The 57671-nt window shown below is 51.0% G+C and carries 54 protein-coding genes, 1 tRNA gene and 2 pseudogenes (2 of these 57 cut by a window edge); 33 read left to right on the top strand and 24 right to left on the bottom strand.

Translation table 11 applies throughout. The features are described 5' to 3' along the window. Window position 1: a 1-nt sliver of a YbaB/EbfC family nucleoid-associated protein gene (locus tag RAC65_RS08160; protein ID WP_033738698.1), read on the top strand. Its footprint begins 329 nt before the window's first position; a 1-nt sliver of its 330-nt coding sequence is all that appears in the window; the start codon falls outside the window, past its left edge; its stop codon straddles the left edge of the window (only 1 of its three bases is visible, at window position 1). Then, complete coding sequence (recR, locus tag RAC65_RS08155; RefSeq protein ID WP_006117920.1) at window positions 1-606, top strand: recombination mediator RecR; 606 nt, start codon at window positions 1-3, stop codon at window positions 604-606. The genes RAC65_RS08160 and recR overlap by 1 nt, the downstream gene beginning before the upstream one ends. Window positions 607-704: 98 nt before the next feature. Further along, window positions 705-2579, top strand: coding sequence for a molecular chaperone HtpG (gene htpG / locus RAC65_RS08150; RefSeq protein WP_375096567.1), 1875 nt, complete (start codon window positions 705-707; stop codon window positions 2577-2579). Between the two features lie 279 nt (window positions 2580-2858). Then, window positions 2859-3503, top strand: coding sequence for an adenylate kinase (gene adk / locus RAC65_RS08145; protein WP_033738701.1), 645 nt, complete (start codon window positions 2859-2861; stop codon window positions 3501-3503). A gap of 368 nt (window positions 3504-3871) precedes the next feature. Further along, a complete protein-coding gene (locus tag RAC65_RS08140) occupies window positions 3872-5173 on the top strand; it encodes an inosine/guanosine kinase (RefSeq protein WP_033738797.1) in 1302 nt (433 codons plus the stop codon). 67 nt (window positions 5174-5240) lie between these two features. Here the strand turns inward: RAC65_RS08140 and ybaL are convergent, their stop codons facing one another. Next, the gene (gene ybaL, locus RAC65_RS08135; RefSeq protein WP_039338468.1) at window positions 5241-6935 is read right to left on the bottom strand and encodes a YbaL family putative K(+) efflux transporter; all 1695 of its coding nucleotides are present in this window, start codon (window positions 6933-6935) and stop codon (window positions 5241-5243) included. A gap of 758 nt (window positions 6936-7693) precedes the next feature. On the opposite strand from ybaL, the gene ushA reads away from it, so the two are divergent. Further along, on the top strand, window positions 7694-9418 hold the full coding sequence (ushA, locus tag RAC65_RS08130; RefSeq protein ID WP_375096605.1) for a bifunctional UDP-sugar hydrolase/5'-nucleotidase UshA: 1725 nt from the start codon (window positions 7694-7696) through the stop codon (window positions 9416-9418). 36 nt (window positions 9419-9454) lie between these two features. Here ushA and RAC65_RS08125 read toward each other — a convergent pair whose 3' ends face one another. Then, a complete protein-coding gene (locus RAC65_RS08125; RefSeq protein ID WP_039338466.1) occupies window positions 9455-9886 on the bottom strand; it encodes a multidrug/biocide efflux PACE transporter in 432 nt (143 codons plus the stop codon). Between the two features lie 86 nt (window positions 9887-9972). Between RAC65_RS08125 and RAC65_RS08120 the strand changes: the two genes are divergently transcribed. Continuing rightward, entirely contained in the window at window positions 9973-10842 is an 870-nt protein-coding gene (locus tag RAC65_RS08120) for a LysR family transcriptional regulator (protein WP_033738707.1), read from the top strand. On the opposite strand, the gene ybaK is transcribed toward RAC65_RS08120, so the two are convergent. From ybaK to RAC65_RS08100, 4 genes are all read right to left on the bottom strand, one after another. After that, entirely contained in the window at window positions 10839-11318 is a 480-nt protein-coding gene (gene ybaK, locus RAC65_RS08115; RefSeq protein WP_205952768.1) for a Cys-tRNA(Pro)/Cys-tRNA(Cys) deacylase YbaK, read from the bottom strand. The two genes, RAC65_RS08120 and ybaK, sit on opposite strands and share 4 nt — an antisense overlap. 184 nt (window positions 11319-11502) lie before the next feature. Continuing rightward, window positions 11503-12306 (bottom strand): TraB/GumN family protein, encoded by an 804-nt coding sequence (locus RAC65_RS08110; protein WP_375096566.1) that lies wholly within the window; start codon window positions 12304-12306, stop codon window positions 11503-11505. Between the two features lie 67 nt (window positions 12307-12373). After that, window positions 12374-14890 (bottom strand): copper-exporting P-type ATPase CopA, encoded by a 2517-nt coding sequence (gene copA / locus RAC65_RS08105; RefSeq protein ID WP_375096565.1) that lies wholly within the window; start codon window positions 14888-14890, stop codon window positions 12374-12376. Window positions 14891-15321: 431 nt separating this feature from the next. Beyond that, the gene (locus tag RAC65_RS08100) at window positions 15322-15654 is read right to left on the bottom strand and encodes a seryl-tRNA synthetase class IIa (protein WP_033738713.1); all 333 of its coding nucleotides are present in this window, start codon (window positions 15652-15654) and stop codon (window positions 15322-15324) included. A 400-nt stretch (window positions 15655-16054) separates the two neighbouring features. Between RAC65_RS08100 and cueR the strand changes: the two genes are divergently transcribed. After that, window positions 16055-16471 (top strand): Cu(I)-responsive transcriptional regulator, encoded by a 417-nt coding sequence (cueR, locus tag RAC65_RS08095; protein ID WP_375096564.1) that lies wholly within the window; start codon window positions 16055-16057, stop codon window positions 16469-16471. Here the strand turns inward: cueR and RAC65_RS08090 are convergent. The 5 genes from RAC65_RS08090 to tesA all read right to left on the bottom strand — a co-directional run bounded on the left by RAC65_RS08090 (window position 16447) and on the right by tesA (window position 20232). Then, window positions 16447-16905 (bottom strand): NfeD family protein, encoded by a 459-nt coding sequence (locus RAC65_RS08090; RefSeq protein ID WP_033738715.1) that lies wholly within the window; start codon window positions 16903-16905, stop codon window positions 16447-16449. The two genes, cueR and RAC65_RS08090, sit on opposite strands and share 25 nt — an antisense overlap. Further along, window positions 16905-17819 carry an SPFH domain-containing protein gene (locus RAC65_RS08085; RefSeq protein WP_006117865.1) on the bottom strand — a complete coding sequence of 305 codons (915 nt, stop codon included), beginning with the start codon at window positions 17817-17819 and terminating at the stop codon, window positions 16905-16907. The genes RAC65_RS08090 and RAC65_RS08085 overlap by 1 nt, the downstream gene beginning before the upstream one ends. Before the next feature lie 58 nt (window positions 17820-17877). Beyond that, the gene (locus RAC65_RS08080) at window positions 17878-18735 is read right to left on the bottom strand and encodes a co-chaperone YbbN (protein WP_006117864.1); all 858 of its coding nucleotides are present in this window, start codon (window positions 18733-18735) and stop codon (window positions 17878-17880) included. Window positions 18736-18814: 79 nt separating this feature from the next. Then, the gene (locus RAC65_RS08075; protein ID WP_375096563.1) at window positions 18815-19588 is read right to left on the bottom strand and encodes an SDR family oxidoreductase; all 774 of its coding nucleotides are present in this window, start codon (window positions 19586-19588) and stop codon (window positions 18815-18817) included. Window positions 19589-19608: 20 nt separating this feature from the next. Continuing rightward, window positions 19609-20232: a multifunctional acyl-CoA thioesterase I/protease I/lysophospholipase L1 gene (gene tesA, locus RAC65_RS08070; protein WP_174250603.1), complete on the bottom strand. Its 624-nt coding sequence runs from the start codon at window positions 20230-20232 to the stop codon at window positions 19609-19611. Between tesA and ybbA the strand changes: the two genes are divergently transcribed. Together ybbA and ybbP are read left to right on the top strand one after the other, a co-directional pair. Then, entirely contained in the window at window positions 20200-20886 is a 687-nt protein-coding gene (gene ybbA / locus RAC65_RS08065; protein WP_375096562.1) for a putative ABC transporter ATP-binding protein YbbA, read from the top strand. The two genes, tesA and ybbA, sit on opposite strands and share 33 nt — an antisense overlap. Further along, window positions 20883-23300 carry a putative ABC transporter permease subunit YbbP gene (gene ybbP / locus RAC65_RS08060; protein WP_375096604.1) on the top strand — a complete coding sequence of 806 codons (2418 nt, stop codon included), beginning with the start codon at window positions 20883-20885 and terminating at the stop codon, window positions 23298-23300. Before ybbA ends, ybbP begins: the two co-directional genes overlap by 4 nt. Before the next feature lie 43 nt (window positions 23301-23343). On the opposite strand, the gene purK is transcribed toward ybbP, so the two are convergent. From purK to ppiB, 4 genes are all read right to left on the bottom strand, one after another. Next, entirely contained in the window at window positions 23344-24408 is a 1065-nt protein-coding gene (purK, locus tag RAC65_RS08055) for a 5-(carboxyamino)imidazole ribonucleotide synthase (protein ID WP_162286744.1), read from the bottom strand. Further along, a complete protein-coding gene (purE, locus tag RAC65_RS08050; protein ID WP_006117858.1) occupies window positions 24405-24914 on the bottom strand; it encodes a 5-(carboxyamino)imidazole ribonucleotide mutase in 510 nt (169 codons plus the stop codon). The genes purK and purE overlap by 4 nt, the downstream gene beginning before the upstream one ends. Window positions 24915-25226: 312 nt before the next feature. After that, complete coding sequence (gene lpxH, locus RAC65_RS08045) at window positions 25227-25943, bottom strand: UDP-2,3-diacylglucosamine diphosphatase (protein WP_375096561.1); 717 nt, start codon at window positions 25941-25943, stop codon at window positions 25227-25229. Further along, window positions 25943-26437 (bottom strand): peptidylprolyl isomerase B, encoded by a 495-nt coding sequence (gene ppiB / locus RAC65_RS08040; protein WP_375096560.1) that lies wholly within the window; start codon window positions 26435-26437, stop codon window positions 25943-25945. The genes lpxH and ppiB overlap by 1 nt, the downstream gene beginning before the upstream one ends. 215 nt (window positions 26438-26652) lie before the next feature. On the opposite strand from ppiB, the gene cysS reads away from it, so the two are divergent. Both cysS and RAC65_RS08030 read left to right on the top strand, forming a co-directional pair. After that, window positions 26653-28038, top strand: a complete 1386-nt coding sequence (cysS, locus tag RAC65_RS08035) for a cysteine--tRNA ligase (protein ID WP_375096559.1) — start codon at window positions 26653-26655, stop codon at window positions 28036-28038. 42 nt (window positions 28039-28080) lie between these two features. After that, entirely contained in the window at window positions 28081-29187 is a 1107-nt protein-coding gene (locus RAC65_RS08030; RefSeq protein WP_058708299.1) for an AAA family ATPase, read from the top strand. Window positions 29188-29213: 26 nt separating this feature from the next. On the opposite strand, the gene ybcJ is transcribed toward RAC65_RS08030, so the two are convergent. Together ybcJ and folD are read right to left on the bottom strand one after the other, a co-directional pair. Continuing rightward, the gene (gene ybcJ, locus RAC65_RS08025) at window positions 29214-29426 is read right to left on the bottom strand and encodes a ribosome-associated protein YbcJ (RefSeq protein ID WP_039338457.1); all 213 of its coding nucleotides are present in this window, start codon (window positions 29424-29426) and stop codon (window positions 29214-29216) included. Beyond that, complete coding sequence (folD, locus tag RAC65_RS08020; RefSeq protein ID WP_006117852.1) at window positions 29426-30292, bottom strand: bifunctional methylenetetrahydrofolate dehydrogenase/methenyltetrahydrofolate cyclohydrolase FolD; 867 nt, start codon at window positions 30290-30292, stop codon at window positions 29426-29428. The genes ybcJ and folD overlap by 1 nt, the downstream gene beginning before the upstream one ends. Window positions 30293-30466: 174 nt before the next feature. Here folD and RAC65_RS08015 point away from each other — a divergent pair, with 174 nt between their 5' ends. The 4 genes and pseudogenes from RAC65_RS08015 to RAC65_RS08000 all read left to right on the top strand — a co-directional run bounded on the left by RAC65_RS08015 (window position 30467) and on the right by RAC65_RS08000 (window position 32561). After that, window positions 30467-30970, top strand: coding sequence for a DUF1198 family protein (locus RAC65_RS08015; protein ID WP_054634384.1), 504 nt, complete (start codon window positions 30467-30469; stop codon window positions 30968-30970). 94 nt (window positions 30971-31064) lie between these two features. Next, window positions 31065-31141: transfer RNA gene (locus RAC65_RS08010), tRNA-Arg, on the top strand. 164 nt (window positions 31142-31305) lie between these two features. Next, window positions 31306-31413 (top strand): annotated as a pseudogene (locus RAC65_RS08005) (Arm DNA-binding domain-containing protein); the annotation flags it as partial. A 701-nt stretch (window positions 31414-32114) separates the two neighbouring features. Then, complete coding sequence (locus tag RAC65_RS08000) at window positions 32115-32561, top strand: hypothetical protein (RefSeq protein ID WP_375096558.1); 447 nt, start codon at window positions 32115-32117, stop codon at window positions 32559-32561. Between the two features lie 1762 nt (window positions 32562-34323). On the opposite strand, the gene RAC65_RS07995 is transcribed toward RAC65_RS08000, so the two are convergent. Continuing rightward, entirely contained in the window at window positions 34324-34533 is a 210-nt protein-coding gene (locus tag RAC65_RS07995) for a hypothetical protein (protein WP_033738740.1), read from the bottom strand. A 1532-nt stretch (window positions 34534-36065) separates the two neighbouring features. Here RAC65_RS07995 and RAC65_RS07990 point away from each other — a divergent pair. Continuing rightward, entirely contained in the window at window positions 36066-37667 is a 1602-nt protein-coding gene (locus RAC65_RS07990) for an ArnT family glycosyltransferase (protein WP_375096557.1), read from the top strand. Between the two features lie 30 nt (window positions 37668-37697). Here the strand turns inward: RAC65_RS07990 and RAC65_RS07985 are convergent, their stop codons facing one another. After that, window positions 37698-38141: a hypothetical protein gene (locus RAC65_RS07985; protein ID WP_039342951.1), complete on the bottom strand. Its 444-nt coding sequence runs from the start codon at window positions 38139-38141 to the stop codon at window positions 37698-37700. Between the two features lie 948 nt (window positions 38142-39089). Here RAC65_RS07985 and RAC65_RS07980 point away from each other — a divergent pair. Continuing rightward, a complete protein-coding gene (locus tag RAC65_RS07980; protein WP_164483039.1) occupies window positions 39090-39281 on the top strand; it encodes a hypothetical protein in 192 nt (63 codons plus the stop codon). On the opposite strand, the gene RAC65_RS07975 is transcribed toward RAC65_RS07980, so the two are convergent. Both RAC65_RS07975 and RAC65_RS07970 read right to left on the bottom strand, forming a co-directional pair. Continuing rightward, window positions 39276-39416, bottom strand: coding sequence for a hypothetical protein (locus RAC65_RS07975; RefSeq protein WP_375096556.1), 141 nt, complete (start codon window positions 39414-39416; stop codon window positions 39276-39278). The two genes, RAC65_RS07980 and RAC65_RS07975, sit on opposite strands and share 6 nt — an antisense overlap. A gap of 120 nt (window positions 39417-39536) precedes the next feature. Beyond that, the gene (locus RAC65_RS07970; protein WP_164483040.1) at window positions 39537-39692 is read right to left on the bottom strand and encodes a hypothetical protein; all 156 of its coding nucleotides are present in this window, start codon (window positions 39690-39692) and stop codon (window positions 39537-39539) included. 282 nt (window positions 39693-39974) lie between these two features. On the opposite strand from RAC65_RS07970, the gene RAC65_RS07965 reads away from it, so the two are divergent. Further along, a complete protein-coding gene (locus tag RAC65_RS07965) occupies window positions 39975-41603 on the top strand; it encodes an ABC transporter substrate-binding protein (RefSeq protein ID WP_375096555.1) in 1629 nt (542 codons plus the stop codon). A gap of 278 nt (window positions 41604-41881) precedes the next feature. Here the strand turns inward: RAC65_RS07965 and RAC65_RS07960 are convergent, their stop codons facing one another. Continuing rightward, entirely contained in the window at window positions 41882-43426 is a 1545-nt protein-coding gene (locus tag RAC65_RS07960; protein WP_033738753.1) for a methyl-accepting chemotaxis protein, read from the bottom strand. 12 nt (window positions 43427-43438) lie between these two features. Further along, the gene (locus RAC65_RS07955) at window positions 43439-43708 is read right to left on the bottom strand and encodes a hypothetical protein (protein ID WP_058701125.1); all 270 of its coding nucleotides are present in this window, start codon (window positions 43706-43708) and stop codon (window positions 43439-43441) included. A gap of 138 nt (window positions 43709-43846) precedes the next feature. Here RAC65_RS07955 and RAC65_RS07950 point away from each other — a divergent pair, with 138 nt between their 5' ends. Continuing rightward, window positions 43847-44554 carry a DUF1868 domain-containing protein gene (locus RAC65_RS07950; RefSeq protein ID WP_058701124.1) on the top strand — a complete coding sequence of 236 codons (708 nt, stop codon included), beginning with the start codon at window positions 43847-43849 and terminating at the stop codon, window positions 44552-44554. A gap of 358 nt (window positions 44555-44912) precedes the next feature. On the opposite strand, the gene RAC65_RS07945 is transcribed toward RAC65_RS07950, so the two are convergent. Continuing rightward, window positions 44913-45083 (bottom strand): hypothetical protein, encoded by a 171-nt coding sequence (locus RAC65_RS07945; protein ID WP_033738761.1) that lies wholly within the window; start codon window positions 45081-45083, stop codon window positions 44913-44915. Between the two features lie 216 nt (window positions 45084-45299). Between RAC65_RS07945 and RAC65_RS07940 the strand changes: the two genes are divergently transcribed. The 13 genes and pseudogenes from RAC65_RS07940 to RAC65_RS07880 form a co-directional block, all read left to right on the top strand. Beyond that, entirely contained in the window at window positions 45300-45434 is a 135-nt protein-coding gene (locus tag RAC65_RS07940) for a hypothetical protein (RefSeq protein WP_255421286.1), read from the top strand. Window positions 45435-45552: 118 nt separating this feature from the next. Next, window positions 45553-46245 carry a hypothetical protein gene (locus RAC65_RS07935; RefSeq protein ID WP_241492887.1) on the top strand — a complete coding sequence of 231 codons (693 nt, stop codon included), beginning with the start codon at window positions 45553-45555 and terminating at the stop codon, window positions 46243-46245. Window positions 46246-47112: 867 nt separating this feature from the next. Continuing rightward, window positions 47113-48531: a sugar porter family MFS transporter gene (locus tag RAC65_RS07930; protein ID WP_072209526.1), complete on the top strand. Its 1419-nt coding sequence runs from the start codon at window positions 47113-47115 to the stop codon at window positions 48529-48531. 688 nt (window positions 48532-49219) lie between these two features. Then, window positions 49220-49747: a fimbrial protein gene (locus RAC65_RS07925; protein WP_033738765.1), complete on the top strand. Its 528-nt coding sequence runs from the start codon at window positions 49220-49222 to the stop codon at window positions 49745-49747. A gap of 89 nt (window positions 49748-49836) precedes the next feature. Beyond that, window positions 49837-50382, top strand: a complete 546-nt coding sequence (locus RAC65_RS07920; RefSeq protein ID WP_158281340.1) for a fimbrial protein — start codon at window positions 49837-49839, stop codon at window positions 50380-50382. A 23-nt stretch (window positions 50383-50405) separates the two neighbouring features. Beyond that, window positions 50406-52919, top strand: a complete 2514-nt coding sequence (locus RAC65_RS07915; RefSeq protein ID WP_110267791.1) for an outer membrane usher protein — start codon at window positions 50406-50408, stop codon at window positions 52917-52919. Between the two features lie 90 nt (window positions 52920-53009). Continuing rightward, window positions 53010-53749 (top strand): annotated as a pseudogene (locus tag RAC65_RS07910) (fimbria/pilus periplasmic chaperone). A 5-nt stretch (window positions 53750-53754) separates the two neighbouring features. Next, on the top strand, window positions 53755-54375 hold the full coding sequence (locus tag RAC65_RS07905; protein ID WP_233255753.1) for a fimbrial protein: 621 nt from the start codon (window positions 53755-53757) through the stop codon (window positions 54373-54375). Beyond that, the gene (locus RAC65_RS07900) at window positions 54368-54937 is read left to right on the top strand and encodes a fimbrial protein (protein ID WP_058701121.1); all 570 of its coding nucleotides are present in this window, start codon (window positions 54368-54370) and stop codon (window positions 54935-54937) included. The genes RAC65_RS07905 and RAC65_RS07900 overlap by 8 nt, the downstream gene beginning before the upstream one ends. Next, complete coding sequence (locus RAC65_RS07895) at window positions 54934-55563, top strand: hypothetical protein (protein WP_241492886.1); 630 nt, start codon at window positions 54934-54936, stop codon at window positions 55561-55563. Before RAC65_RS07900 ends, RAC65_RS07895 begins: the two co-directional genes overlap by 4 nt. A 13-nt stretch (window positions 55564-55576) precedes the next feature. Further along, window positions 55577-56146, top strand: coding sequence for a hypothetical protein (locus RAC65_RS07890; RefSeq protein ID WP_375096554.1), 570 nt, complete (start codon window positions 55577-55579; stop codon window positions 56144-56146). Further along, the gene (locus RAC65_RS07885; RefSeq protein WP_058701120.1) at window positions 56139-57122 is read left to right on the top strand and encodes a hypothetical protein; all 984 of its coding nucleotides are present in this window, start codon (window positions 56139-56141) and stop codon (window positions 57120-57122) included. The genes RAC65_RS07890 and RAC65_RS07885 overlap by 8 nt, the downstream gene beginning before the upstream one ends. 48 nt (window positions 57123-57170) lie before the next feature. Next, window positions 57171-57671 carry the start of a Wzy polymerase domain-containing protein gene (locus tag RAC65_RS07880; protein WP_375096553.1) on the top strand. The gene runs 1212 nt beyond the window's last position, so only the first 501 of its 1713 coding nucleotides appear in the window; the start codon lies at window positions 57171-57173; the stop codon falls past the right edge of the window.

Genomic DNA, 57671 nt, shown 5'->3' with positions numbered 1-57671 from the left:
ATGCAAACCAGCCCACTGCTAGAGTCCTTAATGGAGTCATTGCGCTGTTTGCCGGGCGTTGGGCCAAAGTCGGCGCAACGGATGGCGTTCCAACTGCTACAGCGCGATCGTAGTGGGGGAATGCGGCTGGCACAGGCGCTGACCCGGGCAATGTCGGAAATCGGTCACTGTGCCGATTGCCGCACCTTCACCGAGCAGGAAATCTGCACTATCTGCGCCAATCCCCGGCGTCAGCAAAACGGTCAGATCTGCGTGGTGGAAAGTCCGGCAGATATCCATGCTATTGAGCAAACCGGGCAATTTGCTGGCCGTTATTTCGTTCTGATGGGCCATCTTTCACCCCTGGATGGCATTGGCCCGGCAGATATCGGTCTCGATCGGCTGGAACAGCGTCTGGAGAAGGAAGCGATTCAGGAAGTGATCCTGGCGACCAACCCCACCGTGGAAGGCGAAGCGACCGCGAACTACATTGCAGAATTATGTGGCCAGTATGGCGTTGAAGCCAGCCGCATTGCGCATGGCGTTCCGATGGGCGGCGAACTGGAAATGGTGGATGGCACCACGCTATCCCACTCACTGGCAGGCCGCCAGAAGATTAAATTTTAAACGCTTGCCGGCGTTGTGAAAAACGCCGGCTTGAAAATCCTGCATGTACCCCCACATCCTCCTCAACGTTCGTTAAATCTGATTCTGTTGAGGTAGCAATGACCATGAAAGGACAAGAGACTCGTGGCTTTCAGTCAGAGGTAAAACAACTTCTGCACCTGATGATCCATTCTCTCTATTCAAACAAAGAGATTTTCCTGCGTGAACTGATTTCCAACGCCTCGGATGCGGCGGATAAACTGCGCTTCCGCGCGCTGTCTGATGCCAGCCTGTACGAAGGCGATGGTGACCTGCGCGTGCGTCTCTCTGTCGATAAGGATAACCGCACCATCACGCTGAGCGATAACGGTATCGGCATGCGCCGTGATGAAGTGATTGAAAACCTTGGCACTATTGCGAAATCCGGCACCAAAGCCTTTCTGGAATCCCTGGGCTCCGATCAGGCCAAAGACAGTCAGCTGATCGGTCAGTTCGGTGTGGGTTTCTACTCGGCCTTTATCGTTGCCGACAAAGTCTCGGTGCGCACGCGCGCGGCGGGTGCCGCCGAAGACGAAGGCGTGTTCTGGGAATCGGCAGGTGAAGGTGAGTATACCATCGCTGACATCAGCAAAGCCGATCGCGGTACGGAAATCACCTTGCACCTGCGTGAAGGCGAAGATGAATTCCTCGACAGCTGGCGCGTCCGCAACATCATTGGTAAATACTCCGATCACATTGCGTTGCCGGTTGAAATCGAAACCAAAGATGAAGAAAGAGGCACCACGACCTGGGAGAAAATCAACAAAGCTCAGGCGCTGTGGACCCGCAGCAAGTCAGAGATCAGCGACGAAGAGTACAAAGAGTTCTACAAACATATTGCCCATGATTTCAGCGATCCGGCGACATGGAGCCACAACCGCGTAGAAGGGAAACAGGAGTACACCAGCCTGCTATATATCCCGGCTCGCGCACCGTTCGACATGTGGAACCGCGACCATAAACATGGTCTGAAACTCTACGTGCAGCGCGTGTTTATCATGGATGACGCCGAGCAGTTTATGCCGAACTACCTGCGCTTTGTGCGCGGCCTGATTGACTCTAACGATCTGCCGCTCAACGTATCGCGTGAGATTCTGCAGGACAGCCGTGTTACCCAGAATCTACGCGGCGCGTTGACCAAACGTGTTCTGCAGATGCTGGAGAAGCTGGCGAAAGAGGACAGCGAAAAGTACCAGACCTTCTGGAAAGAGTTTGGTCTGGTCCTGAAAGAGGGCCCCGCTGAAGATCACGCCAACAAAGAGACGATTGCCAAACTGCTGCGTTTTGCCACCACACAAAGCGAGAGCGCGGCGCAAACCGTGTCGCTGGAAGATTACGTCAGCCGTATGGTCGAGGGTCAGGAGAAGATCTACTACATTACCGCCGACAGCTATGCTGCAGCGAAAAGCAGTCCGCATCTGGAGCTGTTCCGTAAAAAAGGCATTGAGGTCCTGCTGCTGTCCGATCGTATCGATGAATGGATGATGAGCTATCTGACCGAGTTCGACGGTAAGGCCTTCCAGTCCGTCAGCAAAGCGGATGAAGCGCTGGATAAGCTGGCTGACGAAGAAACGGAAGCGCAGAAAGAAGCGGAAAAAGCGCTGGAACCTTTTGTTGAGCGCGTGAAAACGCTGCTGGGCGAACGTGTGAAAGAAGTCCGTCTGACGCACCGTCTGACCGATACGCCTGCGATTGTGACCACCGATGCAAACGAGATGACCACGCAAATGGCCAAACTGTTCGCGGCGGCAGGACAGGACGTACCGGAAGTGAAATATATCTTCGAGATCAACCCCGATCACCAACTGGTGAAGCGCGTGGCAGATACCCAGGATGAAGCCCGCTTCGGTGAGTGGATTGAGCTGTTACTGGATCAGGCCCTGCTGGCAGAGCGCGGCACGCTGGACGATCCTAACCAGTTTATCCGTCGGATGAACCAACTGCTGACGGCGTAAGACGACGAAACCGGTGAGATCCTCACCGGTTTTTTTTGGCTGCAGCCTTCCTGCCTGCTTTCCGGCACCCATATTTGTTGCGCAACCGCCTTAAAAGCCGCATTGCACCCGCCACCAGTCCGAAAATGCCTTTTCACTGACATCGCGCACTGCGATCGCTGGCTAAAGTCAGTACACTGATCTGCGTTGATCCGCCCCTTCCTTGTGGTGCGCGGATCATAATGGTATGTTCTTCCGCTTCTCAGATTCATCAATGCGATTCGCAAGGGGATTTACGCAATGCGTATTATTCTGCTCGGAGCTCCGGGCGCAGGTAAGGGGACTCAAGCCCAATTCATCATGGAGAAATACGGCATTCCGCAGATCTCCACTGGCGACATGTTGCGTGCAGCGGTTAAAGCGGGCACCGAACTGGGCAACCAGGCGAAAGCCATTATGGATGCCGGCAAGCTGGTTACTGATGAGCTGGTGATTGCGCTGGTTAAAGAGCGCATCGCCCAGGAAGATTGCAAAAACGGTTTCCTGCTTGATGGTTTCCCACGCACCATTCCTCAGGCTGACGCAATGAAAGAAGCCGGTATCAAAGTGGACTATGTGCTGGAGTTCGCTGTGCCGGATGAACTGATCGTTGAACGCATCGTCGGTCGCCGTGTTCATGCGCCATCAGGCCGTGTTTACCATGTCAAATTCAATCCACCGAAGGTGGAAGGCAAGGATGACGTGACCGGTGAAGAGCTGACCACGCGTAAAGACGATCAGGAAGAAACGGTGCGCAAACGTCTGGTGGAATACCATCAGCTAACCGCACCGCTGATTGCTTACTACAGCAAAGAAGCCGAAGCGGGTAACACTGAGTACCACAAAATCGACGGCACACGTAATGTGTCCGACGTGAGTGCAGAGCTGGCTAAAATTCTGGGCTAAGCAGAGAGGGGCCGGTACGACTGGCCCCTTTTGCTGTAGTGAATCTACCCATACTTTCCTGCGTTTTCCTTCTTCGTTGTCCTCTGAACGCCAGCCGCGCTTGTCGCAGACCGTTTTCTGGCCCTTGCTGCCTGACAGGTACGGAACCGCATTACTGTCGTGCTGCATCCTCCTACAGGCTGTCATGAACCTGCAGGCGCCACGTCCCGGCGTTCATCAGATGGCCTGCCAGGAATATACGCTGATACGTCAGATGCGCCGGAGTCTGGCAGGGCGGGATGGGCGAGCTACGGATTCGCGCGCAGCGTTAAAGTCGTCGCAGAGAATATGATATGCTTCTCTGCCTGTTTTTCCTCACGGCAGTCACCATGAAATTTCCCGGCAAACGTAAATCCAAACACTATTTTCCCGTCAGCGCGCGCGATCCCCTTCTCCAGTCCTCGTCATTCGATAACGAAGACGGCAGTTGGGTCGTGGGCATCGATCAGACGTTGGTCGATATCGAAGCGAAAGTCGATGACGCCTTTCTGGTCCGCTATGGTCTGAGTGCCGGCCATTCGCTGGTCATTGACGATGCCGTGGCAGAAGCGCTGTACGCTGAACTGATGCGTGACGAACTGATTACTCACCAGTTCGCAGGCGGCACGATTGGCAACACGCTGCACAATTTCTCCGTGCTGGCGGACGACCGTTCCGTATTGCTGGGCGTGATGTGCAATAACATTCAGATTGGCGGTTATGCGTATCGTTACCTTTGTAATACTTCGAGCCGCATGGATCTTAACTATCTTCAGGGTGTGGACGGAGCGATTGGCCGCTGTTTCACCCTGATCGGCGATCAGGGCGATCGGACCTTTGCGATTAGCCCTGGCCAGATGAACCAGCTCAAAGCGGAAAGTGTGCCTGAGGACGTAATTGCGGGCGCTTCCGCGCTGGTTCTGACCTCGTATCTGGTGCGTTGCAAAGACGGTGAACCGATGCCACAGGCGACGCTGCAGGCTATCGAGTATGCAAAGCGCCACAACGTGCCGGTGGTGCTGACGTTAGGCACGAAACACGTGATAGGTGACAATCCTCAGTTCTGGCGTGATTTCCTGCGTGACCACGTGTCGATTGTGGCGATGAACGAAGAAGAGGCGCTGGCGCTGACGGGCGAGGCCGACCCGCTACTGGCCTCGGACAGGGCGCTGGAGTGGGTGGATCTGGTGCTGTGCACGGCAGGGCCGACCGGTTTATATATGGCGGGCTATACCGAAGACGAATTTAAGCGTAAAACCAATCATCCTTTGTTACCGGGCGCGATTGCTGAATTCAACCAGTACGAATTCAGTCGGGCAATGCGTAAACAGGATTGTCAGCAGCCGTTACGCATTTTCTCGCACATCGCGCCCTACATGGGCGGCCCGGAGAAGATCATGAATACCAATGGGGCAGGGGACGGCGCGCTGGCAGCGTTGCTGCATGACATTACGGCGAATAACTACCATCGCCGCAACGTACCTAACTCCAGTAAACATGCGCGTGCTTATCTGACCTATTCGTCGCTGGCGCAGGTCTGCAAATATGCTAACCGGGTCAGCTATCAGGTCCTGAATCAGCATTCGCCCCGACTGACGCGCGGTTTGCCTGAGCGTGAAGACAGCCTGGAAGAATCCTACTGGGATCGTTAAGGCTGACAAGTCAGACGCCCCGCTGAATCTCTGAGAGTTCAGCGGGGCGACAGCCGTTTGGGATGGATTAGTGCTGGCCTTCGCTGACGGTTTTTTCTTCCTGCAGCGTTAGCTTTTCCTGTAACTTTTGAATAATACTGGCGGCAATTTCCCGCTCACCCATAACGACGTGGTTTGCACCGCGCTCCAGAATATACTCCACTTCATCGTCATAATGGGCATGCACGATAATATCGATATCAGCCTGCTTCTGTCGTGCTGCCGTCACAATTTCGCCTACCTCGTAGCCGTTAGGGATAGTGACTAACAGCCAGCTGGCACAGTCCACCCGAGCCAGCGCCAGGGTATTGGCGCGGGCAGCATTCGCCAGCACCGCTCTGATCCCCTGATCCCGTAAGGCTTTTACGCGCGGGATGGAGCTTTCTACCACCACCACCGGAATATTCAGTTTGATCAGTTGCTCACACAGCAGGTTGCCGACGCGACCATAGCCAACGATGACGGCATGGTTGCAGACATCCACAGGAATCTCTTGTTCTTCTTCCAGCGCTTCTTCCAGCGTCTGCTGCTCCATCGTTTCATTTTTGGCGAGGTAACGCCCCAGCAGCGTAAACAGAACCGGATTGAGCATGATAGAAAGGATAGCGGCCGCCAGGACCAGATTTCGGCCTTCTTCATCAAGCAGGCCAAGTGAAATGCCCAGACCGGCAAGAATAAAGGCAAACTCGCCGATTTGCGCCAGACTCACCGAGATGGTCATCGCTGTCCGACGCGAATGACCCAGCAGCGAAACCAACAGCCAGGCGGCGGCGGATTTGCCGATGACGACAATCACCAACGCACCCAGCACGGCCAGCGGCTCTTTCACCATGATCATGGGATCAAATAACATGCCGACAGAGACAAAGAACAGCACTGCAAAAGCATCCCGTAACGGCAACGTGTCACGGGCAGCGCGCTGACTTAACTCCGATTCATTCAGCACCATTCCGGCAAAGAACGCACCCAGCGCAAAAGACACGTCGAAGAACTCGACGGCGCCAAATGCGATGCCCAGCGCCAGCGCCAGGACAGACAGCGTAAACAGCTCGCGTGAACCCGTGGCCGCACTTTTCGCCAGAATCCAGGGGACCGCACGGCGGCCTACCACCATCATCAGCACCATAAAGGCGGCAACTTTGCCGATGGTCCAGAGCAGATCCCAGATCACCAGGCTGGCGCTGGCGTTGCCCTGTTCCATCATGCCCGCAATGGCGGGCAACAAGACCAGCGTAAGCACCATCACCAGGTCTTCGACAATTAACCAGCCGATAGCAATTTGACCGCGCTGGCTTTCAATCAGCTGCCGTTCTTCTAACGCACGCAGCAACACCACGGTACTGGCGGTAGAAAGACACAAGCCGAACACCAGGCCGGTCATCCACGACCAACCCATCGCCCACGACATCAGCATTCCCAGCAAGGTGGCTACCGCGATCTGTGCAATCGCGCCGGGAATGGCTATCCGCTTTACCGACATCAGGTCCTTCAGTGAAAAGTGCAGACCGACGCCAAACATCAGCAGAATCACGCCCAGTTCGGCCAGTTCCGGCGCCAGATTCGTGTCTGCCACAAAGCCGGGTGTAAAAGGGCCAGCCATAACGCCAGCAACAAGGTAACCCACCAGCGGAGAAATTCGTAACCGGTTAGCCAGCATACCAAGGAGGAAAGCCAGAACCAGTGCCCCGACAATAGTGGTGATCAGCGGTGTGGTGTGATGCATGCCTGTCTCCTTGGATGTAAATGTATCCGGTTGTAACAAATGAGTTTAATGCATATCAGGCGGCATCGCTGAATAATTTGTGGGATTATCAAAAGAAATTAGGGAAATACGCGAAAAGCGCAAGATGAAGGCTGTTTTTCTCACTTATCGCGGTTATGGGTCGATACAACGGTCTGTTGCGTACGGTCAGGAAGGAGTTTATTCATTCTAAATGACACAAGCGTGACGATAATGAGGTGAAAATGTGTTGGTAACAGCCTACAACCGCACCCAGGTAGCGATTTGCCTGCTCCCTTTGCTTCGTTGGCCTCTGTGCGTCGGGGCGGCCGGATAGGCGGCTGACCTGATGGCATAAAAGCGGATGATAAAACAGCAAACAAAACAGGCTGTTATTTAGCATTGGCTCAGCCAGCCTTGTCTGCGCGCGCGAAGGCCGTCTTGACGAAATGCACTGTTAAAAACAGAGTAATACATAAATTTAACACAGGGCGAATCACACCAGCGAAAGTATCTAAAAATTAACAAGCTGATCGTTCCTTCTGCTTAACATTGCGCCTTCATGCATAACAGTGATGACAAAATCAGACCCTGTCCTGCGCTGAACAACCTGCGATAATGACCGGACGACGCGCGATAAACTTGAGTTAACACAGGGAATGTGCGACACAAAAAGGCGCTGACGATCGGCAAGAATCATTATTCAAAGGAGAGAGGCTGTGGTGTTATCTCGATGGGCGGGTGCGGGTCTGACCGGAGCGATGTTGCTCTCATCACTGTTTACTCAGGCCGCCGTGCCTGACCGGAGTTACCGTTTCAGCATTTTGCACACCAACGATCTGCACGGCCATTTCTGGTTTGATGAGCAGGGCGAGTACGGTCTGGCGGCACAAAAAACATTAATAGATACCGCACGCTACGATATTCAGGCCAAAGGCGGTGGTGCACTGATTTTGTCGGCCGGAGATGTCAACACTGGCGTGCCGGAATCGGATGCCCTGGATGCCGAACCTGATATTCGTGGCATGAACCTGATTGGTTACGATGCCATGACGCTGGGCAACCATGAATTCGATAAACCCCTCGCCGTGCTGCGGAAACAGGAAAAATGGGCCAAATTCCCTTTTCTGGCCGCGAATGTTTATCAAAAAAGCACAGGTAAACGTCTGTTTAAGCCCTGGGCGATGTTCCGGCGCATGGGGCTGAAGATTGCGGTTATCGGGTTAATCACGCCGGATACCGCCCGCCTGACCAACCCTGAACAGTTAACGGATATCGAATTCCGTGACCCGGTAGCCGAAGCCGTAAAGGTTGTGTCTGAACTACGCGCCAAAGAAAAACCGGATGTGATCGTGGCGCTGGCCCATCTTGGTCATTATGACGACGGCAAACACGGCAGTAACGGGATTGATGATGTGACGCTGGCGCGCAGGTTGCCTGCGGGCACACTCAATATGATTGTAGGGGGGCATTCGCATGACGCGGTCTGTATGGAAAAAGAGAATGTGAGCCGCAAAGATTATCAGCCGGGTCAGCCCTGTCAGCCTGACCGGCAAAATGGCGTCTGGATTATGCAGGCGGAAAAGTGGGGAAAATATGTCGGACGTGGCGATTTTACCTACCGCAATGGCGAGGTTACCCTGGCGTCGTATCAGCTCATCCCGGTTAACCTCAAACATAAAATCAAAAATCTCGATGGCAGCGAATCCTGGCTGACCTGGCAGGAAGAGATCCCCAAAAACACGGCTATGATGAAATTACTGACGCCGTTTCAAAAACGCGCTGAAGCGACGCTGCAGGTGAATGTCGGGCGCGTCAACGGGGTGTTTTCCGGCGAAAAAGAAACCGTGCGCGTTCAGCAAAGCAGCCTCGGGCAGCTCATCCTGCGGGCGCAGATGGCCGCGACCCAGGCCGACTTCGCCGTGATGAGCGGCGGCGGAATTCGGGCCTCGCTCAAACCAGGGCCCGTAGCGTGGCGCGATTTGCTCCAGGTCCAACCCTTTGCCAATCAGGTCGTTTCCGTCACGCTGAGTGGGGCGGAAATTAAACGCTATCTGGCGGTGGTGGCGAATATCGAACCGGGTTCAGGCGGTTATGCCCAGTTTGCAAATGTCAGTCTGACCGCGAATGGCAGCGGCGTGAGTAAAGTCACGATCAACGGACAGCCGCTGGATGACACCAAAACTTATCGGATGGCGACTAACAGCTTCAATGCGGCGGGCGGCGATGGCTATCCCCGTATTGATTCACATCCGGGTTATGTCAACAGTGGCAACGTTGACGCCGTGGTGCTGCGTGACTGGGTCAGTAAACATTCGCCGCTGAATGCCAGCGACTACGTGCCTCGCGATAAGGTGATTTACCAGACGGCAACGGCCCAGGATACATTGAAAGACGCGAAAGAAACGGTGCCCGCGCGTCGTTATCCCAAAATGATTTTGGCATGGATACAACACTGGAACGGGGAACGTGCAGCACCGCGTTAAATCACCGGGGAGGCGCTTCGTCTCCCCGGTGCCTTGTCAGGCGCGGCAGGCCTTACGGTTGAACCAGTGCGACCGCAGTTTATCCCACACCAGGTTATAGACGAAGGTGTAGGGCAGAAAGAACAGAAAAAACGCCACTTCGATCATAAAGGCCTGCCATAACGAAATCTCCAGCATCCAGGCGGCCAGCGGAAGCCCTATCAGGATAAAGCCGCCCTCAAATCCCAGAGCATGCAGCACACGAACCCATGCACTGCGTTTCTGACGAGGCGGATACCAGCGATCAAACACGCTGTTGTACATCATATTCCAGAGCATCGCGACCGTGGACAACATGATGGCCAGTGCGCCCATCTGAAACAGCGGTTTATCCATCATCCAGGCTGCCAGCGGGGCAATGGTGAGGATGGCCAGACCTTCAAACAGGCTGGCATGTAAGATGCGCTCGGTGAGTGAACGGGTTTGCATGTCAGTCTCCTTAGTTCAGGTGCCTATTTTCCCATGGCATCATGCTAAGATAAAATGATCATCTATCGATAAAAGCGATGGTTCACATGCGTTACTCTCCTGAATCCCTGGAAGCCTTTGTGCAAACGGTAGCCAGTGGCTCGTTTTCTGCCGCCGCGCGCGCCTTAAACAAAAGCCAGTCCACCATCAGCGTGGCTGTGGTTAACCTGGAAGACGATCTGGGTTTTGCCTTATTTGACCGGCGCGGTCGTCAGCCGCAACTGACCGAACAAGGGCGACGCGTCTTACCGCAGGTTCAGCAGATTCTTGCCGCCAGTGAGCGACTGGATGCGCTGGCAACGCGCCTGTCCGAGGGAATCGAACCGCGGCTCAGCGTGGCGGTATCTGACTTCTGGCAAACGCACTACCATCAGCGCCTGCTCAGGCAATTTGACAGGCGCTATCCGGAGGTGGAGCTGGAAGGCATTGCCGCAGAAGATGACGATGTCGTCGAACTGTTGCAAACCGGGCGCGCGCAGATCGGCGTGATTCGTGCCCAGCCGACGCTCCCGGCTGACATCGCGGTCGCCCGCCTGCAGGTCGATGCTGAGTTAGGGATTTACCTGCACCGGGATCATCCTCTGGCGCAGGAAGCGACGGTGAATGAAAGCCAGCTTGAACCCCTTCGTCACCTTCGTCTCAATACCTGGACCGAACGCCGCGCCCCCACTTTTCAGGGCAGGGCCTGGTCTGCTCAGACATATTATGTGCTGCTTGAGATGGCGGAACAGGGCTTTGGCTGGAGCATTTTGCCGCGCTGGCTGGTGAAACAGTTTGGACATGGTGTCTTAAAGGAATTGCCTGTTGCCGGGTGGCCGCAGCGCATCGCCGTAGAAGTGGTCTGGTCGCGCCGCCATCCGCCCGGCCCGGCCGGGCGCTGGATGATTGATGAACTCTGCGCTCTGCAACCGGCTTAATCGCGTCGGGCAATGTCTGCCAGCGGGGCATTCAGAAGACGGGACAAATCCTGCGGGCTGAGTTCAATATCCAGTCCGCGTTTACCGCCAGAAATGAACAGCGTGGCAAAGTCGTTGGCTGAGTGGTCAATCACCGTCGGCAGACGCTTTTTTTGCCCCAGCGGACTGATGCCGCCGATCAGATAACCCGTAATCCGCTGCGCCAGCAGGGGATCGGCCATCTCCGCTTTTTTTACCCCGAGAGCCTTAGCCACCTTTTTGAGATCAAGCTGCGTTGCCACGGGCGTCACCGCCACGGCCAGCTGCTTTGCATCGCCGTTCAGCGCTACAAGCAACGTTTTATAGACCTGGCGGGCGTCCAGGTTAAGCTTACGCACCGCTTCATCGCCAAAATGCGTTTCGCTTGCGTCATGCTCATAAGGGTGCAGTGTGAAGCTGACTTTTTGTTTTTCCAACAGTTTTACCGCAGGCGTCATAATGGCCTCTGATTCAGAAAAATCTTATTACGTTTTATTGAAAGATAAATGTGGCGAAATAATGTGCTTTAGGCGAGAATTGCCACGCGCCAGCAACTGGGTTGTTGAGCGATAACTAAAATCATTAACACATTCCTCTTTGAAGAGCCGATATGACTGTCGGCTCTCTTTTTTTTATCCCTGATTACTCCGCCCGTAGCAGGGCTGGCAGATTGTTCTCACCATATAAATGCAGTGCGCCGACGGCCACCACATAACGTCCCGCGGGCAACGTTTGTAATCGCCCGCGCCACTCACGGTTGCGCTGGCTAATCAGCGTGTCATTGAGCGTCTGACTGAACGTCGCCGGTAAGGCGATTTGCGGTTCGCGGGGCGGGCTTTCCAGCCACCAGCTCACCATCGTCTGCAACATGCGCGCGTTGGTGTGCCAGTGCGTCAGCGTATCCTGCAGCAGCGCCATACCGTTATCGGGCAGCGACTTTAACAGGGTGATTTGCGCGTCTGCGCCCTCCAGCTCAATCACGGGTTTTTGCAGTGAACGTGCCGCCTGAAGCAACTGATAATCAATGCCGTAATCCGGGCGCAATCCCAGCCGCTGGGCCTGACGGGCCTGCAGCATCAACGCAATTTGCCAGGCTGGTGACGTATCAAACCGCGTCAGGGACAAACCGGTCTCATTGCATAACGCGTCCAGCTGCGCCAGCGTGCCTTCATCCATACGCACCGACAGCGGCGGGCATACTTCGGTGTCATCAAATGGCGAACCGCCCTGAGTAATATCCGCTTCCACTACCAGGGCATCGGCATTTTGCAACTGTTGTAGCAGCCGCACTGGCAGAGGCTGCATATCGCGCGTGCCCATATGAATGCTTCCCACCAGATGAAACTGGCATGCTCCCGACCGGATATCGACGGCCGGCCACCGGTAGCTGGTGGGAAAAAGGGGCGCCATCCAGTTACGCAAACGTTGCCAAAGGCTCGCAGTCATTCCCTGTCCTTACTGTGTTAAAGACACCATGCTAGCGGGATCCGGCGGCGAAAAACAGAGGCGGCCGTTAAGGCTTCTTGCGCGGTGTGAAGCGCAGTAGCCGGTTAGCATTGCTGACGACGGTAATCGATGAGAGTGCCATCGCCGCGCCGGCAACAATTGGGCTGAGTAACAACCCCGTGAAGGGATAGAGCACGCCCGCAGCCAGCGGAATACCGATAATGTTGTAGATAAAGGCACCAAACAGGTTCTGACGGATATTCCTGAGTGTGGCGGATGCAATCGCTAAGGCATCTGCCACGCCATGCAGGTCGTCACGTAGCAACGTTATCGATGCGCTTTCCACCGCCACATCACTGCCGCCGCCCATGGCTATGCCGACATCCGCCTGGGCCAGCGCGGGTGCATCATTAATCCCATCGCCGATCATGGCGACCTGACGGCCTTGCTGCTGCAACTGGCTGATCGCATCGGCTTTACCTTCCGGCAAAACACCCGCAATCACTTCATCCATGCCCACGTCATCAGCAATAGCGCGGGCGGTATTCTCATGGTCCCCGGTCAGCATAATCAACCGGTAACCTGCCTGATGCAGCCGTTGCAGCGCTTCACCCGCCTCCGGCCGCAGAGTATCACGCAGGCTAATCAGGCCAGTAAGCTTCCCGTCTTCAGCCAGTAAAACCGGCGTTGCGCCCTGGCGGGTTAGTCTCTCCGTTTCTTCCTGTGCCGCCTGGCAATCCACACCGTGCTCGCTTAACAGGCTGACATTACCCAGGACAAGTTGTCTGCCGTTAAGAATGCCACTCACCCCTTTGCCGCGTATTGTACGAAATTGCGAAATCTCAGGCTTCTCGCCAGCGCCGGCCTCTGCCACGATAGCTTTCGCCAGTGGATGCCCTGACGCCTGTTCCAGTGCCGCAGCGGCAGAGAGCACGGCATCGCGGGTGCTGCCCTGCCAGGTGATAACCTCGGTGACCTGCGGGGCACCTTGGGTAAGCGTGCCCGTTTTATCAAACACCAGCGTGTCGATATGACTTGCGCGTTGCAATGCATCGGCATCCCGCACCAGCACACCGTATTCAGCAGCGCGTCCGGTGCCCGCGATAATCGACATCGGTGTTGCCAGACCCAGCGCACAGGGACAGGCAATGATCATGACGGTGGTGGCAACGACCAGCGCATAGGCCAGTTGGGGCTGTGGACCCACCAGGTACCAAATCAGCGCACTCAGCAAGGCAATAACCACGACCACCGGTACGAAGACCGCAGAGATACGATCCGCAAGACGGCCAACCTCAGGTTTGCTGCTCTGCGCTTTACGTACCAGCTGAATAATTCGTGCCAGCGCGGTATTGCCGCCAGTCGCCTGCGCAATAAAGCGAACGGTCCCGTCCTGCACCAGCGTACCGGCAAACAGGCGATCGCCCTGTGTTTTGGATTGGGGAACCGCTTCGCCAGTCAGCATTGCTTCGTCACACCAGGCTTCGCCTGACTGTACCTCGCCGTCTACGGGGATACGATCGCCTGCGACCAGTCGTAGGATCATACCGGGCTCTACCGCGCTGACGGGCATAAGCGTCTCACCTTGTTCCGTGATGACATTGGCCTGTGCGGGCGTAAGATCCAGCAGCCGCTCCAGGGCGCGTGAGGCACGCTGGCGCGCGCGTTGTTCAAGCGCATGGCCCAGATTGATCAGGCCCAGAATCATCACGCTGGCTTCAAAATAGAGATGACGCGCCTGCGGCGGGAAAAAGTCAGGCCAGACGACCACGCTGAAGGAGTAACTCCAGGCGGCCGCCGTTCCCAGCGCCACCAGCGTATCCATGGTGGCGCTGCGGTTAAGGAGACTGCGCCAGGCGCTGCGGTAGAAGTGGCCACCCGCCCCGATCATTACCAGCAGGGTGAGCATCCCGAGGACCAGCCAGGTGGTCCTGTTCGCGGCAGTGAGCATCATATTGTCGCCCATCATGCCCCATACCATCAGTGGCACGCCTAGCAGCAGCGCGACGCCCGCCTGCCAGCTAAAGCGACGCAGGGCGCGTCGGGCGCTGATTTGCTGCTTTTCACGCCGTTGCTGCTCGTCGTCAACCACTTCCGCACCGTAACCGGCCGCATCCACGGCAGCGACCAGCTGCTGTGGCTCAACATGGCCCATGACCAGCGCGCTTCGCTCGGCAAGGTTAACGCGTGCCTGCTGTACACCGGCAACCTGTTCAAGGGCTTTTTCAACCCGGCTGACGCAACTGGCACAGCTCATGCCGTCAATAAGCAGGACGTGAGCAGGCAATGCTTCGGTTGCCGGCAGAGAAGAGGACTCCGTTGTCAGCGCCTCCGGCGGCGGCTCTGATGCTGTCAACGGCTCAGGCTTTGGGCGCGCGCCTTCAGGTTTCAGCGTTGCATGATAGCCCGCCTGTTCGACAGTGGCGATGAGCGAAGTGACCTCGGCGCTGCCAGAAATGCTGGCTTCCTGTTGGGTGACCTCGGCCTGTTCAACATCGTCGCGCTGCTCAAGCGCCTCTTTTACGCGTTTAACGCAATGGCCGCAGGATAATCCTTCCAGTGCCAGGATAACCGTATTTGACATCGTTGACTCCTTGGTTGGTGTGGCGGAGTGAGTAGTCAGAAGTGACTGTGACTAAGGATAAACCTTCCATCAAGGGGAAGGTCAAATACAGGCTGTTAAAAGGCACAGAATGCCAGAATGGGTGGGTAAAAAATGTGCAGCCCGTGTCGCGGGTGGGGGTGGAAAAGCAAAAAGCCCCGGGTTATCCGCGGGGCTTTTATGCATCGTTTCGGCGTCAGACGAGCTGTGTGACAACTAACCCGAATCGGATTATCTGAGCGGCGAGCCTTGGCCGGAATTACGCAGCAAGGCGCCTTCAGGGCCTGTCCGCTTCACTGTCAGACTTAATCGTTAATGATGGTCACGATACAGGGTTTTTTACGCGTTAGCGCGGGGTGACGCACTGGCGCATTTAACGCAAAAAATATTCTACAACACCGCTGTGACGTCCATCATCCCTTCGGTCTTGTGAAGAGGACCAGTATGCCCAGAATAATGTCGCCAATCACCCAAATGCCGCCAATAGCCATGACACCTAAACCGGCACCGATCGCAGCACCCGCTCTTTCCGCATCAGAAGCCGCGTTGTTGACCACCTCGCCGCTTCCACTTAATCCGGCAACAAGGCAGTAGATCATGAGAATGTTGAACAGGATGAAAGCCCATTTGATGACTTTGCCAAAGAACGAACGGCGTGGTTTTCTGAGCTGTTTGGCACATGACGGACAACGTAATGCTGAATCACTTACTTCCTTATGACACTCCGGGCAGCTGACTAAAGCCATAATCACTCCTTAATTTATGTGATTAACAGTTACAAATGTGCGGCATTTTATAAGATTTTTACGCATTGACAATATTTATATGGCTGTTTTTTATGGCTTTGATTTAAGAGCCGTGCTTGTGCACGGGCAGCCTGGGGCAGAGGAAGAGCTGCCAACGTAAGCAACATAAGGGAAACAGGAATCAACGCGCGGTCTCTGAAGCCTGACGATGAGCAGGCTCAGACCTCAGAAACGGGGTGATGTGCGCTATAGTTTCTCAGGAAAGCGGGTCAACATAGTGAAGTGAAACCAGGGTGATAAGGCAGAGGCTAAACAGGTAAACTGAGTATTAAGCCAGCAGCGTGCAAACGTTGTTTTCATCATCCCGCTAACTGTTAAGGGGAAGGGCAGGGAATCCATTATGAATATTAGTGCCGTAGCGAAAAAGACCGGACTGACCAGCAAGGCTATTCGTTTTTATGAGGAGAAGGGCGTCGTGACGCCCCCGTTGCGCGGGGATAATGGTTACCGGCATTACAATACGCATCATCTTGATGAGCTGAATCTACTGCGCCAGGCGCGCCAGGTTGGCTTTACGCTGGATGAATGCCGCGAACTGGTTGCGCTGTTTAACGATCCTGAGCGTCATAGCGCCGATGTGAAGGCGCGTACGCTGCAAAAAGCCGATGAGATTGCTGCGCATATTGAAGAGTTGCACGTCATGCGCGCACGTTTGCTGGCGCTGGCGGCAGCCTGTCCGGGCAACGACAGTGCAGACTGCCCCATCATTAATGACCTGGCAGGTTGCTGCCGTCAGGCTGACGGCAAACGTGGCTGAATACGTAGCGTGATGCCTTCAACGGCCACGATGACCACTTCGGTTCCGGCAGGCAAATTGTGTTCGGCCTGAACGCGCCAACTGCTGTCACCGATGCGCACATGTCCGATACCGTTTTGCAGCGTCTGTTCCAGCGTCAGGTGTAAACCAATCATCTGACTGCCGCGCTGATTCAGTGAACTGGGCTGCTGCTGACGTTCGCGGTAGCGCAGCCAGCGAGACCATAAAAATACGCTGACCAGTGTGAACAGGGCAAACAGCATCCCTTGTGCGGCCCAGTTCATGGGGAGAAACCAGACTACAAGGCCAACCAGCATCGCGGCCAGCCCGCTCCAGAGCAGATAACCACTGGTACCCAGCATCTCAGCCGCCAGCAGTAAGCCGCCCAGCGTCAGCCAGAATCCGTGCGGATGCGCCACAATTTCGCTGAGCATCAGCGCGTTGACTCGCTACGGGTTTCTTTTAACAACTCACTGATACCGCCAACGGCGCCCATCAGGCTGCTGGCATCCAGCGGCATCATCACCACTTTACTGTTGCTGGATTCGCCAATTTTTTGCAGCGCGTCGGTATATTTCTGCGCCACAAAGTAGTTCACGGCCTGGATATTGCCTGAGGCAATGGCGTCCGACACCATTTTTGTCGCACGGGCTTCCGCTTCGGCCTGGCGCTCACGCGCTTCTGCCTGAAGGAAAGCTGACGTTCTTTCCCCTTCCGCTTTCAAAATCTGGGCCTGTTTCTCTCCCTCCGCGCGCAAAATCTCTGCCTGACGCACGCCCTCCGCCGTTAAAATATCGGCACGTTTGGTACGTTCGGCCTTCATTTGCGCATTCATAGCACCGATCAGCTCTTGCGGCGGCCGGACATCGCGGATTTCGATACGGGTGATTTTTACGCCCCAGGGATTGGTGGCTTCATCCAGAATATGCAGCAGGCGCGTATTAATGCTGTCACGCTGGGACAGCATCTCGTCAAGTTCCATGCTGCCCAGCACGGTGCGCATATTGGTCATAGTGAGATTGAGGATAGCCAGTTCAAGATTACTGACTTCATAGGCAGCCCGTGCCGGATCGATAGCCTGAACAAAACAGACGGCGTCGATGGTCACGTTCGCATTATCTTTGGAGATGATCTCCTGGGAGGGAATATCCAGCACCCGTTCCATCATGTTGATCTTATGCCCGATACGATCCATGAAAGGCACGACCAGACTCAGGCCGGGCTGCAGTGTACGGGTATAACGACCAAAGCGTTCAACTGTCCACTGGTAACCTTGCGGCACAATTTTCACGCCGGACCAGACAATGACCAGTGCGACCAGAATAAGAACGGGAATAACCGTGAACATATAACCTCCGGGTTGTCAGCGTGACGGGCCAAGTCGTTCGGCCCGTTTTCTGCTTACCTCAGTAAAGCAGGGAGTAAAGCTGGCGGCGGTAGCGCGCAGCGAGGGCGTCGCCGGTGCCTAATGCAGCCAGAATCTCCTGCAACATTTTACGCGCCTGGCCATCTGCAGCATTCAGATCGCGCTTGATAAAGCTGAAGAGCAGTTCCAGCGCTTCTTCATTGCGTCCGACCTGATGCAGCTGAAGCGACAGTTTGGTTGCCAGTTCGGCGTTGTCCGGATCACTTTCCAGCTGCGACTGCAACTGCTGAATTTCTGGCGTGTCAGCGGCCTGTTTCAGCAGGTCGATCTGCGCGACCAGGCTTTGATAACGGGTGTCCTGATCCTGCAGGGGAACGGCCTTTAATACGGTTTCAGCTTCGTCGCTACGATTTAACGTAATCAGCACTTCTGCCAGCAGAAAGCCGATTTCGCTGTCTTTATTACTGAGCTGCCAGGCGTCTTTCAGCAGCGGCAGCGCGTCCAGCGGTTTGCCTTCCTGCATCAGCGCCATCGCCTGTTGGGCTTTTAGCTCTTCTTCGCGCGGCAGCACTTTTTCCAGCAGGGCGCGCACGGCCTCTTCTGGCTGCGGCCCCTGGAAGCCATCGACGGGCTGGCCATTCTGGAACAGGTAAACCGTGGGAATGGAGCGTAACCCAAACTGTGAGGCAACCCGTTGTTCCTTGTCACAATCCAGTCTGGCAAGAATAAACTGGCCTGCATATTCCTGCGCCAGGCGTTCCAGCAGTGGCGTCAGTTCCTGACAGTGTTGGCTGCGATCCGACCAAAAGTAGAACAGCACCGGAATCTGCATTGACTGCTCAAGGGTCTGATGCAGGTTGGATTCGTTAATGTCGATAATCGAAGCGTGTGGTGACATGACTAAGTCTCTTTGCAGAAAATGTTTAAAGAATATGGGGCCGACCGACCCGGCTTCAAGTTGTATTCGCGGATTCGCCTCACTGACTGCGAATTATGCGATCCAGTATCCAGCCAGGCAGCAGACGTTTCAACAGGCTCATGATATGCGCGACCAGCGTCACCGGATAACGCAGGCGAGGATGGTTGCTCTCCAGTGCGTGGCGCAGTTTGGGTAAAATGGCCTCAGGTGGTAATGTAAAACGTGCCGCAAGGGCCGGATTTTGCACCGGATTATCCTGCTCACCCTGAGTAACATTATCCGTGAAGCGGGTATGAATGGGGCCCGGTTCGATTAAACTGACACGCACGCCACTGGTATGCAGTTCCATACGTAACGCGTCGCTCCAGGCTTCCAGCGCGTATTTACTGGCCGCATAAGCGCCGCGGCCCGGCGTCGAAATAATGCCCAGCACCGAGCTGGTATTAATGATTCGGGCATTGCCCCAGGCCTTTAAGGCCGGGAGCAGGCGCAGGGTGAGCTGATGAGTGCCGAACACATTGCTGGAAAACTGCTTTTCCAGTTGCTGGCGCGTCAGGGTATTTAAGGGACCATAGGTGCCAAATCCCGCATTGTTAAACAGCGCAAACAGTCGGCCATGCGTCAGCGCCAGTACCCTGTCGGCAGCGCGATCAACGCTGTCAGGATCGTCCAGATCCAGTTGCAGCCCTGTGAATCCCAGGCTGTCCATCCGTGCAACATCGTCGGCTTTACGACAGGCTGCGATGACGTGATAGCCGCGTGCCAGCAGATCTTTGGCGGCGACCAGACCAATCCCGCTGGAGCAGCCCGTTATCAAAATGGTTTTTTGCATGCGTTACCTTTTTTGCACAACTACTGCTTAACTAAGGGAGCCAGCTCTTTTGCCATCAGGTCGGCGATAAACGGTTGGGCATCAGGATTGGGGTGAATCCCATCCTGCTGCATCCATTCCGGTTTCAAATAAACCTGCTCCATAAAAAAGGGCACTAAAGCAATGTCGTACTGTTTTGCCAGTTGCGGATAAATATCGCGGAAGGCATCAGTATAACGGCGGCCATAGTTCGCGGGTAAACGTATCTGCATCAGAATCGGTTTTGCCTTTGCGGCTTTCACCTGATCGATGATGGTGCCCAGCGTTTGCGCCACGTCTTTGGGAGGAAAGCCGCGCAGACCGTCATTACCGCCCAGTTCGATTAACACCCACTGCGGCTGATGTTGTTTTAATAGGGCAGGTAAGCGTGCCAGCCCTTGTGCGGCGGTATCGCCACTGATACTGGCATTCACGACGCTGGGCTGCTGCTGCCACTGTTTATTCAGCAGGCTGGGCCAGGCCTGACTGGCTGACATTTGATAGCCTGCGCTCAGGCTGTCACCCAGCACCAGCAACGTATCGGCCGCAGCAAGACGGGACACCAACAGACAGCACAATAACAGGAAAGGATAATGCCAGCGGAAAACATTCTTAAAGTTCATCATCTTACTAAGTCCGTGGGTCAGGGAGAGCATCAGTTAACCATCCTTACCGGAGTTGAGTTAGTTGTCAAACCAGCAGAAACGATAGCCCTGATTGGCGAGTCAGGATCCGGTAAATCTACCTTGCTGGGCATTCTGGCCGGGCTGGATGACGGCAGCGAAGGTGAAGTGCATCTGTTGGGGCAGCCGTTACATCACATGAACGAAGAACAGCGTGCCGCGTTGCGCGCGAAGCAGGTCGGGTTCGTGTTCCAGTCATTTATGCTGGTGCCCACGCTCAACGCGCTGGAAAACGTCCAGTTACCTGCACTGCTGCGCGGTGAGAGCGATCGGCAGAGCCGCGATCAGGCGCGCGATCTCCTGACGCAGTTAGGCCTGGCCGGGCGTTTACAGCATCTGCCTGCGCAGTTATCCGGCGGCGAACAACAACGCGTTGCGCTGGCGCGGGCGTTCAGCGGCCGTCCGGGGCTGCTGTTTGCCGATGAACCCACAGGCAATCTGGATCGCCACACCGGCGATCGCATTGCCGACCTGTTATTTTCCCTCAATCGCGATTTTGCCACGACGTTAATTCTGGTTACCCACGATGCGCAGCTGGCGGCGCGTTGTGACCGCCGTTTGCGTCTGCGCGAGGGAAAATTATGGGAGGAAAAATGATCTGGCGGTGGTTCTGGCGTGAGTGGCGCTCGCCCTCATTATTGATCGTCTGGCTGGCGTTAACGCTGGCTGTCGCCTGTGTGCTGGCGCTGGGATCGATTAGCGATCGCATGGAAAAGGGGCTGAGCCAGCAGAGCCGGGATTTTATGGCAGGCGATCGCACGTTGCGCAGCAGCACGGCGGCGCCGGCGGCATGGCTGGATAAAGCCCGCGAAACGGGGTTATTAGTCAGCCGACAGTTAAGCTTTATGACCATGACTTTTGCCGGTCAGACACCGCAGTTGGCTGCGGTGAAAGCCGTAGAAAACACTTATCCGATGTTTGGTGAGCTGAAAACGCAGCCGCCAGGCCTGAAGCCCCAGCCCGGTACCGCGCTGGCCGCGCCGCGTTTAATGGCACTGCTTAATCTGCACGTCGGCGATGAACTGGATGTGGGCGATACTACGCTACGTATTACGGGTGAGATTATCCAGGAGCCAGATGGCGGTTTTAATCCGTTTGAGATGGCCCCGCGTTTACTGATTAACCTGGCTGACGCGGATAAAACCGGCGCCATCCAGCCCGGCAGTCGCCTCACCTGGCGCTACAAATTCGCAGGCAAGCCTCAGCAACTGGACACGTATGACCGCTGGATAACGCCACAGATTAAAACCGGGCAGCGCTGGATCAGTATTGAAAATTCGGAAGACGCGCTGGGCCGCTCCATGCAGCGTGCCCAGCAGTTTTTGCTGTTATCTGCTCTGTTAACGCTGATGCTCGCCATTGCCGCCGTGGCGGTCGCCATGAGTCACTACTGCCGCAGCCGCTACGATCTGGTGGCCGTGCTGAAAACGCTGGGTGCCACGCGCGGCGCGTTACAACGATTGATCATCGGTCAGTGGCTGGCGGTGTTACTGCTGGCCGCCCTGGCCGGTGGCGCAGTCGGTCAGGTGGTTGAAGCCATCCTGATGGCAATGTTGAAACCGGTGCTGCCGGCGTCTCTGCCAGCGGCCAGCCTGTGGCCGTGGGTGTGGGCGATCGGTTCGCTGTTTGTGATTTCCCTGCTGGTGGGATTACGTCCTTACCGCTTGCTGCTGGCGACGCAGCCGTTACGTGTGTTGCGACGCGATGCCGTTGCCGCCGTCTGGCCGCTGAAAATCTATCTGCCCGCGATGGGCTTACTGGTGGTGGCGCTGCTGGCGGTACTGGTCGGCGGCAGCAAAATGCTCTGGGCACTGCTGGCGGGCGTGATGGTGCTGGCAGGGCTGCTGGCCCTGCTCGGCTGGGGCACATTACTGCTTCTGCGTCGTTTGTCCGTACGTAATCTGGCGCTGCGGCTTGCCATTAATCGTTTACTGCGTCAGCCTGCTATGACGCTGAGTCAGCTTGCCGCCTTTTCCCTGTCGTTTATGTTACTGGCGTTGCTGCTGGTGATGCGGGGTGATCTGCTGGATCGCTGGCAGCAGCAGTTGCCCGCAGACAGCCCGAACTTTTTCCTGCTCAACATCACGGCGGAGCAGATTCCGCAGGTGCGTGAGTTTCTGCAGTCGCATCAGGTTAAACCTGAAACCTTTTACCCGATTGCGCGCATGCGCCTGAGTGAGATTAACGGTCAGCCTGCCGATCCCGCACGGGACAACGCGCTGAACCGCGAACTGAATCTGACTGCGCTGGCAACGCTTCCCGATCATAATCCGCTTGTCGCGGGGAGCTGGCCGCCGAAAGCCGGAGAAGTGTCCATGGAGGTGGCGCTGGCCGATCGCCTGGGGGTAAAACCGGGCGACAGTTTGACCTTTGAGGGCGATACGCAGCGGTTCAGCGCCAAAATCACCAGTCTGCGAAAAGTGGACTGGGAAAGCCTGCGCCCCAATTTCTTCTTTATTTTTCCCCCCGGCGCGCTGGACAGCCAGCCGCTGACCTGGCTGACCAGTTTCCGTCTGGACAACCGTGCCGCATTACTGGCGCAGCTTAACCGCACATTCCCCACGCTGAGTCTGCTGGATATCGGCAGTATCCTGCGTCAGATTGGACAGGTTCTGACCCAGGTCAGCCAGGCACTGGAAATCATGGTAGTGCTGGTCACGGCCTGCGGTGTATTGCTGCTCATGGCGCAGATTCAGGTGGGGATGCGCCAGCGCCGACAGGAACTGGTCGTCTATCGCACGCTGGGCGCGGGCAAACGTCTGCTGCGCACTACGTTGTGGTGTGAATTTGCGCTGATTGGCGTCGTCTCGGGCATTGCGGCGGCGCTCGGTGCTGAGGCCGCACTCTGGGCATTGCAGCGTAAAATCTTTGATTTTCCGTGGCAACCCGACTGGACATTGTGGCTGGCCTTACCGCTGGGCGGCGCGCTCTTACTGTCGCTCTGTGGTGGCTGGCTGGGCGTGCGTTTGTTGAAAGGCAATGCGTTGTTCAGGACGTTTGACGCGACGTAAAACCGACCGGGCGCGATGATACTGCGCCCGGTCGTGAACAGATTTACAGCTTGGCTGCTGCCCAGCGAATACCGCTGGCATACCCGGCAGGTAACAGCGGCAACAAGGCCTGCAAGGCGGCAGCGAGACGGCTCTGGTCGCTGTCGGTCAGGTTGAGGTGACCGACTTTGCGTCCTTCACGCACCGCTTTGTCGTACCAGTGCAAATGCACCAGCGGCTGCTGGAGCCAGTCAGTATTTAACGCTGTGCCAATCAGGTTAACCATCACTGAGGGCGCAATGACCACGGGCTGTGGCAGAGCCAGACCCAGAATAGCACGCAGGTGAAGTTCAAACTGACTGATTGAGGCCCCGTTCTGAGTCCAGTGCCCGCTGTTGTGAACGCGAGGTGCCAGTTCGTTAATCAGCAATCCCTGCGGCGTGACAAAGCATTCCATGGCCATGACGCCGACATAGTTCAGCTCGTGCAGGATGGCGCTTAACATCGCCTCAGCCTGCTGTTGCTGCGCGGCATCTGCCTGCGGGAACGCAACGCTGGTACGCAGAATGCCTTCTTCATGCAGATTATGTGTCAGCGGATAAAATACGGTGCTGCCATCATGGCCGCGCGCGCCGACCAGCGACACTTCCCCCGAGAAGTTAATGCCTTGTTCGACAATGCATTCACCATAACAGTCGTCGGGTAACGTATCGGTTTCACCGGCACGTAACCGCCATTGACCACGACCGTCATAACCGCCCGTGCGGCGCTTAACAATAGCCAGTTCGCCCAACGTTTTGAAAACGTGCGGCCATTCACCTTTATCCGCCAGCAGTTGCCAGGGGGCAGTCGCCAGACTGAGCTGATCCAGCAGTTGTTTTTGCGTCAGACGGTCGGCCAGCCGCGGGAAAATATCGCGATTCACAAAGGCCGGGTGGCTCGCGAGTTCGCGCGTCAGTGCCGTCTCGGGCCAGCGTTCGATCTCAGCCGTAATCACGCTCCCGGCGATAGGCAGGGCAGCAGGGTCGGCATCCAGGCCAACCGGATGCACGGCAATGCCCATAGGCTCGCCCGCCTGACGTAACATACGGCCAAGCTGTCCGTTACCCAGTACGCAAACCGGCTTCATGCTTCCTCCCGCGGGTCCGGATTGTCCAGTACCTCATCGGTCTGTGACTGACGCCAGGCGGCCAGACGTGACGCCAGCGCGCTGTCATGAATCGCCAGAATCTGCGCCGCCAGCAGGGCTGCGTTAGCGGCGCCCGCTTTGCCAATGGCCAGCGTGCCGACCGGAATGCCGCGTGGCATTTGCACAATCGAGTAGAGGCTGTCGACGCCGCTCAGCGCGGCGCTCTGTACCGGCACACCGAGTACCGGCAGCAGGGTCTTGGCAGCCAGCATCCCTGGCAAATGCGCCGCGCCACCGGCACCGGCAATAATCACCTGAAAACCGTTGTCCGCTGCGGTTTCCGCAAAGCTAAACAGTTTATCCGGGGTACGGTGCGCTGACACCACTTCCACATGGAAGGGCACGTCCAGGCTGGTAAGGATTTCCGCAGCGAACTGCATGGTGGACCAGTCACTTTTGGAACCCATAACAACTGCGATGCGGGCCGGGGCGGCATTCGACGACATGCGGTCAACTCCTGTGAATAAAAACACACCTGACCAGGCGGACAGGTTTTGAAGGGCACAGAGAATACCATGAGAAAGGCGCAAGGAAAACGGTTGCGTCGGGCGGGTTAGCGTCAGACGATAAGCTTATCGCATCAGGAATGAATACGGCCTGAGTGAGACAACTCAGCTCACCGCAGGGCGGGGAAGGCAGGCGGCAGGGCGTGAACGCGTTTCACTATGCTGGCCTGCCGCCCGTTCGCACAGTCCCCGGGTACCTTGCGCCGCTCGACGGGCCTCAGCGCAGGTGTGCAACGCGATGTCACCGGACGACTAAAAATCGAAGTCGATGAGCTGGATGCCGTTTGCATCCAGTTGGATCATTGATCCCCGGCTGTGCCAGGCACCCAATACCGCGCGCTGTGCGGGGGCTCCGTTCAGCGACACATCATGGATGGCGGGGCGGTGCGTATGACCATGAATCAGTAAAGGCACCTGCTGACGTACCATCGCATCGACCACGGCCTGTTGATTGACATCCATAATCTCCAGCGACTTATGCTGGTTGGCCTGTTTACTGTTGGCGCGCATCCGTGCCGCAATCCGTTTACGAATAAACAGCGGCAGCGTCAGGAACAGACGTTGAATCCAGGGATTATGCACTTTCGCCCGGAACTGCAGATAACCCGAATCGTCGGTGCACAACGTATCGCCATGCATAATCAGAAGTCGGTGACCATAAAGCGTCAGAACCTGCTCCTCGGGCAATAAGGTCATGCCGCTGGCGCGGGCAAAGCGTTTGCCGATCAGAAAATCGCGGTTGCCGTGAATAAAAAAGACCGGCACGGGCAGGGCATGAAGGGCGCTGGCAACCTGTTGATGCAGCGGATTCGGATCGTCATCACCGATCCAGGCTTCGAACAGATCGCCCAGAATATAAAGCGCGTCGCAGTGGGGCGCTTCGCGCTGCAAAAAATGCAGAAAACCGGCGGTAATCGCCGGTTCTTCCTGACACAGATGGAGATCTGCGATAAACAGCGTGCGCGACATTACTCGCTAAGGGTCACTTTCTGAATGATGACGTCATCTTTCGGTACGTCCTGATGCATACCGCTGCGACCAGTTGAAACCGCTTTGATTTTCTCTACCACGTCCATCCCTTCAACCACTTCAGCAAATACACAGTAACCCCAGCCCTGCAGGCTTTCGTCACGGAAGTTCAGGAAGTCGTTGTCCGCCACGTTGATGAAGAACTGTGCGGTCGCAGAGTGCGGCGCAGAGGTACGGGCCATGGCCAGCGTGCCTTTGGTGTTTTTCAGACCGTTGTTGGCTTCGTTACGGATCTCTTCTTTGGTGGCTTTCTGCTTCATGCCAGGCTCAAAACCGCCGCCCTGAATCATAAAGCCGTTAATCACACGGTGGAAAATGGTGTTGTCGTAGAAACCTTCACGGCAGTAATCCAGGAAGTTCTTTACGGTTGCGGGCGCTTTGTCATCGAAGGTCTTGATCACGATATCGCCATGGTTAGTCTGGAAAGTTACCATTTTTTTCGTCCTGTAAAGGTTGTCGTCAGTAGCATAGGGTGTGCTTTTAAGCGCACACGCCTTTTTCTCGAACGTTCTTATATCATAATTTCCGATAATACGTCAGCCAGGCAGCGCAGTTGGCTTGCTTTGCGTCGCGTGACAGATAAAAATACGGCACAATAACAGGATACTCAAAACGGTGCGTTACGCACGCCTCACTACGGAAACCCCCAATGCTGAAGATTTACAACACCCTGAGTCGACAAAAAGAGGAATTCACCCCTATTCATGCTGGCAAAATCGGCATGTATGTCTGCGGCATCACGGTGTATGACCTCTGTCACATTGGGCACGGGCGCACGTTTGTGGCCTTCGACGTGGTCTCGCGCTATCTGCGCTACGTCGGTTATGACGTCAATTATGTGCGCAACATTACCGACATTGATGACAAAATCATCAAACGAGCCAACGAGAACGGCGAGAGCATCGAAACGCTGACCAACCGTATGATCGGCGAAATGCACAGCGACTTCGATGCGCTGGGGATTTTACCGCCGGATGTGGAGCCGCGTGCCACGCGCCATATTCCTGAAATCATTGCGCTGGTGGAAACGCTGATTGCCCGCGGTCACGCCTATGTCGCGGATAACGGCGATGTCATGTTTGATGTCCTGAGCGATGTTGATTATGGCGCACTGTCGCGTCAGGATCTGGAGCAGCTACAGGCAGGCGCGCGTGTAGAGGTTGCCGACGTGAAACGTAACCCGATGGATTTCGTGCTGTGGAAAATGTCCAAAGCGGACGAACCTTCATGGCCATCGCCGTGGGGCAACGGTCGTCCGGGCTGGCACATTGAATGTTCGGCGATGAACTGCAAACAGCTGGGTGCGCACTTTGACATTCACGGTGGCGGTTCTGATCTGATGTTTCCCCATCATGAAAACGAAATCGCCCAGTCGACCTGTGCCCACGATGGTCCGTATGTGAATTACTGGATGCATTCCGGCATGGTGATGATTGACCGTGAAAAGATGTCGAAGTCACTGAACAACTTTTTCACCGTGCGTGATGTGCTGCAGCATTATGATGCCGAAACCGTGCGTTACTTTCTGATGTCGGGCCACTATCGCAGCCAGCTAAATTATGGTGAAGATAACCTGAACCAGGCACGCGCCGCGCTGGAACGCCTTTACACCGCGCTGCGTCATACTGACCGCACCGTAGCGGCCAGCGGTGGCGAGGCGTTCGAAGCCCGTTTCCGCGAAGCAATGAACGACGATTTCAACACGCCAGAAGCCTATTCGGTGCTGTTTGATATGGCGCGTGAAGTGAATCGTCTGAAAGGTGAAGACATGACGGCCGCCAGTGCGCTGGCAGCAAAACTGCGTGAAATCGCCGATGTATTGGGGATTCTGCAACAGGAGCCGGAAGTGTTTTTGCAAAGCAGTGCCCAAGGCAATGACGACGAAGTGGCTGAAATCGAACACTGGGTCAAAGCCCGCGCCGATGCGCGTGCGGCGAAAGACTGGGCGCAGGCGGATGTGGCACGCGATAAGCTCAATGCGCTGGGCGTGATTGTGGAAGACGGCCCGCAGGGTTCCACCTGGCGACGTAAATAAAACGCAACACAGGAGAGGGCGAGCAATCGCCCTTTTTTGTCGATGACGATAAAGCAGATTCACATTCGCGGTTTCCGTTCGGTACGCGATCTCACGCTTCCGCTGCACCCGCTCAACGTGGTGAGCGGTCCCAACGGCTGTGGTAAATCCAATCTTTATAAAGCGGTGCGGCTGCTGCACGAGGCGGCTAACGGACGGCTTGCTCTGGCGCTGGCCGAAGAGGGCGGGGTGCAAAAAGTGATGTGGGCGGGCGGATTGCGCCGTGGCGACCGCCGACATGATCCTAAGCGGCTCATCCTGGCCGTGACGATGGATGATATGGATTACCAGCTGGAAACCGGTTTTCCTGAACCGCTATCAACCAGCCTGTTTAACCTGGATCCGCTGGTTAAAGAAGAACGCATCTGGCTGAGTGGCCAGCAGCGCCGACCGTCTTCCTGCATTATGCAGCGCACTAATCAGACCGCCTTTCTGCATAACATCGACGGAGAGCGCGTCAGTTATGCTGGCGTACTGCATCCTGAAGAATCCCTGTTTGGACAGTTGGGTGAGCCGCACCGCTATCCCGAACTTTCCCGGATGCGTGAACGCCTGAAAGCATGGCGCTTTTATCATGAGTTTGCCGTCTGGCCAGGTTCACCGATTCGTTCGCCGCAGATTGGCGTGCGCGCACCCGTTCTGGCCCATGATGGCAGTAATCTTGCCGCAGCATGGGCAACGATAGTGGAACGTGGGCATCATGAACTGTTGTATAAAGTGATGAAAACAGCCTTCCCGGACACTGAGTTTCAGGTGGATGTGCAGAACGGACGTTTTCAGATGCTGATGCAGCGCCAGGGCATTTTGCGCCCGCTGGAAAGCGCCGAATTTTCCGATGGTACGCTGCGCTTCCTCTGCCTGGTCGTGGCGCTGCTCAGCCCGCGCCCGCCTGCCTTTATGGCGCTGAACGAGCCTGAAAACAGCCTGCATGAGGATTTACTGCCTGCCCTTGCCGCCCTGATTGCCGAGGCCAGTCAGTTCAGTCAGTTATGGATCACCAGCCATTCGCCCCGGCTGGCGACGCTGATTGCACAACATGCAGAGGTCAGTCACATTGCACTGGAGCAGGTTAACGGTGAGACGCGGATAGTGGGAGAGGCGCGGATTTAAGGTGCCCCGCCTGGGGCACCAGCGGATCAGGCAACAACGGTAACGCGCTGCCCGGCAAACTCGACCGTTTGCCCCTGAAAGATTTTGCAGCGCTTACGGGTTTCGACTTCGCCGTCGACCCGCACGTCGCCGTCACCGATCGCCACTTTAGCCTGTGCACCGCTTTCTACCCAGCCTTCAAGTTTCAGCAGATCGCAGAGATCAACGTGGGGAAATTTGCCCAAAGAAAACGTAGCCATTATGCCTGCTCCCCATCATGAAACGCTTCGCATGCCTGCAAGGTATTTTGAATAAGTGTCGCCACGGTCATTGGCCCTACGCCACCCGGAACCGGGGTGATATAAGAAGCACGTTCAAAGGCAGCCTCATAATCCACATCCCCGACCACTTTGCCGCTTTCAAGACGGTTAATACCGACATCGATGACGATTGCGCCCGGTTTAATCCAGTCGCCCGGAATAAAATGGGGTTTACCGACCGCGACAATCAGCAGATCGGCGTGTTCAACATGGTGGCGCAGATCGCGGGTAAAACGGTGCGTGACGGTGGTTGTGCAGCCGGCTAACAGCAGTTCCATGCTCATGGGACGGCCCACAATGTTTGATGCACCGACAACCACCGCATTGAGCCCGTAAGCATCAATGTTGTAGCGCTCCAGCAGTGTCACAATGCCGCGCGGGGTGCACGGGCGCAGTTTTGGCGCACGCTGGCACAGGCGACCAACGTTATAGGGATGGAAACCATCAACATCTTTATCGGGCGTGATGCGCTCAAGCACTTTGACGTTATCAATGCCGGCTGGCAAAGGCAGTTGCACCAGAATGCCATCGATCGTGTTGTCGCTGTTCAGAGTATCAATCAGCTGCAGCAATTCCGCTTCACTGGTGGTGTCGGGCAGATCGTAAGAGCGGGAGATAAAGCCGACTTCTTCACAGGCGCGGCGTTTGCTGCCGACATAAATCTGTGAGGCAGGGTTCTCACCTACCAAAACTACGGCCAGACCCGGTGCACGTTTACCGGCGGCCAGGCGTTGTTTCACTTTTTCTGCAACCTCAAGCCGTACCTGCTGCGCAATCGTTTTACCGTCAATAATTTTTGCTGCCATCAGAGCGTAAATCCACTGTGTTGAGTTTGAATCGGGAATGGCGCCTATTTTGTCAGAAGCACGTCCGGCTGTCAGGTAGAGATTCTGACCACAGTGTGGTTACCGACATTTCGCCGTGACGAAAGTATGGGTTAACGCTTATGATGCCAGACAGAGAAATGAAGGGAAGACGTAATGATTTGGTTAATAATCGCCACTTTAGTTGTCGTGTTTGTTATAGGCTTCCAGCTGCTGACCGCCGGTTCACGCCATGCCGCGCAGGCGCTCAGTAAGCGTCTACAACTCCCGCCGGTTCACATCGAATCCATGCTTTCCCTGATGGGAAAGGAGGCGGCAAAAGAGTTTACCGACTACATCAGCGGTGATAATGAAGCACATCTGAATAATGGTGCGGCAGTGCTGGTAATCTGGCAGGTGATGATTGTCGATGGCAGCGATGAAAATCTCTGGCGCTGGCACGGCGCACTCAGCCGGGCAGGCTTTACCGCGACGATTTCCCGCCAGCAGTTGTTGCTGGCGTTGGGCTTTTTGCGCCAGCTGGAACCGGATAGTCATGAGCTTAATGCGCTACGCGAGCAGTATAATACGCGCGTGACTCAGCAAGGCGTTGAGCTGGAAGGTGAAACCGCCGAGGTGAGTAACCTGGTGTCGCTGAGCGCCTGGCGAGACAAACATTAGCGAAAATTGGTCATTACCTGGGCACTCACCGCGTCGGCGCGGCAAAAACGTTGACGTAACAGCGTTCAACCGTATAATTCGACCCAACCTCTCCGCGCCCTTAGCTCAGCTGGATAGAGCACCGGCCTTCTAAGCCGTAGGTCACAGGTTCGAATCCTGTAGGGCGCGCCACTTTCTCTTCTGTTTGCATCCTTTAAAGTCTACTTTACCCTTAAAAATCAGAATATAACTCTTTTAACTGGTCCATTTCGGTCCAGGGTCACCTATTGCGTTCTTATCCAATATGGGGGCACGATAGGGGGCATCGACAGGTTCAATGGAAATGATGCCCCCAAATGAAGCTAACAGCCCGACAAATCGACTCTGCGAAGCCAAAAGAAAAGTCATACAAACTTTCCGATGGTGGTGGTATGTATCTTGATATATCTCTAAACGGAGCCAAAAGCTAAAGACTGCAAGCGGTTATGGTCCGAACTTCTTACTGAAAATTCAGACGGACAAGCGCATCTTTGGTATATAACTTTGACATGCATGGAGCAAAATTAACTAAATGACTGGTCTAAAGGCTTGCCATACGTAGAAAAGTAATTTGATTTTCTTTTCCTGTTCCCGTAATTGTTCATAACAATACCTTTCTTTAACCATGGTTAACAGGTCTTAAAGTAACCTGAGTCTATCAAGAAAAAAGCCCTATCGAAACAGATAGCGGGTAAGGAACGTCTGGAATCGAGGTGATAAAAATTGAGTGGTAATGGCTCTCATTTTGCCCTTTGTATCAAGTGATTTAGGACACCCATTACTCCTTTCAAATTATTTATTCAGCATTCTGGTTTATATAAAAAAAGATCAATGTCAGATGCTGGAGCATATTTTCAGCATCGAAAATTGGTTATGTAACCAATTTATTCTCACTTTAAAGTTGCTGATATAAAACTTTAATGAGTCTACATCAGATTTCGTAAAATAATTGAATTTTATTATTCTGAGTTGACGGTTTGATGACGCATAAAAGCTTCAGGCTAAAATTTTAGGCCCCAAAAGGTGTTTTGTTGTGTAGTTCACCAGTAAAGTTTATACCCTTAACAACTGAGTCAGATACCGATATATATAAGAGGCTGGTTGACTCACTTAAGGAAATTAAACCATGATGAAAACGTTGAAAGCCTCTATCTTAACTGCTTCTGTAATAGCATCTTTTTCAGCTATGGCAGATTGGCAACCCTATAAAACTGTTTCTTTAGATGGATATAATAATACGGTTCCCGGTGGGAATCTTTATTACGAAACTAATGTGGCTTCTGGAGTCTATCGTTTCCGTGTTGATTCAGCTTCGGTAGGGATTGATTATGCCACTGGACAAGCAGGAAATACAAACTCAAAATCTGCCGCATTAAGAACTTACGATCGTACAACAACTGCAGATAAAACCGCCTCTGTAAGCTATTATGGTTTAAACAATGATGGGCTTCAATCTTCATCTCTTATCCATGCTTTTCCCCAGGGCGGCGGGTTTGACTTGTATTTAGAAGACTGGCAACGTGCGGATGATTCTGGCTCTGTTAATGTGATTATTGAAAAGTGGCAGAATTAATTTTTCGGTAAATTTTTATTAAAATCAAGCGCTCTTTATTTTTCTATAACTTATATAGGGCGCTGTTTTTTTCAACTCACGTTAATGTAAAAATCGTATCGAAGATATGTCTGATAGCCTCGTAAGTGTAAATATTCAAAGAAAATTACAGAAAGAGGCTGGAATAGATTTTTTTCTCAAGATATAACTGAGAATTTATTGAATTGCCATAGGTTTTTACAGACATCTTAGTGTTATTTAATATGAGTTAAGATATATGTCCATGAATGGTAAGTGTTATCCTAAAATGTTTGAAGTTTAAGCGGCCAAACAGGTCGTTGATTGCACTCATTCTGTTTCCATGGTAGTAGCATGTCTCTATATCGTCACGCATACTTTTAATGCCTGGATAAAGAAGCACGGTCTTAATTCTTCGTTTAATAATGTACAGCAAGAAGCTAAGGCCGAGAGCCCCTGACTCCAGAAGTAACGGAAATGGGTTATCGATAAACGGTACATGATAAAGTTATGCAGTGTACTTCGTGAATTTGCCCGACAGAGAATTAGCTCCTGTCCATGACAATACGCTTTACTGGGCTGTTCGTCTTTTCTGTCAGATAATGGATGCTCATCGCAGTGACTTTTAAATCTTCCTTCACTATATAACGGGAGTCTATACCCAGAGAGAATTTTAAAAGCGCAGGCTTTTTATTTGCGAGGATTTAACTTCACATCTGATTTTTGTATGTTAATTTATCTATCGATAAATAATTGATTTGAATGTTATTTTTTTAATAATTAATGACGGTTTGAAGGTTGCGCATTGAAAAAGGCTGGCTGTTGCATTTGATGCGATTTGCTACAGACATACTGTCTTCGCCATCATTTTGTCATATTTTTAAGTTCATACTCACTAGTGCGGTGTTGAACTACCAATACTGCTGAAAAAATGGCTTCGTTGGCAAGGAATGACAGCTGATTGCTATCCACAGCACCCTGGAAGAGCATTTTTAGCGCCTGATGCAAAGCAAAATGGTGCTGTCTAATAAGCGTTTTACACTTACCACACCATACTTAACGATAATGTTAGTATTTTTTCAGCTTTTTAAGCGCTGCGCTAAGAAAAAGACATGCATTAATTATGCTTTATAAGCTGACATGCAGTACCCTTGGAATTAATCACGTAACGTTCATAGTGAAATTGATTAAGCTTGTTGCCGTATTTAGCACTGGAAACACTATTGCGCTGGTTCACGATTTTTTTCTTATTGCTACAAGGTATACCCATTCAGAACTCGCTAGCGGATATAGGGTTATCGGGGTTGTGACAGATGTCAGTGAGCCACCTCGCAGTTAAACTCGATGACGGAGAAAAACATAATGCAGCCATTAAAGAGTGAGAACCGGCCAAAACTGACCCCCGCAATGCTGTTACTGCCATTCGACATTTTAATGCTGTCTCAGCGTTTCGCTAAAACGGGTCACAATAAGCACGTATCAAAAGACCGTAATTTACTCGCTTCAATCAGAATGTCTCCGCGAGTGATAAACGTGGTGCTTTGTGTCGTTCTGCTACTGCTTACGGGCTGTACCGGCACGCTGAACTGAGATGTATAAGGATTTTGACGGGTCAGGCAGCACTATACCCGGTTTTACTGGAGGGATTTCCAGCGCTATTCAAAAAGCAAGCCGTGAAAAAACACCTACTGACTGTCGTTGCGTGTATAAAAACGCGGTTAGCGTCTCGATCGTTAAGACCGCAGTCAGCAGGCAAAGAACAGAATTACTCTGGGTCGGAGACCGAAGCGGAAGGCTTCAGTTTAACGACAAAGTGTTCTTTTTTTAGAATTTTTGCCCCTTTATCACACCAGTGATCGGTGAATCTGAAAAACTCATCCGTGGTCAATTCAAAACACAACTCAACATTCTTAGCCAGTCCTTTGGACAGTAATTCATTAGCCTGTTCTAAAGAGTGGGCTTTTGTCGTTTTCATGTAACAACTCCAGTGCGTTTAAGAAGAGCGTGTATAACCCCTCAGAGAACCTATCACAGGATGATGACAATTATACGACGATGTAAAACATACGTGGGTCCGGCGGAAGAGAATTCAGTGAAACCAGGAGAAGGGGTGAACTGGCACCAGGTGCTGTACGTGGAAGGGCAGATCGGCTCAGCTTGCAGCGCAGCATACTCGGTTAGTATCAATTTTTCTGATGGTTTTATTCTTTCCGGGGGCAGGGAATCAGTCTGAAGGCGTTTGGAAACGACGTGCTTGCAGAGCATAATGCTGCTCAGGTGTTTGTGTGGTTAATTAAAGGTGATGAACAAAAAACTCAAGCGCAATCCGAAGTTAGCTTGAGAGGGTTCTCGCTTATGCATCTGATTACAAAGTGATAAAGCTCACTTTGCTATCCTTTAGTATAGTTTTTTTTGATCTAAAGTCTAGTTGTTATGAAGCGGGTTAAGGTTCAATATAATTTATGATTTAAAAAAGAAACCCCCACACCACCAGTGGCCTCGGAAACCTCAAGGGTTGATGTGAGGGTGGCTAACACAGCCAACACCAGGGAATACTCCGCGCTCATCATACACTTTTTATAAGAAATAGATAAATTTTTTTGAATGGTTATCAGCCCTGCTCGTTACAGGGCTTTTTTTCGTTTAAGCGTCTCATAATGCTTCTTAGTCAATGGGCGACTTGCCTCGCTCTGGCTCATATCTGCACCTTTTCAGAAAGGCGTTAGATCCTGTGATCGTATTGCGGCACAGGGCACTTAGAGACGTTCGTCTTTAGGTCCGAATAATAGGTGATTTAATGGTGCCTCAGCTGACTTATTGAGGGGAACATTTCGTGCATTTCGTGCTTTCTTTAAACGGAAACACTATGCCAGATGCTTCTGCTTTAGTGACGCGTTTAACACATCTATCATGATCAGATCCCGTAATTGAACCGGACCCATAAGTCATTATTCCGTTCTTTACATTCATCTTTTTAGATTTGGTGGTGGCTCCTCATCAGTTCTTATCCTCAATGTCAGTCTGGGCTAAGCGTTTAAACTCAAAGCGCAGAATGTTTATTTCTCGTTTACTTCCGCTTCTTTATCTTATTAACAGTGAATTTTTTGTAAGCTCGGAGCTCCGGATGTTCAAATCCTCGCACTAATAAGCGCTTATAAACTTCAAAAAGTGCTGAGCGGATAAAGGGATTCAGCATTTTGCTTAAGAAGCACATTTTGCATCTTTATTGGGCCGTTTCTGTAAAGATTTTTGCGAACAGACATAGAGCTTATACACCGTATTTTTACTCTAAAAGTCGGTAAGACAAGCGAGTAACGCGTGAACACAAAACATTTTCAGGTTATTTTTCCTGCAACACGGGCCGCTGCCCCGGATGCATTTATACCTCTGACATCCACAGACAGCAGCGATACTCGCACGCAGCGTATTACGACTCTCTTTCCTCTTGCGCAGCAAATTCCCTTATTTTTATGCTTTATTATTTTTAGCTGCTGGTTATTACCAGGATTGGTAGGACATGAACCCTGGAAGCCTGACGAAGCTTATACATTTGGGTTAATTCGCCACATCGCGCAGACCGGTGACTGGGTAGTGCCTACGCTGGCAGGTGAGCCTTTTATGGAAAAGCCGCCGCTCTATTTTGTGGTGGCGTCGTTTTTCCTTCGGTTGTTCAGTCCGTTATTAGGCGAGCCGGATGCAGCGCGTCTGACTACGGGCTTCTTCATCCTGATCGCCTGTTACGCTATTGCACTATCTGCCAGAGAGTTACTGGGTAAGGGCGCCGGACGCTGGGCTGTTCTTATTCTCTTTGCCTGCGTCGGTTTTCCCATTCGGGCGCACCAGATGATTACCGATACGGCTTTGCTGGCGGGCGGTGCCATCGGCATTTATGGTTTCGTGTTGGGGATTCGACGCCATGTTGCTGGCGGCATTGTACTGGGCGTGGGCGCTGCCGTTATGTTTCTCTCAAAGGGGCTACTGGGTCCCGGGATTCTGGGAGTAACGGCGATGGGGTTACCGTTGCTCAATACTGAATTTCGCAACAGGCGCTACGTCATCTTTTGTGCCATTGCTTTTTTGGTTTTTTGCCCGCTGGTCGCGCCCTGGCTTTACGCGCTCTGGATGCGTTCAGAAAAACTGTTTTCAACCTGGCTTATGGTGAATAACTTTGGCCGATTTGACGGTACCGCCAGACTGGGTCCGAAAGCGAAGCCGTTCTTTTATCTTAAATTGCTTCCGTGGTATGCATTTCCAGCGCTTCCTATGGCGGTATGGTGGTTATGGCGCAGCGGGGCAAACGGCATTAGCCCGGCAGTCAAAGTCCTGTTGACGTTTTTTGTGGCAGGTTTTGCTACATTGTCTGCCGCCGCAGATGCACGCGAACTCTATGCCATGCCGTTGTTGCTGCCACTGGCAATATTAGCGGCGGGGGCGTGTCAACGAAAAGCGGAGTGGGCTGAAAAATTGCGGCCCTGGTCTCTGGGCCTGTTTTGTCTGCTTCCTGCGGTGATGTGGGGCGCGGGGATTATACTGATAACCGGTTGGCCTGTCCCGTTATGGAATAAGTGGGTGGCGCCAGGCGCACCTGGATTTATGCCTGAGTTCCATCCGCTTATGTTTAGCGTGGCACTGCTGGTTACCCTGATGATGAGTGGCATCGTATTTTGCCATCGGGCAGCGCGACAAAGCCCCTTATATATCTTCACCAGTTGTATAACCCTGTGCTGGGTGTTGGCCATGACGCTTGGCATGCCTTATCTGGATTATACGAAGCGTTATTCAGACGTCTTTATCCCGATGCGAGCCTGGCTGCCTAAAGATGAGTGCGTAGCCAGTCGGCACCTTGGCGAGCCACAGCGCGCGTTACTGGAGTATTACGACGGCTTAGTCACGCTAAGGGAAGGAAAGCACAGAGGTGCCTTTCGCTGTCACTGGCTTCTGGTACAGCACGATAAAAAGCATCCGCAGGAATTTGTGGATGGCACGCTTGTCTGGCAGGGAGAAAGACCAGCAGATAAAGAAGAAAGCTATCAACTTTATCGGCTTGATGGCCAGGACATTTTTTCTTTAGCGCCAACGGTGCCTGGGATAGTCTCACAGGCACAGTGATATCACCTACGGCATCCTGTTACGTTTGTCTCAGGGAAGGGACAGATGTACCTCGTTTTCCTTAGGTGCCCAGTCTCTGTCTGAAAACTCATCAAGGGGATAAGAGACATTTCGCAGTCCCTGCGTGCCCAGAAAGTTTCTGACGCCTTCCTGTAGATTGCCATCGCGAAACAGTTCTGCGATAACAAAAAGTGCATCAGAAAGTGAAAGGGTTCTGATTTGTGCCGGTAACCAGTTCGTGCGCGTAAAGATCAAATGATAAAGCGCTTCTTCGCCGGATAACGGGAAATAACGCGTGCCAAATTGTTTACGATGTTTATCCAAAATGATTTCAAGAATAAATATCTGCGCGGTGCGTTGTTTCACCTGGTTAACCATCAGATTATCGGAATGGCTCATATCCAGCGTTGAGGCATCATTGTTCTGCTTAACGCGCGTTTCGATAGCATTCCAGAGGTTGTCATACTGATTCATAGCTTGCCTTGTCTGAAGTTAACGTTTTCATAACAAAGTTAGCAGAAGTCAGACGCAGGGCAAAGATCGCTGACCTGAACATCGCAGGCCTTCCGTTAAAATTTTCAGGTCGTTGCACGTTCAGATACCGCTTAGCGCTGTGACTCTGCAACGAAGAGATAATGCAGAGCCGGTAGAGGGCGTTATGATATTGACCAAAATGGCCACGAATGGCCATATCGTGGATTTCCCGCGCAGCTAATGGATGACACCGGATGTCGTCAGGCAAAGGGCACAAAAAGCAACGCTGAATGCAGCAAAACCAACCAGACCTATTACGACGAAACCGAAATTTCTCATATCGACCTCCACCGTGTCCACATGGCACCTTACAATCATAAGTCTGGTGGGAAAATAAGTATATACTGTAAAAAAAGACATAGAAAATGGCATTGAGAGGGAGTAGATTTCATTCTTAACAGCTTAATGATTTATTGTTAATCATCTATTTTACTGATTTCGGCACGTGTTTTTTGTCCCGGGTGTGATATTAACTTTTATTTTGTAATGCGGTTGTTTTATTAGTGAGGGGGCATTATTTTAATTAGTGCTGGTTTTATCTTTTTTTAGTTGATAATTTTAATTGAAATGGATGTCAGGGATGGATTTTATGATGAAGTAAACGATTACTCTGCAGGCTTCAGCTTACCTGCTAAAAAAGTCAGGCATTTTATTTATACTTTTAAAAATAGCAAACCCAGCCTGGTGGCTGGCTTTGTTTTTTAATCACACATTTCATCTGTAGAATATATAATTTCAATTTTCAGGAGATTTTCTTTGAAATAAAAAATCAAGATTATCATGCTTTATTACTCTTCACAGAAATACAGATGGATTTCTCTGAGGAGCAAAAAAACAACCCAATTCAGGCTCACCGTGATGTAAGGTGCGTCTGCCCGGGCGGTCGTCATGCCGTACATTCTCACGCACTTCCTGACTGTGGCAGATTTCCCGAGGCAGGCGATAACGGGTAAATTCACTGACCAGTTACTGATTAAAGCGAATGGTGTTGACGTGGCGGGAGCTGTGATGCAGCCACGTGAGCTGCTGTTCTCCTGGCAGGGTAAGGTGAATGAGGTTGCCGGGTGGATCCCGTCATAGCAGATTAGCGCGCGTATTAAAATGTCCGCGCAGCGTACGGCCAAGGCGATCGGTCAGGATGATCAGTAAGCCCAGCGTGTTATCGGCCGGCGCACTTCGTCTGCCAGCGGATCGTGTCATACGCTGAGTTGTCAATTTAAGTTCCAGTGCAGTATTTCGCAGTTGTCGCGCGCATCTGGCAACACAGGTGTGAATGCCAGAATGATTTTGATTAGGGAAGCAGGACGGCTTCATGAAGAGACCGTCCTGGGTTCTTTAGCCGTGCGGGCCACCGCCCGGACCACCACCGGGTCCGCCGCCCGGTCCCATATGCCCTGGGCCGCCACCGCCCGGTCCCCAGAACGGCCAGACACAGCCCGACAGCGCCGAGACGCTGGCTAACGCAATCACTAACAGGATGACTTTTTTCATACAGGCTCCAGATTGATATCCCATTACTCTATCAATTTGGCTGTGTCGAGGTGTGAAGCGGGTTAAAAAGGGTTGCTGGCATAGCGTAAAAGTTCTGTTAATCGCAACGGGGCAGACGGCACAGCCCGTTTGTCGTTTTGCATCAAAACTGTGCAGTGATAACGCTTTTTACCACCTGACCTTTGGCAGACTGGCGCAGTACAGCGTCTCGCCTCTGGCCCATAAATTGCAGCAGTGCTGGCGCAAAGTCGCATAATAATTTATCCAACAGGAGTCAGACGAATGCCAGTAAGCCGTTCATATGTTGCCCATTTGTGTGGGTCGGTAATTTTTTCAGGGCTGCTATCCTCCTTTCCCGCCATAGGGGCAAATGTGCCAACGGGAGTAACGCTGGCTCCCTTACAGGAAATTGTGCGCGGTAATGGTGCTGAACCTGCCACACTGGACGTCGAAAAAGCGGAAACGAATGATGCTTTTTCAATTCTTAACGATCTGTTTGAGGGGCTGGTGCAGACCACGCCCGACGGTAAGGTGGTGCCCGGGCTGGCAGCCTCATGGGAAACGGCGGATAACAAAGTCTGGACCTTTCACCTTCGCCCGGATCTGACCTGGTCCGATGGATCGCCGCTGACCGCACAGGACGTTGTATTTAGCTGGCGTCGTCTCACCGATCCCAAAACGGCTTCGCCTTATGCCTCTTTTGCCAGCTATGCCCACATCCTCAATGCGGATGCGGTAACGGGCGGAAAAAGCCCGACTGACAGTTTGGGGGTTAAGGCACTGGACGACCATACTGTTCAGGTCACGCTCGATCAGCCGGTATCGTATTTTTTGCAGTTTGTCGCTCATCCTTCCCTGTTCCCGATTAGCGAAAATAATGTCAAAAAGTTTGGAGAAACCTGGACACGGCCCGGCAATATGGTCAGCAGCGGAGCGTTTAAGCTGGACCAGTGGGTGGTAAATGAAAAAATTACGCTCGTCCGTAACGATCGCTATTGGGATAACGCACATACGGTAATTAACAAGGTCACTTTTTTACCGATCAACGATGTATCCGCAGAGCTTAATCGCTATCTTGCGGGCGGCATTACCATCACGGACAACATTCCAGCCGTTGACTTTTCTCGTATGAAAAAAGAACGGCCAAAAGAGGTGCGCAGTACACCGATATACAGCGTGTTCTATTTCCAAATCAATAACCGCAAGCCGCCCTTTACGGATGTGCGTGTGCGGCAGGCGCTCAACCTGGCGCTGGATAAAACCATTATCGCTGATAAAGTCATCGGTATGGGCCAGCAACCGGCCTGGGCTATGCTGCCCTTATCTATGGGGGAGGTGACGCTCAAGGCACCAGCATGGGCGGGCTGGACGCAGGAACAACGGGTGAAAAAAGCCCAAGCGCTGCTCAGTGAAGCCGGTTATTCCGCCAGCCATCCTTTAACTTTTACTCTGCTCTACAACACCAATCAGGATAATCAACGTATCGCGATCGCTGCCGCGTCGATGTGGGGGAAAGTGCTGGGCGCCCGGGTCACTCTGCAAAACCAGGAGTGGAAAACCATGGTGGATAATATGCATCAGGGGCAGTTTGATCTGGTGCGCTATACCTGGGGCGCCGATTACAGCGAACCGTCTACTTTCCTTAACACCTATCGTACCGGCGATAGTCAAAATACGGCGGGTTATGCCAGCCCGGCGTTTGATGCCGCTGTAAAAGCCGCAGGCATGGATACCAGCCCGGATGCCGTGACCCGGGATTATCAAAAAGCCAGCGATATTATTGCTAATGATACGCCAGTCATTCCGGTCTTTTACGGCGCTCTGAATCAGATGGTCAGTCCAAAAGTAGGCGGCTACGCGCCGTCGCATTTGCGTTTCTACTATACCAAAGACCTGTATCTGGTTAAGTAACGTAGTCTTTGCGTCTGATGTTCTCAGCACAACGAAAATGTCCGGGGTCGCTCATCGACCCCGGCGAATGTAAGCGACATGAAGATAGTGAAGGTGACAGCCCGGTCCCGCACATACTGAAAACCATAACAGCATGTCCGATATTCACTGTTGGTCAGTGCAATGTTTATACAAATGAAAAAAGCCCGGCATCCGGGCTGGTGGTGATACGATAAAGAGGGCGGATTGCTGCCCTCAGGCGAAAAACGTTGAGTAACCGTCTCGCCGCGCCATGATAATCAGACCCGGAAGGTTTCCACCATGCCCCGAAGCGCATGGGCCTGAACTGACAGGGACTGTGACGCGGAAGAAGACTCTTCTACCAGTGCTGCGTTATTCTGCGTCACGCTGTCCATCTGGCTGACCGCTACGCTGACCTGAGAAATACCCTGCATTTGTTCTGAAGAGGCCAGCGACAGGTTGTCCATTGCGCTGGCAAGCTCTCCGACCATGCCGACAATCTTCATGATGCTTTCGCCCGTGCCTGACGCCACTGCAACACCGCTTTCAACCTGGCTTACGGCCTGTTCAATTAACGTTTTGATATCGCGGGCTGCGGTAGCGCTGCGCTGCGCCAGCGTTCGGACTTCGCCCGCCACCACGGCAAAACCGCGTCCGCCTTCTCCGGCGCGTGCCGCTTCCACTGCCGCGTTGAGCGCCAGAATATTGGTCTGAAAAGCGATGCTTTCGATTACCGCGGTGATGTCCCGCACTTTGGTCGCGCTGATAGCAATCGCGTTCATGGTATCCGACATGCGATTCATATCCGTTTCGCCGGAACGGGCAAGTCGGGCGGTTTCGCGCGCGGATTCAGCCGTCTGCTGCGCACCAGCGCTGTTGCTTTTCACCGTGGCTGTGAGTTGCTCCATGCTGGCGGCAGTTTCCTGCAGCGCGGCGGCCTGCTGCTCGGTGCGTGAGGACAGTTCGGTATTGCCCTGGGAAATTTCATCGGCGGCCTGAGCAACAGTAGTGGAGGCATGTTTAATCTGCGACACCAGGCCGCGCAGGTTTGCCTGCATGGTATCCAGAGAAGCGAGCAGACTGCTCCTGTCGTGGCGGCGTAACGTAACGGACGTAGTCAGATCACCCGCCGCAATCGCGGCGGCCAGCTGCTGGGCCTGAGCCGGCTCTCCACCCAACTGCGCCATCAGTTTCCTGCTCATTAATACACAGATCACGGCGCCAGAAATCAGGGACGCCAGAACCAGAAAAATAAAGATCTTAATGATGCGGCTGACAGAGTCATTGCTTTTCTCTGCCGTTTGCTCTGCAAAGGCCCGCTGCATCTCGGTCAGTTCATTAAGGCTGCCAATAAGGATTTGCTGGGGCGGGCGGACAACATTGGTCAGATAGTCCGCCAGTCCGGTCAGTTGCCGCTGTCTGCCCATTGTGGCCGCTGTCGCCAGGGTGGTAAGCGCGGCGTTTTCATTTTCCTGCACTTTTTTAAGCAGACCGAGCTCTTCGGGGTTTTTGTTGATTTCAATCAGCGAGGCCAGTTCAGCGCGCTTTTGTGTATAAACGGCCTTCTGGCCCTCGAAACGGCCCCATTCATTCTCGATGGCTTTGGGATCAGAAAACAGGGCCATGTTCCTGACTTCGACCAGCATATTTCGCAGAGCCGTTCCCGCATCATTCGCCAGCGTGACTTTTTTCAGATTAGTGTTGACGATTTCGTTGATATTTTTTCGGGCTTCAAGCAGATGATTCAGTGCAACCCCAGAGCTAATGACGAAAAACAACATTAAAAAAGCAAATCCAGCAGATAATCGCGTCGATACTTTCATTTTTCACCCCAGTTAAGATTTTATATGGCCCATGATGTTTTCGGCAAAAGCCTTCCGGGCATAAGCGGTAAATGGCGTGAAATTTGTTGCAGAATGAAACTTCATCGCACGCGCGTGCGACGTGGGTAGCCAGCACAGGAATACAACGTCTGTCCGGCGCAGCAGGGTAAAGAGACATAAAATTTTAACAGTCTTTGCGCGCCCCTTTCCGCTGCTGATATGCAGCCACCTTGCATGACGGCGTTCGTTGCCTGCTTCGTGCAGCGCAATAAAAACGGTCATGTTTCGGCATTATTGTCATAAGCCCGTGAGGCCACACTTTTCAGGCGTGGACGATCATGTTGTGCGGCGCTGTCTTTTGTTGTGCGAAGCACGCGCGCCTCAAACGCAGGCATTTATCCATTGATTAGGGCAGAAGCTATGTCAGAAGTGCTTGAGTACGACGGCTGGAAAGAGAATGCTATCGGTGAAAAATTTGCGGCTGATGGTGCATATTTGCCTTTCAGAGGTAACACGCTCATTTGCCAGTTGGATCAGGACAGCGAAATCGTTAGCGTGATCTCTGAGATGGTGGAGGCCATGAAGGCGAAAGGACTGGCACGATGTTATACCTTTCTGCCGTCGGCGAGCTACCACATGACCGTCTTTAATGGTGCGAATGACAGGGCGCGTTATTTGCCGGCCTGGCCCGCAGACCTGAGCCTTGATGCGCCCATATCGGCGTGCGATCGGTTATTTGCCCAAAAGCTGACCGACTTTAGCGTAACTGAATTTCCCGTAAAAATGCGGATTGGGGCTGTTGTATTAAAGCGCGGCGTCTCGCTCTCGTTGGCACCAATGAATCAGGCGGAAGAAACAAAAATTCGCGGGCTGAGAGATCGTCTCAGTCATGTCCTGCGCTGCAGACGACATAATCATGATGTTTACGAGTTTCATATCAGTGTGTCATATCTGATTAACCCGCCGGTCGCCGAGGAGTGCCGCCTCCTTCAGAGGTTAAGAGCGGTTTATCTGGAAAAGCTTATGCGGGTTTCTCCGATCATTGAACTGAATGCACCGGCGTTTTGCGTGTTTGAGGATATGGCGGAATACAGACCGGTTTTCCGGCTGTCGTCGTCCATTCAGTAGGGCAGGAGAGGTTGACGTTAAAGCGGACTGCCATGGGCGTTGTCAGTCCGTTGCGCGTTACTGAAATAACCATGTATTGAGATACCGTGTTCGCGCCAGGTCTTATATTGCCCTGAAAATGCTTTCGTTATCGTGGGCCACAGATATGACGGGGATTATATCCCGTATCTGGTGTGACGATACCTTTAAACGCGGTGTGAACCCACATTGTGCAATTGTTACAGCACGCAGCAATATGACCATTGCCGTTAAATACTACGCAGGAGTAATGTCGCGGATGATGGTTACGTGCATAAAGTTCAAGCCACAGGTGGGCTTCTGCGCAGACATAAAAAAAACCGGCACATGGCCGGATTTTTTATGCCTGCGGCTGACCAACCGGCCCTTTGCCCAGTGGACCGCCAGGCACTGACTGGCCGCTTGGCGCATGCGGGCGACCATCGTTGCCGACGGCGCTGCTGTCCTGCTGACAACCCGACATCATTAAAAGACTGGAAACAATTAACAAACCGCTCAAAATGCTTTTCATCTCTTTCCCTCGTGATTAACACACTTAAAAAACAGCTCGCCTGATAAGTCTGGTCGGTATTTTCGCTAAGTCAATGTAGCGAAAAAAAAGTGCGTGATATCAATGCTTTTGTGAAAGCGGATACGTGCAGCGCCATCCCACGAGGGGAAGCCGCTGTGCTTACCCGCTTTTTGTGAACCAGACTTAGTGTTCGGTTTGCTAACCAGAGAGGCCTGTATGACAGAAAGACCAGTAGAGGGTGATCATCCGGATTATCAACCGGGGAAAAAAAGCCCGTCACAAGGCGGCACCGACGGCGCGGAAGATGATGTAACCCACGCGCCTGAATCCGGCGATAAACAGCCAGATTAAGTCTGCCGGCCCACCTGCGTGAAGTGGGCCGGAATATATCCGCTGTAGAAAGTGCTGTATTTCCCCGCTCGTCTGGCTATGCTGTGGACACCTCGTTCAGGGACATTCAGGAGAGAAGGTGAAAAAGGCGGCTTATTTTGACGCTCTCTATGCAGACCGAAACAGTGAAACCCTGCGGCTGTGGCAACAGGAAAACAGGCAAGCGCATCACCATCCTGAAAAATTCTTTTACCCAGACGGGCTTAAAGCGCTGAGCTGTGGCATTTTGCCTGATCTGAATCCCGACATCCTTGCTCTTCTTGACGACATCCGCCGTTTAACCCGCGATGACCCACTTGCAGATGTTATGCAGGCAAAAAACTTTCATGTCACCTTCCTGCCGCTTACACCTGCCCGTTATCACGAGCGCCAGCAAATCCCGATGATAAGCGAAGTGACTGGCACCTTCCGCCAGTGCGTAACGGATTCATCACTCAGGGTGGAGGGATTGCGTTTGCTCGCGCTTCCCGATCAGCTGTTGCTGGCAGGTTTTCCTGACGGCAGCGCAGTCGCGCAAAGAGCTGCGTTCTGGAATGCGTTGATGTCATCAGCGACGTGGCGGGATTTACTGCTCGAAAGGCACGGTGGAAAAACGACCCCGCCTGAATTCTGGCATACGACGTTGCTTCGCTATCGCGCTGCCAGCTTGCCCGACTCGCTTAAATCGTATTTTATTGACAATATGCACCGTAGGTATGGGAGCGTAGCTGGCGATATCCGGCTGGTCTTTGCGGTTTATAACTGGGCTGATCCAGAAACGATAACGGTGTAAACAGGTCGGGTGGTCATGAACGATTATAAGCGTTCAGGTTGAAAGCCATGACAGAAATACGAAAATTTAATCGTAATCCTCACTTTCATAATGAGGTGAATAACGCTCATCAAGCACTTCCTGAATCAGAAGCAAGATGAGAATGAGCAGTAATAATAAAATGATGCCGGTCATGATTAATTCCCTGTGTTCACTTTTCTCCGCAACTGAAGCACGTATTCACGGCAGCCCGTTCTGGCAACGGTTTAAACGATCATTCAGTAGATCAGGTTATGCTCAGAGCTCAAACAGGACAGTCATTAAAACAGGTTGAACCAAAACGGCGCACACCATTTCCTTCGTCCTGTCATATCCTGATAAACGTTATGCATTTTGCTGAGCAGTATTGTATTTCCGTAGTGCGGCGAATAAACCCTCGACAACGAAATAAGCCTGGAACGAGATTCAAGCGGGCGAGTCGTGGCTGGCTTTCATTATAAAGGGGGATTCTGTTATGAAGGGTGTCTGGGCGATACATCATATCGTCAGACCGGTTGCGGCCAGGGCAGATTTTTAGCGATGTTGACAGCGCTTTAATTCATATACTGCGTCAGTGGTGAAGTATTGCAGAGTGTCTGCCGGACCTGAACAGTCCGCCGCATTAAGCGGCCCATCAATGGATTGTTTTACACATTATCGCCAGAAAAGACGTGTAGCAATATTACGTCATAAAACGAAAAACAGACGCTCACTCTGTCGATGAGATCTCCATCACACTTAGAGTGAGATCAGTAAAATCGTCCATATCCAGACCTTATTTGCCCTCATCGCCCGCTGTCTCTGCTTTATATGCTGCATGGACACTACATGTTGTGTGAGCGGAGCTTAATGATGTCTCATGTAAATACTTTCAATCTTCAAAGCGAACATAAGCAAAAAGTTCGCCGTATGAACCTGTTTATCTCTGTTTCCGCTGCGTTAGCAGGACTGCTGTTTGGACTGGATATTGGCGTGATTTCAGGGGCACTGCCGTTTCTCACCCATCACTTTAATCTGAGCAGCCATGAGCAGGAATGGGTGGTGAGCATCATGATGCTGGGTGCCGCAATAGGGGCAGTATGTAATGGCTGGGTATCACATCGTCTTGGCCGCAAATACAGTCTGATGGCGGGCGCAGTGCTGTTTGCTATTGGATCGCTGGGTTCAGCCGGTGCAACCAGCGTTGAAATGCTCTTGATCTTTCGCCTCCTGCTGGGCCTGGCTGTGGGCGTAGCCTCCTATACCGCACCGCTTTATCTGTCTGAAATGGCAACCGAAAACGTCCGTGGCAAAATGATCAGTCTGTATCAACTGATGATTACATTGGGCATTGTACTGGCCTTTGTATCGGATACGGCTTTTAGCTACAGCGGTAACTGGCGAGCCATGCTGGGCGTCCTGGCTATCCCCGCCGTCGTACTGTTTGTCATGGTTATTTTCTTGCCGAACAGCCCGCGCTGGCTGGCTGCAAAAGGCATGCATGTTGAAGCAGAAGATGTCTTGCGGATGCTGCGCGATACGTCTGAAAAAGCCCGTCAGGAACTGAACGAGATTCGGGAAAGTCTGCGCATGAAGCAGGGGGGTTTTTCACTGTTTAAAAGTAACAGGAACGTCAGGCGTGCGGTCTTTCTGGGCATGTTATTACAGGGCATGCAGCAGTTTACCGGGATGAACATCATTATGTATTACGCGCCGCAGATTTTTAAAATGGCGGGTTTTAAAAGCACACAGGAGCAGATGATCGCCACGGTCATTGTTGGCCTGACCTTTATGTTTGCCACTTTTATTGCTGTTTTTACCGTAGATAAAGCGGGCAGAAAACCGATTCTGAAAATTGGTTTCTCAGTCATGGCGTTTGCTACGCTGGTGCTGGGCTATTGCCTGATGAAAGCGGGACAGGGAGAGATCAGCCATGGGTTATCCTGGGTTTCTGTGGGCATGACCATGTTGTGTATCGGTGGATATGCGATGAGCGCAGCGCCTGTCGTCTGGATCCTGTGCTCTGAGATTCAGCCGCTTAAATGCCGCGACTTTGGTATCACCTGTTCGACGACCACTAACTGGGTGGCAAACATGATTATCGGTGCCACCTTCCTGTCCCTGCTGGGCAGCATTGGCGCGGCGGGCACGTTCTGGCTTTATACCGGCTTTAATCTGGTGTTTATCGTAATAACGGTTTATCTGGTGCCGGAAACCAAGAATGTCACGCTGGAGCGGATTGAGAAGAATTTGATGGCGGGTGAGAAGTTGCGGGATTTGGGGCGCTAGCACTTGTGTAATTGACGATTTATCCTCAGCATCAAAAAAGCCAGCGTTACAGGCTAACGCTGGCTTTTTTTTCCTGTATTTTACCGTAATTAACAATCCTGTGTTTTATTACTGTTATTAATAACTATTATTTATCTCATCAATGCCATTGATATTACCTCTCGCAATAACATTAAAGTTTTTATAGCGTGCTTAAGCGTTGAGATGCAGTTGCATAAGGCATTATTTTAATAATAAATTAATGGGTGCATGAAATTACCCTTTGCCGGGAGTTTGTGTAAGTTTTAAAGAAAAAGTGGGTTCCGTCTCTTTTGTATTTTTTTCACTAATAAATAAGTCGATAACTATGCCGCGATTGTCTTTTGATTGGTTTTTTGAGCTATTTTAAAAGGTTTTTAACTTAATAAAACTCTATTAATGTAACCATTTGCGATATTTTGTGCTTATTATATGCTTTTGTTTGGTTTTATTATCTTTATTTTTTATTTGGGCGTGGAGCAAGATGAGTAAATATCTCGTTGTTATAGTTTGCATGATTTTTTCTGGCTGATTAATTCAGGTCGGTATTATTATTTGTTCCGTTCAGAAGCACATAGGTTCTCTTCTGCAACCATGCTTTTCATTAAGCGTATGAGCGATGAATGCGTATTTCGCATTATAAAAAATCTAAGTTTAAGGGATTGTTGTAATGAAATTGAATAAAGCGGTTAAATCAATCGGACTGTGTGCAATGATGGTTGCATTTGGCGCTACTGCAGCTGACCAGGGTCATGGCGAAATCAACTTCAAAGGTTCAATTGTTGATGCACCTTGTTCGATCACTGCAGAGTCTGCAAATCAGACTGTGGATTTAGGTGAAGTGACCAATGCTGCGCTGAAAAATGGCGGAAAATCAGCACCTAAAGCATTTAGCATCAAGCTTGAACAGTGCGATACAGCAACCTCTAACAGCGTAACGGCAACATTTACCGGTGCAGCTTCTGCAGGTAATAAAGATCTGTTAGGTATTACAGGTACGGCAAGTGGTGCATCAATTGCTATCACCAATGGTGCCGGTCAGATCATCAAACTGGGTGAGGCTTCACCTGCACATGATATTCAGGATGGGACTAACACCCTGGCATTTTCTGCATACCTGCAGGGCGACGGTGCTTCCGCAACTATTGTCCCAGGTGATTTCACCTCTGTAGCAAACTTTACTCTGGCTTATAAATAAGACAGAAAGCGAACGTTAATATTATACATTAGCCTTCGATTGCATGAGCAGCGTGATCTGCTCATGCCTTTTCAGGAAAGGCATCTTTTATGGAAATAATATTGAAAAAATTTTTATGGATGCTGCCTTTCATACTGACATTATGCGTGCCTGAATCTGGAATTTGCCACTCGCAGGAACATGGACAGGGTGTTGTCGGTATGCAAGGCAGCATTCTTGATGCTCCCTGTGCCATAGAAGTCAATGACAGAGAGCAGCTTATTGACATACCAGCGTTAACGACAGGTGAACTCATTCATGATGGCGCAGGCTTCACCAGAAATTTTTCTATTCATCTTATTCATTGCTCGCTTTTTGATTCCAATACCACTGGCGGAGATAAAACCCACTTCCAGGTGACTTTTGATGGAATCCCCGATGGAAAATTATTTGGTGTCAGTGGTGCCAGCGGTATAGGCATCGAAATTAAAGACATGGCTGGTAATTATGCTTTTCCAGGTAAACCGATGCCATTTGGTCAGCTCACGCAAGGCAGACAAACACTCGATTATCAAATGAGGATTGTTGGAGATGCGCACCATATGCATTCGGGGAAATTCCGTGCTGTTGTGCGTTTCAAAGTTGATTATTACTAATTTTTTCCCTGACATAAAATATTATGAGAAATCAGAATTATAAAAATCGCAATCTCACGTTATCCATTTGTCCTGTCGCCTTTGCCGTATTCATCGCATGTTTTATGTCTGAAAGTGTTATCGCGGCCAGCGATGAGGTGGAATTTAATATTGACGTGCTCGACGTTAAAGAACGTAATGAAGTCGATATTAATCGATTCTCACGCGCGGGTTATTTGATGCCGGGTGAATATCTATTCAATGTTGTTGTTAATAAATCTGAATTTCCAGAGGAAAAAGTTAGCTACTTATCCCCTCAAGATAAACCTGATGATTCTTTAGCGTGCCTTTCTCCTGATTTAGTCAGCCGCTTTGGTTTTAAAGAAAATGAAATAAGAAAAGCAGGCTGGTGGCAGGATGGCCAGTGTCTGGATGTAAATTCATTGCCGGGCATGACAGTCACGCCTGATTTGGGATCGGGTATATTAAAAATTAATATACCGCAGTCTTTGCTGGAATATACCTCTGAAAACTGGGAGCCACCTTCTCGCTGGGATGACGGCATACCGGGATTTATTCTGGATTACTACTTGAATGCGAGACACACTCAGTCGAAATCTAGTTCGGATGCACAGTCATTAAGCGGTAATGGGGTGGCAGGATTTAACATAGGCCCCTGGCGCTTACGCGCAAACTGGCAGGGTGATTATGAACGTGAATCTGGTAAAGATGGTACTTTAAGGAAAAATTTCAAATGGGACCGGTTTTATATTTTTCGCGCCATCAAATCGCTCAAGTCTGAACTGACAGTAGGGGAATCTTATTTACCCTCAACGATATTTGACTCATTTCGTTTTACAGGTGCCAGTTTAACGTCGGATGATGCGCAACTTGCTCCAAACTTACGGGGCTATGCGCCAGAAGTTGTGGGCGTGGCCAAAAGCAACGCTAAAGTAACAGTAAGTCAGCAGGGCAGCGTTATTTATGAAACGACAGTAGCATCCGGGCCATTCCGCATTCAGGATCTCAATAATGCGGTAATGGGCAAACTGGATGTCACTATTCAGGAACAGGATGGCACCAGACGTACATTTCAGGTCGATACTGCGACGATTCCCTACCTGACCAGGCCAGGGAGTGTGCGTTATAAACTGGCAATAGGTAAGCCATCGGATTACGAACACCACACACAAAATATTCATTTTGCTACAGGTGAACTGTCGTGGGGGATCTCAAATGGCTGGTCAGTCTATGGTGGTGGGCTTTTTGCCAATGATTACCTGACCGTTGCGGCAGGTATGGGACGAGACTTATTAGCATTAGGCGCCCTTTCTCTGGATGTCACCTCAGCGCGGGCTAAATTAAATGAGCATGTTACCCGAAAAGGAAACTCTTACCGTTTAAGTTATTCCAAACGGTTTGATGATTATGATAGTCAAATTACCTTTGCAGGCTATCGGTTTTCTGACCGCAACTATATGACGATGTCACAGTTTTTAAGCTCAAGAACGTCGGCTTACAGTAATCCGGGAAAGGGTAAAGAGTTATATACCATTACCATTGCAAAACAACTCAGAAAGCTTAATGCAGGAATATACCTGAGTTATAACCACCAAACTTATTGGGAGCGTGCTGCGAGTGATACATGGAATCTTTCACTTTCCAGCAATTTTGATATGGGTCGCTTCAAAAATGCCAGTCTGAGTCTCACCGGCTATCGAACACAATATGATCACACTAATGACGATGGTGTTTATTTAAGTCTGTCTCTGCCTTTTGGCGAAGGTACCTTGTCCTACAGTGGTCAAACTTCAGGCGGGACGCAAAGCCAAAACGTGGGTTGGCGTGACAACCTTGGCGATAACAGTGATTACAACGTCGATATTGGCACGTCTTCGGATGGTGAACATTCGATTAATGGCTATCTCGACTACACGGGCAGTATAGCTGAAATGACTGCCTCCGCCGGATTTGAAAATAATGGATATCGTACACTGGGTCTGTCTGTAGAAGGGGGAATGACAGCAACAGCACAAGGCGCAGCACTCCACCGCTCATCCGGTGTTGATGGCACCCGACTGATGGTAGATACGGCAGGGATCAGTGATGTTGCTGTCTCCGGGGGCGGAAACGATGTCAAAACCAATTACTTTGGTAAGGCCGTGGTAACAGACATAAATAGTTACTATCGCAGCAACGTTAATATCGATCTGGATGAATTACCAGATGATGTTGAAGCGACGCGTTCTGTTGTTGAAGATACCCTGACTAAGGGCGCTATCGGCTATCGCAAATTTGGTATTTTAGCCGGACAAAAAGGAATGGCTATCGTCAAACTCGAAGATGGTTCTGTTCCGCCTTTTGGTGCGATGGTAAAAAATGAAGATAAAATCCAGACGGGTATCATTGCTGAAAACGGAAGAGTCTGGCTATCTGGTATGAAACCGGGTGGAAAAATGGATGTAAGCTGGAACGGCAAAGAACGATGTATCTTTATTCTTCCTGAAAAACTAGACGAAAAGACTGCTAGCTTATTACTGCCTTGTATTAATGAGTAATGTTTATTATTGGCTTGCGTTAACGCAAAACCACTATTTTTAAACGCCTTTAAACATTACTTCCTGTGAATTGCTAAATTAGAGGTTTATATGCTTACGAACAACAGAAAGTTTCTATTGCGTTTTATAACGTCAATCATGGTGATGACTATTCCTGCAGCAAATGCTGCTGTAGGACTCGATCGCACGCGTCTGATTATTAACGGCGATAAAAAATCTGAGACATTAACGATTACTAATCACAATAAAGAAGCCCCTTATCTGGCACAGTCATGGGTTGAAGATGATTCGGGCAAAAAACTTGAAAACGAGTTTATTGCGCTCCCCCCTTTGCAACGTATTGAACCCAATTCAAAAGGTCAAATCAAAGTACAGACCATGGCGGGAAGTTCACATCCTCAAGACAGAGAGTCACTTTACTATTTTAATGTCCGGGAAATCCCTCCTAAAAGCAAAAAACCGAATACGCTGCAGATTGCATTGCAAACACGTATAAAAATGTTTTACCGACCAGAGGCACTTAAGTTAGCAAGTGGAGATGTACCTCAGACAGCATTAACATTGCGTCGTGAAGGCGACCGTTACCGTATTATCAATCCAACGGGATACTATATTACGATAGTCAACATGAGTGCTAATAACGCTGCCAGTAACAATGATTTTAAATCGGTAATGATTGCACCGAAAAGTAGCGAAATAGTTGAAATGAGTGCGGCAAAATTAGGAGCCCAACCCGTATTGACTTACATAAACGACTGGGGGGAAGACCAAAATTAATTTTTAGTTGCTCAGGTAATGCTTGTAAGGTCACCGAGCAGAAAGCAGGTTAAATATTTTGTTCAACGTTCTCCTGAGACATCTAAAAAGTAGACTAGTACCCGGGTGTTATGCTGGTTGTCTTATTCTTTCTTCATTTTTTGTAAGTGCCACATCGAAAGTAGATGATACCTGGCAGGTGGAGGGAGAGCATGGCCAAATTGTTGTGAACGGTTTACTAAGCGAAGGCGCGTGCCGTCTGGATCTTAATTCGGTTTTACAACAAATTGATTTAGGTGTATTAAATGTGGCTGAGCTTGAAAAGCCAGGAAGTGAGACGACACCAGTAAGGTTTAGTATCCGGCTGACTGATTGTTATCGTTCATTTAAAGATCAATCAGAGATGCCTGGGAAAAAAAATCTGTTTTCATATATAGAACCATTAGCCACGATTACATTTTCAGGATTAGCTGATGACGACTTCACTTCGTTGCTGAAAGTACAGGGGGCCAAAGGGATTGCGTTAAAAATAAGCGACAAAGATATGAATATGGTCTCATTAAATCAGCGGGGCGGTAAGTACTTTATCTCTCATAAAACAGAGCGGTTTGTTTTTTTTGTATCGGTCGTTAAAACGAAATCACAAGTTTTATTTGGTGATTTTTGGGCGGTAGCCAATTTCAAGGTCGATTATGAATAACATGTTTATTTATCGTCACTTAAAAATTATTGCAATTATCATTCTTTTTACTGCGGGTTTTTTATTATCTGTAAAGACTTCTGCAAGTGATGAATTTGTTGACATTGATAATATCAATGTTTCCGGAAAACTTGTTATATCGACCTGTGAAGTTATTGATGCTAGTGAAGATCATCTGGTTGATTTTTCAGAGGTGAACGTAAAAGACATTTATTCATACTCGCCTGATTTAGCGAAGGAATTTACTATCACTGCGAAAAATTGCCAGCCGGGGAATGAATTGACCATAGATTTCATTGGAGTAGAAAGTGAAACACTTCCTGGTTTTCTTCATATATCCGGGCAGGCCGAAGGCATTGCAATAGGTTTAAAGTCCGGAGGTGTTAATGGTTCCCCCGTTTTAATTAACAGTCATTCGCCTGTTCGGGGCTCTGTCAATAATGATGATGTTTTTTTCGTATTGGGTGCTTATATACAAGGTGAACCTCAGGCGGTAAAAAATAAAACTGTAATGCTTGGTGATTTCACAGCAACAGCAAACTTCACTTTGAGGTATGAATGATGTTAAACACCTCTCTAAAGAAAATGAATTCGACTTTGATGATGGCTGCGTTATGTGTCTTTTTTTATGCTTTTGATGCTATTGCTAGTGAAACGTTTAAAACTAATATTTATTTTGATGGCAATATCGTTACCGATCCCGGCATGTGCTATTTTAACGTTGAAGGACTTAATCCCGGACCTGGTGATGCACTAAGCGGTCTTGTCGAAAATGATAACGTCTATAATTATAATTTTGGTGAAGTGGTATTTAGATCATACAATGGCCGCTATATATTAGACAGAAAATATCGTAAAAATTTCAACGTCGAATTTACCTGCACTGGCGAACTGGCACTGGAAAGTTACATGCTGGTTCAGGTGTATCCTGTCTACGGTACCGTCAAGGGACAAAAAAACAGTGTAATGAGTCTACTGTCTCTCCCTCTATTCAAGTATGTAAAATCTTTAGGTTTACAACTTTTGTTTAATGGAAATCCTGTGACCACTCAGCGGCCTCATTGGATGCGTGTAGGAAAAAATACAGGTATGGCGTTTCAGTTAATTCAGTTGGATCCGTATGGTGCTGACTTAGAGGATAATATGTCATTATTTGCCGTCGTCAATGTGATTGTCCAACCTAATTAATGTGTTCAATAATATGAAAAAAAACAGGATATTCTTTTCAATTGCCATATTCATAGTATGCATATCCTCTCATTTTGCGTTAGCCTTTTACGACGGTAGTAATGATGGTTGTCAGAGCGAGGTAGCTGATAATGGTGAAGTAACGGGATCTTGTGGTTTTTCCACATTTGTATTAATGCAGACCAGACTCGATACTTCTCCCTGGTGCATCATTAATAACAACGAATCTATGGATGTTGTATTTGATGCGGTAGATCCCAATAAAATCTCATCCGGGAAATATAAAAAATCGTTGCAGAATGAATTTATTTGCTCGGATGCTACGCCGGGCTATAACGTTTTTTTTAAATTAGAAGGTAATAAAGCTGCCGGATTCGATGATGAAAAAACGATTGAAACCAGCATTAATGGCTTAGGAATGCAAATTCTGATGGACGGTGCACCAATGACGATTCATGAGAAAAAAAGGGCTAATTTGGCTTCACCGCCTCAACTCGAAGTAATATTAGTTAAACAGTTAACCAAAACACTGGAAGGCGATGACTTTTCCGGTTCTGCCAGCATGACGGTGGTATATGATTAAGCATTACTATTTAAAATACCTTTCAGGAATAATTTTTCTTTTACTCATTGGGCTTCCTGTTACTTCCCTGGCGAATGTTAAAGGCATTCCTTTACCCAAAAGTTGTCCTAAGGGATCAAAACATATGACGGATGGTTTGCTGGGTTTTGGCGACTGCCATCCAACTCAGGAAGGGCTTGAATCCGGATTTTTGATAGGTGAAGGATGGTCTATGCCCACAGGGACTAACCACGTCACTGAATTAGACGGCTACAAAGTTTATCCACAGTATAGTGGAAACTATAATGCAGTGTTGTTTTTTTGTCAGAGCAAAAAGTCAGTAAAATGTACAATTTCAACAGCTAATTTTCAATTGCATACACGGACAACTAACACTCTCAATACAACTAAAACGATATCCAAATCGAAGCCTAACTTTGGTGGGGCTGCCAGTGCATTACAAAATCAGCCATCAGCATCATTTTGTGTTGCGTTGCAAAATATGGATGGCACGGATAATGCTTATTATGTCGATCCCAATGAATCTTATTCATGCAGTGACGGTGTACCACTACCGGTCGAAGCAGCGACCTGTTACATTAACCGGGGCAGAGATATTCATGTTCGTTTCGGGAATGTTACAAGAACAGATCTAACTACCAGCCCAGAAGATCCTGCCGCAATTTATAAAGAGATTAATATCCCTGTTACCTGTACGCGTGACGCGGGTATCTCTTTAAAAATGGAGGTTCTGCATAATTCAATGGTAGGGAAATATCGTACTATCTATACATCCTCCAGCGGCGTCGAAATTGTTCCTTATATTGATGGACACTTTGCGCAGGAGGACGCACAGAGCATAAGTACTGTTTATCAAAATGGTATTCATGAAAAAACCGTGAGGTTTTATCTTTTCCGCAATCCAGACGTAAAGGTCAAGGATATTCGATTAGGTGCTTTTAGTGCCAGTTCTGTGGTTGTTATGTCAGAAGATTGATTTTATAAATTTATTTTTCTTATAAGAACGCATCCTGCGATAAATACTATGAAAGTTTTAACTAATAAAAAGATGATGCCTAAAATACATATGTATATATCAGGTGTTATCATGTGTTGGTTGTGTGGTGGATTCTTATATGTTTTGCCTAATAGCGGCGGTTCAGGACTTTCACTGCCGCAAAATTTATTGACATGGCTTGTTATCGCTCTTGTTTTATTGTTTTGTGCTTTTTCTAAACAATTTGAAGGGGTCAAAATATCCTCGCTTTCAGGCGGAGAGAGAGTGATTTTATTGGGCGTGATTTTATGGTGTTTCCCCCTTTTTCTTACCCGAGATCTTGATTGGTTTCAAAATGCTTTGCCACGAGTTGTTGCTCTGATTGTATTAATTTTTCTCTATTTAACCCTTAACCACACGTTATCCTACCGATTAAAATCTCGTTACTTATTTTTGCATGTCATTGTGAATACGTGTTTACTCCAGGCTGGTTACGTCATCCTACAATTGATTTTTTCGCCGGGTGAAAGGCCTTACGGAAGTTTTCAG

Source organism: Pantoea sp. BS_8 (genome assembly GCF_041954965.1).
GTDB classification, from domain to species: domain Bacteria; phylum Pseudomonadota; class Gammaproteobacteria; order Enterobacterales; family Enterobacteriaceae; genus Pantoea; species Pantoea stewartii.
This window is presented reverse-complemented; position numbering and strand designations above follow the sequence as displayed.

Bases quoted from the DNA above. Each gene is read 5' to 3' on its own strand.
- recR (WP_006117920.1), top strand. From the start codon at position 1: ATGCAAACCAGCCCACTGCTAGAGTCCTTAATGGAGTCATTGCGCTGT.
- htpG (WP_375096567.1), top strand. From the start codon at position 705: ATGACCATGAAAGGACAAGAGACTCGTGGCTTTCAGTCAGAGGTAAAA.
- adk (WP_033738701.1), top strand. From the start codon at position 2,859: ATGCGTATTATTCTGCTCGGAGCTCCGGGCGCAGGTAAGGGGACTCAA.
- RAC65_RS08140 (WP_033738797.1), top strand. From the start codon at position 3,872: ATGAAATTTCCCGGCAAACGTAAATCCAAACACTATTTTCCCGTCAGC.
- ybaL (WP_039338468.1), bottom strand. From the start codon at position 6,935: ATGCATCACACCACACCGCTGATCACCACTATTGTCGGGGCACTGGTT.
- ushA (WP_375096605.1), top strand. From the start codon at position 7,694: ATGTTGCTCTCATCACTGTTTACTCAGGCCGCCGTGCCTGACCGGAGT.
- RAC65_RS08125 (WP_039338466.1), bottom strand. From the start codon at position 9,886: ATGCAAACCCGTTCACTCACCGAGCGCATCTTACATGCCAGCCTGTTT.
- RAC65_RS08120 (WP_033738707.1), top strand. From the start codon at position 9,973: ATGCGTTACTCTCCTGAATCCCTGGAAGCCTTTGTGCAAACGGTAGCC.
- ybaK (WP_205952768.1), bottom strand. From the start codon at position 11,318: ATGACGCCTGCGGTAAAACTGTTGGAAAAACAAAAAGTCAGCTTCACA.
- RAC65_RS08110 (WP_375096566.1), bottom strand. From the start codon at position 12,306: ATGACTGCGAGCCTTTGGCAACGTTTGCGTAACTGGATGGCGCCCCTT.
- copA (WP_375096565.1), bottom strand. From the start codon at position 14,890: ATGTCAAATACGGTTATCCTGGCACTGGAAGGATTATCCTGCGGCCAT.
- RAC65_RS08100 (WP_033738713.1), bottom strand. From the start codon at position 15,654: ATGGCTTTAGTCAGCTGCCCGGAGTGTCATAAGGAAGTAAGTGATTCA.
- cueR (WP_375096564.1), top strand. From the start codon at position 16,055: ATGAATATTAGTGCCGTAGCGAAAAAGACCGGACTGACCAGCAAGGCT.
- RAC65_RS08090 (WP_033738715.1), bottom strand. From the start codon at position 16,905: ATGCTCAGCGAAATTGTGGCGCATCCGCACGGATTCTGGCTGACGCTG.
- RAC65_RS08085 (WP_006117865.1), bottom strand. From the start codon at position 17,819: ATGTTCACGGTTATTCCCGTTCTTATTCTGGTCGCACTGGTCATTGTC.
- RAC65_RS08080 (WP_006117864.1), bottom strand. From the start codon at position 18,735: ATGTCACCACACGCTTCGATTATCGACATTAACGAATCCAACCTGCAT.
- RAC65_RS08075 (WP_375096563.1), bottom strand. From the start codon at position 19,588: ATGCAAAAAACCATTTTGATAACGGGCTGCTCCAGCGGGATTGGTCTG.
- ybbA (WP_375096562.1), top strand. From the start codon at position 20,200: ATGCCAGCGGAAAACATTCTTAAAGTTCATCATCTTACTAAGTCCGTG.
- tesA (WP_174250603.1), bottom strand. From the start codon at position 20,232: ATGATGAACTTTAAGAATGTTTTCCGCTGGCATTATCCTTTCCTGTTA.
- ybbP (WP_375096604.1), top strand. From the start codon at position 20,883: ATGATCTGGCGGTGGTTCTGGCGTGAGTGGCGCTCGCCCTCATTATTG.
- purK (WP_162286744.1), bottom strand. From the start codon at position 24,408: ATGAAGCCGGTTTGCGTACTGGGTAACGGACAGCTTGGCCGTATGTTA.
- purE (WP_006117858.1), bottom strand. From the start codon at position 24,914: ATGTCGTCGAATGCCGCCCCGGCCCGCATCGCAGTTGTTATGGGTTCC.
- lpxH (WP_375096561.1), bottom strand. From the start codon at position 25,943: ATGTCGCGCACGCTGTTTATCGCAGATCTCCATCTGTGTCAGGAAGAA.
- ppiB (WP_375096560.1), bottom strand. From the start codon at position 26,437: ATGGTAACTTTCCAGACTAACCATGGCGATATCGTGATCAAGACCTTC.
- cysS (WP_375096559.1), top strand. From the start codon at position 26,653: ATGCTGAAGATTTACAACACCCTGAGTCGACAAAAAGAGGAATTCACC.
- RAC65_RS08030 (WP_058708299.1), top strand. From the start codon at position 28,081: ATGACGATAAAGCAGATTCACATTCGCGGTTTCCGTTCGGTACGCGAT.
- ybcJ (WP_039338457.1), bottom strand. From the start codon at position 29,426: ATGGCTACGTTTTCTTTGGGCAAATTTCCCCACGTTGATCTCTGCGAT.
- folD (WP_006117852.1), bottom strand. From the start codon at position 30,292: ATGGCAGCAAAAATTATTGACGGTAAAACGATTGCGCAGCAGGTACGG.
- RAC65_RS08015 (WP_054634384.1), top strand. From the start codon at position 30,467: ATGATTTGGTTAATAATCGCCACTTTAGTTGTCGTGTTTGTTATAGGC.
- RAC65_RS08000 (WP_375096558.1), top strand. From the start codon at position 32,115: ATGATGAAAACGTTGAAAGCCTCTATCTTAACTGCTTCTGTAATAGCA.
- RAC65_RS07995 (WP_033738740.1), bottom strand. From the start codon at position 34,533: ATGAAAACGACAAAAGCCCACTCTTTAGAACAGGCTAATGAATTACTG.
- RAC65_RS07985 (WP_039342951.1), bottom strand. From the start codon at position 38,141: ATGAATCAGTATGACAACCTCTGGAATGCTATCGAAACGCGCGTTAAG.
- RAC65_RS07980 (WP_164483039.1), top strand. From the start codon at position 39,090: ATGCCGTACATTCTCACGCACTTCCTGACTGTGGCAGATTTCCCGAGG.
- RAC65_RS07970 (WP_164483040.1), bottom strand. From the start codon at position 39,692: ATGAAAAAAGTCATCCTGTTAGTGATTGCGTTAGCCAGCGTCTCGGCG.
- RAC65_RS07965 (WP_375096555.1), top strand. From the start codon at position 39,975: ATGCCAGTAAGCCGTTCATATGTTGCCCATTTGTGTGGGTCGGTAATT.
- RAC65_RS07960 (WP_033738753.1), bottom strand. From the start codon at position 43,426: ATGAAAGTATCGACGCGATTATCTGCTGGATTTGCTTTTTTAATGTTG.
- RAC65_RS07955 (WP_058701125.1), bottom strand. From the start codon at position 43,708: ATGACCGTTTTTATTGCGCTGCACGAAGCAGGCAACGAACGCCGTCAT.
- RAC65_RS07950 (WP_058701124.1), top strand. From the start codon at position 43,847: ATGTCAGAAGTGCTTGAGTACGACGGCTGGAAAGAGAATGCTATCGGT.
- RAC65_RS07945 (WP_033738761.1), bottom strand. From the start codon at position 45,083: ATGAAAAGCATTTTGAGCGGTTTGTTAATTGTTTCCAGTCTTTTAATG.
- RAC65_RS07940 (WP_255421286.1), top strand. From the start codon at position 45,300: ATGACAGAAAGACCAGTAGAGGGTGATCATCCGGATTATCAACCGGGG.
- RAC65_RS07930 (WP_072209526.1), top strand. From the start codon at position 47,113: ATGATGTCTCATGTAAATACTTTCAATCTTCAAAGCGAACATAAGCAA.
- RAC65_RS07925 (WP_033738765.1), top strand. From the start codon at position 49,220: ATGAAATTGAATAAAGCGGTTAAATCAATCGGACTGTGTGCAATGATG.
- RAC65_RS07920 (WP_158281340.1), top strand. From the start codon at position 49,837: ATGGAAATAATATTGAAAAAATTTTTATGGATGCTGCCTTTCATACTG.
- RAC65_RS07915 (WP_110267791.1), top strand. From the start codon at position 50,406: ATGAGAAATCAGAATTATAAAAATCGCAATCTCACGTTATCCATTTGT.
- RAC65_RS07900 (WP_058701121.1), top strand. From the start codon at position 54,368: ATGAATAACATGTTTATTTATCGTCACTTAAAAATTATTGCAATTATC.
- RAC65_RS07895 (WP_241492886.1), top strand. From the start codon at position 54,934: ATGATGTTAAACACCTCTCTAAAGAAAATGAATTCGACTTTGATGATG.
- RAC65_RS07890 (WP_375096554.1), top strand. From the start codon at position 55,577: ATGAAAAAAAACAGGATATTCTTTTCAATTGCCATATTCATAGTATGC.
- RAC65_RS07885 (WP_058701120.1), top strand. From the start codon at position 56,139: ATGATTAAGCATTACTATTTAAAATACCTTTCAGGAATAATTTTTCTT.